This is a genomic window from Colwellia sp. BRX10-3, from assembly GCF_014077505.1.
Classification (GTDB): Bacteria; Pseudomonadota; Gammaproteobacteria; order Enterobacterales; family Alteromonadaceae; genus Cognaticolwellia.
This window is the reverse complement of sequence record NZ_JACGWA010000013.1, coordinates 1-56,052: the sequence shown is the minus strand read 5'-3', so window position 1 is coordinate 56,052 and position 56,052 is coordinate 1. Positions and strand designations below refer to the sequence as shown.

The window sequence follows — 56,052 nt, the reverse complement described above, 5'->3', positions numbered from 1 at the left end:
CTAGCGACAATAGCGACATGGCCCCACCTGATCCCATTCCGAACTCAGAAGTGAAACGTGTTAGCGCCGATGGTAGTGTGGGAGTTCCCATGTGAGAGTAGGACATTGCTAGGCTTCTATTTAGAGAAACCCGTAGCTGATGCTACGGGTTTTTTGTCTAAAACCTTATGATTTAACTAATTTTTAAGTTAATTAACTCATAAAGTTTTTTGTCTGATGACAATAGCGACATGGCCCCACCTGATCCCATTCCGAACTCAGAAGTGAAACGTGTTAGCGCCGATGGTAGTGTGGGAGTTCCCATGTGAGAGTAGGACATTATCAGGCTCCTATTAAAGAAGCCCGATTCGAAAGAGTCGGGCTTTTTGCTGTCTTGGGTTTTTATTCCTTAAGGCTATACAGGTGTGATATGTTTGGCTGAGCTCTCTAAGTAAGAGCTTTTCTGAATATCCTAATCTAACGTATTAATTAATACATGCATGTTATTAGGGCATTATCAGATTGTTATTACATAAGCTGATTAGAAAAAATTGATCGTTTTACTGTCTGTCATTATTTCATTTACAGTAATGCTAAATTTTACTTTTATCCATATAGGTAATGAACACTGATGTCATGGAAACCTAGTATGAATTGGCAGTACGCAAAGCAGCGGGCGCAGATTTTATCTCAAATACGGGCTTTTTTCTTAGCTAGAAATGTTATTGAGGTAGACACACCTTTGCTTTCTCATGCAACGGTTACGGATCCGCATTTAGATGCGTTCGTAACACACTTCAACTATTCTCAAGCGAGTCATTGCGATGAGCCTATAGCGTTATATGCGCAAACGTCACCAGAGTTTGCTATGAAGCGACTTCTGGCAAGTGGCTACGGATGTTGCTATCAAATTTGTAAAGCGTTTCGTCATGAACAACATGGTCGTTATCATAACCCAGAATTTACTATGCTTGAGTGGTATCGAGTTGGCTTTGATCATTTCAAGTTAATGGATGAAGTTGCCGCTTTAATGAGTTTAATATTGGGTTGTCAGCAAATTGAGCGAATTAGTTATCAAGCCTTATTTATCCGAGAACTTGCTATTGACCCTTTGACTACAGATAAAGCTGAACTAATAAGGCTTATTACTTCTCGTAATAAACTCAGTGATTGGTTGGAGCAAGAAGAGTGTATTGATACCTTATTACAATTTATCATGGCCGAATTAATTGAACCTACTATTGGTACAGACATACCATGCTTTGTTTATGACTTTCCGGCAAGTCAGGCATCGCTTGCAAAAATAAGTAAGCAAGATCCGCGTGTTGCAGAACGTTTTGAATGCTATTTTAAAGGTATTGAACTAGCGAACGGTTTTCATGAGCTTATTGATGTTGAGCAACAAAAACTCCGCTTTGAGCAAGATAATGAAATTCGTGCCCAATTAGGCAAGCCTAAACATGATTTAGACAATAATTTTATCTCAGCATTAGCACATGGCTTACCAGCCTGTGCAGGTGTTGCATTGGGTATTGATAGGCTGGTTATGCTTGCTTTATCAGCGAGTGAAATAGATCAAGTTATCACTTTTCCGATAGAGAATGCTTAAGTGTTTCCATATCAGAAATACTTTAATCTGACATATTCAACTCTTTAAGCTTTCTGGTTAACGTATTTCTGCCCCAACCAAGTCGTTTTGCTGCTTCTTGTTTGTGGCCTTGTGTATGTTTTAATGCGCTATCAAGTAATACTTTTTCAAACTCGGGTAGTGCTTGCTCGATGATATTACTTCTACCTAATGATAACTCGTTGTCGACCCAAGTCTTTAAATTTTCTTGCCAGCTGTTCTGAGCATTTTTCGTAGTAGTGACCTTTTTTTCAGTAAGCTCACTGGGTAGATCCGTCATTAAAATTTCTTTACCACTGGCCATCACGGTAAGGAATCTACAAATGTTTTCTAATTGCCTAACATTGCCGGGCCATTCACATTGTTCCAGATACGATAAAGTCGTTTTGTGCAGCGTTTTACTTTCAACTCCTAATTCGTTTGCTGCGCGCTTTAAAAAATGTTGAGTTAATTGGCTGATATCCTCTTTTCTATCTCGTAAGCTAGGTACTTGAATCCTAATAACATTAAGTCGATGAAAAAGATCTTCACGAAAGTCACCATTGTTTACACGCTTCTCTAAATTTTGATGAGTAGCAGCAATTATTCGTACGTCTACTTGTATGGGAGAGTGACCACCAACACGATAAAATTGCCCGTCAGAAAGTACTCTAAGCAGCCTTGTTTGAATATCAAGCGGCATATCACCAATTTCATCTAAAAATAGAGTGCCCTGATGAGCTTGTTCAAAACGCCCATGGCGTACAGCATTAGCGCCAGTAAATGCACCTTTCTCATGACCAAACAATTCTGACTCTATTAAGTCTTTTGGAATAGCTGCCATATTAAGAGGTATAAATGGAGCTGAAGATCTTGGGCTGTGCATATGTAGTGCATGGGCGACTAATTCTTTACCTGTGCCAGACTCACCATTTATTAATACACTAATACTTGAACGAGAGAGTCGACCAATGGCTCTAAAAACTTCCTGCATAGATGGAGCCGCGCCAATAATACCAACGCTGTTTACTGCCGGAACACTCAGCTGTTTTTTCGACTTTAATTCACGGGCATGCGTTAAAGCTCGGTTAGCAAGGGTAACAGCATCATCTATATCAAATGGCTTTGGTAAATACTCAAACGCTCCACCTTGGTAGGCATTAACAGCGGAATCAAGATCTGAATGTGCAGTAATTATGATCACAGGTATATGAGAGAATTTTTCATTAATTTGTGCTAACAAGGTCATACCATCAATATTAGGCATGCGAATATCAGAAATTATAACTTCAGGCTGATTATGCTCCAACGCGATTAAAAGGTCTTGTGGATCATGAAATGTACCGACACTTATATTGGCATTTGATAAGGCTTTTTCTAGTACCCATCTAATTGAACTATCATCATCGACGATCCATACTTGTTCGGTGATCATTGGTTTTTCTCGCTATTAAAAGGTAATAAAATAGTAAATTCTGTATGTCCAGGTCGACTCTTACAGGATAATTTTCCTTGGTGCTGATGAATAATAGTTTGGCAGATTGAAAGCCCCAATCCCGTACCAGAAGCTCTGCCAGAAACCATCGGATAAAATAACGTTCGCTGAATATGATCAGGTATGCCAGGACCATTGTCGATTATGCTGATTTCTGCACACAATTTAATGCGTTTACCATTAATGGTTTTATTACTTGCTGCTCGGGTTTTTAAAGTAATTTTACTTTCGCCGTCTAGGGCTTGAATAGCGTTATGAACAATATTGATAACGGTTTGCTGTAGTTTGTCTTGATCAAAAACTATTTCAGGTATTGAAGGGTCATAGTCACGAGCCAGCGTGATATTTTTAGGATTATCAAATTGGGTCAACTGGAATACTTTTTCGATAACAACATGAATATTTTGTAACTTCATTACTGGTAGTTGATTAGGACCCAATAAACGATCAACTAGGTTTGTTAACCTGTCGGCTTGTTCTATTATCATAGCGGTGTATTCTTTTTGTTCGACGTTAAGCTCTAAATCTAATAGTTGAGCCGCTCCTCGAAGGCCACCAAGTGGGTTTTTAATTTCATGGGCGAGACCACGGATAAGGTCGCGTGCAGATTCCCATTGCTGTTGTTGAAATGCTTCAGCACTTATCTGCTTTTGTTGATCAATTTGTTTAAACTCTAATAAGATATGTGGATACTGTTCAAAAGTAACCGATGAGGCCGTAACTTCAACTGTGATTTTTCGGTGGTCAAAAAACTCAATAGTGACATCACTATCGCTAAATTCTTGGCCGGTAGTGAGCAGTTGTTGTAAGCGATCATTATTAATCGGGGTATTGTAAAATACTTGGTCAATTGGAAGCCGGTATAGTTTGCTTAAACTTTTAACCAATAATGCTTCTGCAGACGGGTTAACGTAACATATGCCAAGTTCATGATCTAATACTACTACAGCCGTTACCATTTGATTTGGTAACGCTTGTTGATAGTGCAATTTTATTTTTTTTAAATCTACGACCTGATCAGACATTACTTTCCCTTGCACTAAAATGGTGCGATAAGTAACGAGTGTAAATAATTATGGTGCAATATGCACTTAAATCCGGCTAATTAGCCTTGTTAACAGAGATTCTGTGCATATAAAACGTTACAGGAGAAGATGTTGCAATAATCTTGCCTTTATCATCAAGTAAGGCCATTTTTATTTTATGTTCACCACGATCAATATCTCTAAGTACAAACATTGAGTGTGTTTGAGGATTTTTATAGGGCTTGTCATCTAAATATAATTGAATTTTAAGACCACGTTTGAAGATGGGTTTTATTCGTCCTGAAACATAAGCAGAGCCTGTATTATCTCTAATCGTAGCGTTATTTTCAGGTTGAATTATTTCTACTTGGTAATTGTTGTCTATGACTTTGGGTTTAATATCTAATATTGAAGTGTCAATTGAGGATTTTACGGTATTAGGTTCTTTTACGTCGACTTCTTCTGCGCCAGGTTTTGGGCTATCAGAAAAAACTAGTACCCCTTGCTCGTTTCGCCATACATAAACTTTAGCAGAGCCAGCAAACACAGAAAAGGCTTGCGTAAGCAATACAAAAAATATGCAAAAACGTGCAATGTACATCAAAAATTAATATCCCTGTTCCGTAGGTTTAGGTTTTCTAAGTATAATCTATCCAAATTATCCTAAATGTACCACAAAAAAAGCTCACCGAAGCGAGCTTTTTTAATATTTATCTATTTGAATTAGCTACACACTGTAATACATATCAAATTCAACAGGGTGAGTCGTTGAGTTTAACAATTCAACTTCTGCACGTTTAATGTTGATATAGGCATCGATCATGTCTTTATCCATAACACCACCTTCAGTTAAGAAGTCCATGTCATTTTCTAACGCATCTAGTGCTTCTTCTAAAGATGAAGCTACTTGTGGAATTTCTGCAGCTTCTTCAGCAGGGAGATCATAAAGATCTTTGTCCATTGCATCGCCAGGATGAATTTTGTTTTTGATTCCGTCAAGGCCAGCCATTAGCATTGCTGAGAAACCTAAATAAGGGTTCATCGTTGGATCAGGGAAACGAACTTCGATTCGCATTGCTTTTGGTGATGGTACAATTGGAATACGAATTGACGCTGAACGATTACGTGCAGAGTACGCTAGCATTACAGGTGCTTCAAAACCAGGTACAAGACGTTTGTACGAGTTAGTTGAGGCATTGGTGAAAGCATTCAGTGCTTTAGCATGCTTGATAATTCCACCAACATAGTAAAGCGCCATTTCAGATAATCCGCCGTACTTGTCACCAGAGAATAAGTTAACACCGTCTTTAGCTAAAGATTGGTGAACATGCATACCTGTACCATTGTCACCGACTAAAGGTTTTGGCATAAATGTCGCTGTTTTACCGTAAGCGTGAGCTACGTTGTGAACAACATATTTGTATATTTGCACTTCATCTGCTTTTAACACCATGGTATTAAAACGACAGGCGATTTCGTTTTGACCCGCTGTAGCAACTTCATGATGATGCGCTTCAACCACTAAGCCCATTTCTTCCATCACTAAACACATAGCAGAACGTAAATCTTGAGATGAATCAACTGGTGAAGTAGGGAAGTAACCACCTTTAACGCCAGGACGATGTCCCATGTTACCTTCTTCGTATTCTGTACCAGAATTCCAAGCCGCTTCTTTATCATCTATTTTATAGAATGAACCACTCATGTCTGTATGGAAACGAACATCATCAAAAACGAAGAATTCTGGCTCAGGACCAATTAAAACAGTATCAGCTATGCCAGTGCTACGCATGTAATCTTCAGCGCGTTTAGCCACTGAACGAGGGTCACGGCTATAACCTTGCATTGTTGCTGGCTCAAGAATGTCACAGCGAACATTTAATGTAACTGCTTCAGTAAATGGGTCAAGTACTGCAGATTCAGCAATAGGCATCATCACCATGTCTGACTCGTTAATACCTTTCCAACCTTCAATTGACGAACCGTCAAACATTTTACCATCTTCAAAAAAGTCTTCTGTTACTTGATGATGAGGAATTGAAACGTGTTGCTCTTTACCCTTTGAATCCGTAAAACGTAAGTCAACAAATTTGACGTCATGCTCTTTAATTAAATCTAAAACTGCGTTTGACATTGAAAGTCTCCATTGTAATTAATGCTTAAATGACCAAGAAATATTTATCTATTGATGGTGCTAAAGCGAATATTGTGCCAAAGATAAAGTTATTGAATTATATCACTTTAATGTTTTTTGATAATTTGATTTGCACCATTATCGTGCAATATTTGCTGTGTTGTGGTGCGCATGCTCTAATTTGACCATAGGCAGTATAACAACTGAATAATATTTTGTTGGTTATATTTTTATATCGCGGTGTATTTGCCGAGACTTCTGCTGTATAATACGCGCCCAATTGTAGCCCTATTTCGTTAATATGCTTGAAGTAGCAATAAACGATAGTAACAGCGAGTAAACGCCTGTGTTAGATAAATTAAGAAATGTGGCAATTATTGCTCACGTTGACCACGGAAAAACCACTTTAGTTGATAAATTACTTGAGCAATCAGGTACGCTAGACGCCCGTGGCGGTCTAGAAGAACGTACGATGGACTCGAATGATATCGAAAAAGAACGTGGTATCACAATCTTAGCTAAAAACACGGCTATTAACTGGAATGGCTACCGTGTAAACATTGTAGATACTCCTGGCCATGCTGATTTCGGTGGTGAAGTTGAGCGTGTAATGTCAATGGTAGATTCAGTTTTACTTATTGTTGATGCACAAGAAGGTCCAATGCCACAAACGCGTTTCGTTACGAAAAAAGCGTTTGCTCAAGGTTTAAAGCCAATCCTTGTTATTAACAAAGTTGATAAGCCTGGTTCTCGCCCTGATTGGGTTATGGATCAAGTTTTTGAATTATTTGATAACCTAGGTGCCACTGATGAGCAGTTGGACTTTAAAGTAGTCTACGCTTCAGCAATAAATGGTTGGGCTTCGCTTGAAGAAGGCGTAACCGGCACAGATATGACACCTCTATTTGATACTATTCTTAAAGAAGTGCCAGCACCGATAGCGGATCCTGAAGGTCCATTCCAAATGCAAATTTCTCAACTTGATTACAGCTCATACATGGGTGTAATTGGTGTTGGGCGTATTTCTCGCGGTAGCGTTAAGCCAAATCAACAAGTGACTATAAAATTAGCAAACGGCGGCGTACACAATGCTAAAGTAGGCAAAGTATTTGGTTACCTTGGTTTGGAACGTCATGATATTGAAGAAGGTTTTGCTGGTGACATCATTGCAATTACTGGTTTAGGTGAATTGAAAATATCAGATACTGTTTGTTGTCCTACAGAAGTTGAAGGCCTACCTGCATTATCAGTTGATGAACCCACTATCAACATGACTTTCCAAGTAAATACCTCGCCATTTTGTGGTAAAGAAGGTAAATACGTTACTTCACGTAACATCAAAGATCGTTTAGACAAAGAATTAATTCATAACGTTGCTTTACGTGTTGAACAATTAGAAGATGCTGATAAATTTAAAGTGTCGGGCCGTGGTGAACTTCACTTAGGTATTTTAATTGAAAACATGCGTCGTGAAGGTTTTGAATTAGCAGTATCTCGTCCAGAAGTAATTATTCGTGAAATTAATGGCGAATTACAAGAACCTTACGAAACAGTAACTATTGATGTTGAAGAACAGCATCAAGGACCTGTTATGGAAAAAATGGGTGTTCGTAAAGCTGAATTAACTGATATGGCACCTGATGGCACGGGTCGTATTCGTATGGACTTCATCATGCCAAGTCGTGGTTTGATCGGTTTCCAAACTGAGTTTATGACATTAACCTCAGGTTCTGGTTTGATTTATCATACATTTTTTGAATACGGACCTCACAAGGGTGGCGAAATCGGCCAACGTAAAAATGGTGTAATGATCGGTAATGCTACGGGTAAAGCCTTAACTAACGCTATCTTCAACTTACAATCTCGTGGTCGCATGTTGATCGGACACGGTGTTGATATTTATGAAGGTCAAGTTATTGGTATTCATAGTCGTGATAACGATTTAACCGTAAACGCACTTAAAGGTAAGCAGTTAACTAACGTTCGTTCATCAGGTACTGATGAAGCACAAACGTTAACGCCACCTATCGTTATGTCACTTGAGCAAGCGCTTGAGTTTATTGATAACGATGAGTTAGTAGAAGTAACACCTGAAAGTATCCGTATACGTAAAAAATTCTTGAAAGAGAATGATCGTAAACGTGAAGGTCGTTCACCTAAATAACTTTAATAAGTTAATTGCGATTCGAGCCATCTGAAGTAATTCAGGTGGCTTTTTTGTTACTGCTAACCAGTGGAAAAAGACCATTAAAGAGGCAGTTAATGTAAGACATATCTCCAAAACATATTAGTCATATTCCCCATAGTCAATCCAAATATTGATAAATTCATTAAAATTCAGTTAGTTAATGTTTTTTATACCGTTTAGTTTTAAAAAACTTAAACTTTGTTGTCTTATTTTTTTTTCCTACCTTTTAGAAAGTTTTTTAACTGCTATATTTAACCTAGATAAGGTTAAATATTTTTTAAAGTGAGGAGGACAATACAGATGGAATCGAAAAAACTAGCAAGGTTAAATTGCCTCTTTGAGAAAGCTGTGGAAAATAATGCAAAGTTATTAGAAAAACGCGAACTAGATGAGTTATATAATGAATTTATCAATGATGGCCGTGATCATAATAAAAGTAATACGGTTGTTTTTCCTACGGGAATAAGACGCACAGCCAGTTAAAGTAACATTCTTCATTTGCTATAATTAAAGAAAAAGGAATTTTTTTAATGTCACCAGAACAACTGAAAACTTTACAAAAACTAAGCCAATTATTTGAAGACGGTTCTGCTCGCCCTCAACATATTAAACAGTTATCTGTTCTTTTAGCTGAAATTAATCAATTGGCAAATTGGCCAGAAGAAAATCTTCAGCAAATGTTTTCCGCACATTAAAGCTAAAGTCGATTTTAAAAAATTGTATAGTTTGCAGGTAAAATAGGCATAACCAAATGCGGCTTATTTATGTCGCTAATTTTTAGTCAATAAATACCGATTACTTCCGATAATTCTCAATAACTTCAAAATAACTCTAGCTAAACCATTTATTATCCTCGATATAAGCAACTGAAAGATAAATTATTGTGATAATGACTACCGTTATTTTATACATTGTCTTACTATAAAAGTAATAGCTCTAACTAGTAACTTATATGCACTCTAAATTAGAAGAATTAAAACAACATCGTTATGTCGAGCCTGCTCTTGGTTTTTTGTTATTGTTTATTAACAATTTTAAAACAGAACGCATTCATGTCACGGCAGGCTATTTATCCTATGTTACCTTAATGTCTTTAGTGCCATTGATGGTGGTGATGTTGTCAATGATGACAGCTTTTCCCATTTTTTCTGAAATACGAGAATTGATCGAAAACTTTGTATACCTCAATTTTGTGCCAGCTTCAGGCGATGTAGTACAAGAGCATATTAGTGGATTTGTCAGCAACGCCTCTAAGATGTCTGCTGTTGCGATAAGTGCATTATTTGTGCTTGCCATGATGCTTATTTCCGCGATTGATAAATGTTTAAATAAATTATGGCGCGTAAATGAAAAACGCAGAGTCATCACATCTTTTTCAATGTATTGGATGGTGTTAACGCTAGGCCCTGTATTAGTCGGCAGTAGTTTGGTGATTAGTTCTTATATTATTTCATTGGTATCGATAGGCGATTATGATTTATTAGGTGTGACAAATATTTTCGTTCGAGCGTTACCTTTGGTGGCTTCGACAACTGCATTTTTCATTTTATATATGGTAGTGCCCAATAAGGTTATTCCGGTTCGGTTTGCGCTTCCTGGTGCGACATTAGCGGCTGTTTTATTTGAAGTCGCTAAAAAAGCTTTTGCTATCTATGTTACACAAATACCTTCTTACCAAGCCATATATGGCGCATTGTCGAGTATTCCTATTCTGTTTTTATGGGTATATTTGAGCTGGCTAGTTGTGCTTATTGGTGCATTGTTTACTGTGTCACTTGAAGATTTTGATAACGAACAAAAAGCTAAGTTAGCTCAGCAAGATACTGATTAATAATAATTTAAAATGGTATTAAACCGAATAGATTTTATATAAGGAACTGTATATGTCTAGAGTGCTTTTTCCAAAAATTGCCGCTTATCAACAAGAATGGCTTGACGTCGGTGATGGCCATCAACTTTATGTTGAACAATCAGGTAAGCCAAACGGTATCGCCGTAGTATATCTTCATGGTGGTCCTGGCAGTGGTTCATGCAAAGATCATCGACGATATTTTGATCCCGAAAAGTATCGGATAATCTTATTTGACCAACGTGGCTGTGGTCGCTCTAAACCCTCGCCAAGTATAAGCGATAATACCCCATCTCATTTAGTTGCTGATCTTGAAGTAATTCGTAAACATTTAAGCATATCCCATTGGTTAGTTTCTGGAGGCTCATGGGGCACGACCTTGGCATTACTTTATGGTATTCAATATCCAGAAACTATACTTGGCTTTATTTTAAGAGGCATTTTTCTCGGCACAACTGCTGAATATAATTGGTTGTATGGGCAGGATGGAGTGGCAGGTTTTTTTCCTGAATATTATCGCGAATTTACCGAGCAACTTGATGAATCTAAAACCAATGGTGTTCTGCAAGGCTATTATGATGTGCTTACAGGGGCTAATGAAATCGCAGCTACCGCTGCCAACAAAGCGTGGTGTTTATGGGAGCTTAGGCTGTCATCATTAGAACATCATCCTATTGATATTCAACATATTGAAGATCTGCATCAAGCGCTATGTAAGGCGAAAATATCGAGTCATTATTTTATTAATAAATGCTTTATTGATGATAATTTTATTTTAGCCTCAATTGATAAAATAAAAAACATACCAGCAATTATTCTTCACGGCCGCTATGACATGGTGTGCCAGTTGCGCAGTGCAGATATGTTGGTGCAAAAATGGCCAAACGCACAATTACAAATACTACCTCAAGCAGGGCATAGCGGTTTCGAATCACAAACTATTGATGGTTTTTGTCAAGCCACAGATACTATGGCTAACTTTATTGTAGAACAGAGTATTGAGTAAATGATTGCATTGATGCAAAGAGTATCCGAAGCAAGTGTCAGCGTTGATAATAATGTTGTTGGCGAAATCGAGCAGGGATTATTAGTGTTATTAGCTATTGAACCTGAAGATACCAAAGCAAAAGCTAAACGTCTTGCCGAACGTGTGGCAGGCTATCGAATTTTTGCCGATGAAAACGGAAAAATGAATTTTAATGTTAAACAAATTGGTGGTGAAATATTAGTAGTTTCGCAGTTTACTTTAGCCGCGAATACCACAAAAGGCATGCGACCCAGTTTTACCAGTGCAGCACCAGCAGAATTAAGCCAAGCGCTTTATCAATATTTTTGCACTCAATTGCGCAGTCTCGGCTTTCGTGTCCCTACAGGTGTTTTTGGTGCTAACATGCAAGTTTCGCTATTAAATGACGGTCCGGTAACAATCAATCTACAAGGTTAATATCAGAAATATCGATTAATTAGCACTCATATGATGACTAAAGAATTTTCGCCACCTGAGATATTGGGTTGGCGGCAGGTAAGACGTTTTTGAACGCTTTTTTAAGTTATCTAACATCCAATGCTTTGGTAATAAATGAATAATCACATTCAGATATCGTGGTATATGAAAGTAGATAATATGATGCGAACTTTGCAATTGTCTTAAAATGGTCAAACAGAGGTTAATTTCTTGGTCATCTAGATCAGGTAAATTAATTGTCAAACAAGCATTGTCCTGTAAATTATCTATCAGTGCGGTTAACAGGTTAACTCTGCTTTGAAAGCTTTTAGCGTGGTGTTGATAAACATCGCAAATTAGCCAATCGACAGTCGTTCTTGTTGGGCAGTGTGTTTGCTGCAGCCAAGTTAACGCTTCACTATTTTTTATCACTATTTGATATTGTTGAGGATTAAAGTAACCTTTAAAGCAATCGATAACTGCTTGAGAAAGCTCAATACTCATAACTTGAATTTTTGGGTCTAAAGCACTTAAAAATCGACTTAAATTTCCTCCTCCTAAGCCAAGCTCTATAACCTGATTAGGTTGAAAAAATAATAAAGGCATTAAAGCCGCGTAGTGATGGGGCAAAGTTAATTTTTCAGGACAACGTAAATGCATAACACTTTGAATAACGTCGTCAAATGCTAACCACCGATAATGTTCATTTTCACTAATGGTTATTTGGTCTGTCGTGTTACTGAGGTACACTAGTCGACCTTGGTTAACATGTTGAGTAAGTTTCACGTGTTGTTAAATTCCTGAAATGAATATATTTCACTTGGTATAAGATTAATTATAGACAATGTACAAATGCAGAGCGCCGCAAAATAAAGCTGAACTAGCCCAGTATTATCAACTACGTTGGCAAATACTTCGCAAACCATGGCTACAGCCAAATGGTAGCGAAAAAGATGACTTAGAGGCGCAATCATATCATCGTGTAATCGTTGACGATATGGATAACATCGTTGGCGTTGGCAGATTACATAAGAATAGCCAAGAGCATGCGCAAATTCGTTATATGGCGATAAGTGACGAGTTACGTGGTCATGGCCTTGGAAAGATACTCATTAGCGAATTGGAGCGTTTAGCAGCACAAGCAGGGGTGAAAACTATTGAGCTAAATGCCCGTGCTGATGCTATTGGTTTTTATCAGCAGCTAGGTTATACCAATGACGGTTATTCACATATGCTTTATGGTGTGGTTAGTCATAATAAAATGACTAAAAGCATATCATCAGCTGATGAGCACCTATCTCAAACTGCCGATAATTTACAGCAGCTTTGGCATCAAACTATTCCGCTGAGTAAAGCGATGAATATTAAGATTTGCTATTTTGACCAAGAAAAATTGCTGACTAATTGCGAACCAAGCTTTAATAAAAATCTGCATAATACAATGTTTGCGGGCAGTATTTATACCCTGGCAACTCTTACCGGTTGGGCTTGGGTATATTTTGAGTTGCTTGCGCAATCAAAGCAGGCTGATATTGTGCTAGCCGAAGGGAATATTCGCTACATTGCTCCCCTTGGCGGAATTGCGCATGCTCAAACTGGGCTAAATTTAGTTACTGGCAATACTAAGCCACTAGCAGACGGTAACAATGCTCGCTTTAATATCGACGTTGAAGTGTGTTGTGGTGATAAAGTTGTGGCACTATTTACTGGTTCTTATGTGGCGATTGCAAAACGCAGATAATTCGCTGAGTACGATAATTAATTTGAGAGTACTACTCACGAATAAAGCCATTATAGAGTTATTATTGAGAGAAGTTATTCAAACTAAAAGCAGGACAATATGTATAAAATCATTTTAAGTTTTTTATTTGTCAGCCTATTTTCAAATACAGTAGTGGCAACTAAAACTATGACTAGTGAACTTGATGATGTGCTAGACAGTTTTCATCAGGCAGCAAGTGAAGCAAACTTTGATAAGTATATGAATTTACTTGCTCAAGACGCTATATACCTAGGTACCGATAGCGGTGAACGCTGGAATAAAAAAGAATTTTCTGCTTTCGTAAAACCTTATTTTAGTCAAGGGAAAGGCTGGTTATATTTACCGATTGAACGTCATATAACGCCAACTCAAGCGAGTAACATTGTCTTTTTTGATGAGTTATTAGAAAATAAAAACTATGGTCGGTGTCGAGGTAGTGGATTATTAATTAATACCCCACAAGGCTGGAAAATATTGCAATATAACTTATCTATTCCTTTACCGAACGCTATTGCCCGTGAGGTGGTAGAGTCTATTAAAGGTTATCGATCGGCTAATATCAAACAATAAAAACTAGTTAATACATCATTGTGGCACACTGTAGTTTTGTAAGGATATGTTAAATATGAGTGTTAGTATTATCGGCTGCGGTTGGTTAGGACAAGCGTTAGCACAGCGCTTACTTGCGAGTAATATCAATATTATTGCCAGTTACCAATCACCAGAAACGCTTGAAAAACTTAGTGAGCTTGATATACCCGCTACTCAACTTATTTTGCCCCTTGGTGATGACGTAATGGCTAGCAATTGCCTCGAAAATATTGCTGGCGTTGATCTACGGTTATTTCAACAAGATGTGCTAATTATTGCCATACCACCTCAGTTGAAAAAAGGTCGCTTAGATTATCAATTAAAAATACAGCAATTGGTGCATTTGGCCGAACTGGGTAGCACTCAGCATATTATTCTCCTGAATTCGACGGCTATCTATAATGGCTTAGTAGGTCGAGTAGATGAAGCAAGTCAATTAGATCTTAAGGCCGAAAAAGTTACTAGTTTACTTGCCGCAGAACAAGCAGTAAAAACTTTTACTAAACAAGTACATATTTTAAGGTTAGCAGGGCTCGTAGGTCCTAATCGCCACCCGGGTAAATTTTTACAGGCAAAACGTGTCTTTGAAAATGCTAGTGCGGCGGTAAATTTAGTACATCAAACTGATGTTGTTAATATTATCGAAAAGCTGATTAATTTCGATAGTGCTGATAGCAAAAAAAGCATTTATAATGTCGTTAGTAATACCGATAGTGATCGCCGAGGTTATTATCAGACTGCAGCGCAAGTATTAAGTTTACCTGTGCCGAAATTTGCCGAAGAACAGCAGCAAAATTCTGGAAAAAAAATTATTGGTGAAACCTTACGTCGTGAATTGGCCTACGCGTATAGGCATGACGATTTGTTGTCTTGGTTAAAGGACTCTAGTCATATGTTAAACAAAGTTTAACGTGTGATTTTTGATTAAATTAAAGGTTTAAATACTATGGCGAATAATGTCATTACCAAAATATTAAAAACAATATATCAATATAAAATGATCTTGTTATTTTTTGTTTTGTGGGCCCATGTCTCATTGTTAAATTTATTTTTTGTAAATTATAGCGGACCGGTTTTTCTTTGGGAGCAAAACAGTCAACTACATACCATTCAAACGCATTTTTTCATTGCGTTAATAACGACAATGTTCTTTTTGGCGATAACCAAATTAAGACAAATGAATAAAAATAAGAAGGTCAAAATTACTGATAAAATTTGGTTAGTGTGCTCTGTGCTTTTAATCGCTTCAATACTTTTTTTACTTACTTAATCGAACTTTTACTATGAGTAAAGTTTCTCCTATTCAGTTCGCTGAGGGTACCCGTTATAAAGCGAAGATATTTATTTACCATGTTATAGCTAATAAAAAACCCGACGTTATGATGGTCGGGTTTTGCGTATTTAGGCCTTAGTTATGTATTAACTAGGTACTTCTAGACCTTTTTAGACAGTATTAAGACTTATTATGAATGCCCGCTGTTGCAAGCCATTGCTTAAAGTCTAATAAATTTGCTGGCAGAATAACCTTAGTTGATGGCTGACTTAAGCCTTTCATTTGCTGTAAGTATTGTTCACTTAATTGCATGTCCAAAGCTTGCTGCCCACCCGGTTGTTCAATCGCTGCAGCTAATTTGCTAATAGAGTCACCGGTGGCTTGTGCAATGGCCAATATCTCCGCTGCTTTACCTTCGGCTGAGTTAATTCTGCGTTGTTTTTCACCTTCAGACAGATTAATTAATTCTGTCATTTTTCCTTCAGAGCGATTAATACGACTGGCTCTATCACCTAAACTTTTAGCTAAAATAGCACGGCGTTCACGTTCGGCATTCACTTGCATTTCCATGGCGTTACGCACAGTTACGGGCGGGGTAATGTTTTTAATTTCATAGCGGTGCACTCTAATGCCCCAACTTTCACCGGCTTTATCAAGTACCTCAACGACTTTAGCGCTAATAATGTCACGTTCTTCAAAAGTGCGATCTAGCTCTAATGTGCCAATGACCGAGCGTGTTGTGGTTTGGGCAAGTTGCATGGCGGCGAAGCGATAGTCAGTAATACCGTAGCTTGCTTTTACCGCATCAATGACTTGAATGTAAATAACGCCATCGACCTCAACATTAACTTCATCTTTTGAAAAACACTCTTGCGGCGGCACTTCTATCGTTTCTTCTTTAAGATCTTGAATAAAGGCCACGCGATCAATAAAGGGTAATAGTAAATGAAAACCTGCTTCTAATGTGCAGCGATACTTCCCTAAACGTTCAACAATATAAGCTGATTTGGTTGGTACTAAACAAATGGCTTGGAAAAATTTATACGCAAGGTATAGAAAGATAAATGCCCAAACAGCCAGTACGGCTAAATCGAGCGTATTTCCATCGATAGCTATCATGATTTTGCTCCTTGAATATTTTGCGTTACTTTTTCCATACCCTGAAAAAAACCTTCTAATTTAGCGACTTCACTTGGCACAATAGACACGTCAGCCGTTTTAAGGATATTGCCTGTTTGCGAGATAAATTGTTCTAATAAACGCATTTTTATAGCTTGGTCACCACTAGGTAAAGCCGCTGCTTTGGCAATTAAATTAATACCTTCTGCCGAAGCTTGAGTAAGAATGGCTATTTCTTGAGCTCGACCGTGAGCTTCATTGATTTGTTTTTGCTTATCACCCTCAGACAGGTTTATTGCTTCTTGGCGCTCACCTTCAGACAAGTTGATAGTCGACTCTTTTTCCGCTTCTGCTAAGGTAATTTCTGCACGCTTTTGGCGTTCAGCTTCCATTTGCTTTTCTAAGGTATGAATAACATTGTCTGACGGTGTTATGTTACGCACTTCATATCGTAAGACTTTAATACCCCACGGATCAGAGGCCTTGTCAATTTCACGCACTATGGTTTCATTTAAGGTGTCGCGTTCAGAAAAGGTTTGACCCAAGTTTAATTTACCTATTTCTGAACGCATTGTAGTTTGTGCTAAATTAACACTGGCGCGACTGTAATCTTCAATGCCGTAACTGGCTCTTTCACCGTCCATGACTTGAATATAAACCAAACCATCGACACTAATTTGAACGTTATCTCGTGAAATACAGCTCTGCGCTGGTATATCTAAAACTTGCTCCCGTGTTTCGTGACGATAAGCTACGCGGTCAACAAAGGGGATCAAAAAATGTAATCCTGGGGGTAAAACAGCGCGAAACTTACCTAGACGTTCGATCACGCAAATTTCTTTCATTTGTACTACGAGTACTAGCTTTAAAACGATAAAGAGTAATGCTAGAAATACAAAAGTAATAGTGGCTAACATAGGTATTCTCCTATTCTTATTTTTAGAATTGTTAAATTGGCATTAATTGATTTTGTGAATTTACATCGCGTTACTTGATGGGTTCTACGACTAATGATATGTTTTCTTTGCAAATTATAGCAGCTTGGCTACCAGCTTCGATAATAGAACCGTCGCTTAAGGCTGTCCAAGTTGTACCTTGATATTCAACTCTACCTGCTCGTGTTCCCGGGCCGATTTGTTCAAGCACAAGCACGCTTTTACCGTAAATATCTACTTCTTCATAAATATTTTCAATGACAGTTTCACCAGGGAAAAATCGCTGAGTAATAAAGTAAACAACAATGAGCAGAAATGTTGCGACGATAAACCAAGTTGTTAAGGTTAATACCCAAGTATCAAGAATTTGTTGTTGCACACCAATAGCGACAATTAATGAGGCTATGCCTAAATTAAGTAAGATACCACCAGGCACAAAAATCTCTAAACAGGCAAATAAAATAGCTAAGATTATCCAAGTTTCAAAAAACAGTATGTATTCCATTACCACCTCCAAGATATGAGTACTGTTAATATAACGTTAACAGCGATTGATTCAAAGTAACAAGCTTGACATATTATGTCAAGCTTGTTTGTTTGCTTAAATCTATGTTAATCAGTGAATAATTAGCTTTACTATTGGTAAAAATTGGCTGAACGTGAACTAGGTTTTAACATCTCGGCAAGCGGCCTTACTATTTTTCACGCCACTTTATGAACTTATTGGCTTAACACTCTGTTGTTGTCTCTTGCCATTCATGGCATCACTACATATTGTTATTCCGGAACATAAAAAAACCGGCTAGCGCCGGTTTTTTTTCATTCTTTGATAAGTTCGCTTAATGCAAATGAGCGGTGTTAACACTTTGAAAGTTTAAACCCACCTGCACCTTACAGCGATAAGTTATCTAAAATATCATCTTCAACTAAGTTGGCTAAGGTGACTTTTAACTTAGGTGTGCGCGCCATTTCGCGTTTTATAGCAAAATTGGCTTCTGCATTGCGTGCCCAGCTGCGACGAGCAATACCATTGTTGACATCAAATAATAACATTGATTTCAATCGGCGCTCTGCAGCTGCGCTGCCGTCAAGCAGCATACCAAAACCACCGTTAACCACTTCACCCCAACCTACGCCGCCACCATTGTGGATTGATACCCAAGTTGCACCACGGAAACTATCACCAATAACGTTGTGAATCGCCATATCGGCAGTAAATCGACTACCATCGTAAATGTTTGATGTTTCACGAAATGGTGAATCGGTACCACTAACATCGTGGTGGTCACGGCCAAGTACAACAGGGCCAATTTCACCGGTATTAATAGCATCGTTAAAGGCTTTAGCAATTTCCATACGACCTTGCGCATCTGCGTAAAGAATACGCGCTTGCGAGCCAACCACTAACTTGTTTTGCTTAGCGTCTTCAATCCAGGTGATGTTGTCTTGCATTTGCTGCTGAATTTCTGCCGGTGACTCTTGCATGATCTTTTTTAACACGCTTGCGGCAATGGCATCGGTTTTATCTAGATCTTCAGGCTTACCCGAAGCACAAACCCAACGAAATGGCCCAAAACCATAGTCAAAACACATTGGCCCCAATATATCTTGAACATATGACGGGTATTTAAAATCAATACCATTTTCTGCCATTACATCGCCGCCGGCGCGTGATGCTTCAAGTAAGAAAGCATTACCGTAATCGAAGAAATAAGTGCCACGCGCTGTGTGTTTGTTAACAGCAGCAGCATGACGCTTTAATGTTGCTTGTACTTTTTCTTTAAATACTTCCGGTTCTTCACGAATTAAACGATTAGATTCTTCGTAGCTGATATCTACAGGATAATAACCACCTGACCAAGGGTTGTGCAGTGAGGTTTGATCCGAGCCTAAATGAATATAAATGTCTTGTTCGTAAAAGCTCTCCCAAACATCAACGATATTGCCAATATAAGCAATTGAGACAACTTCTTCATTCGCTTGCGCTGTTTTAACACGGGCGACAAGTTCGTCCATGTTATCAATTAACTCGTCAACCCAACCTTGCTGATGACGTTTAGTTGCCGCTTTTGCGTTAACTTCAGCGCAAACGGTTACACAGTTTGCAATATTACCTGCTTTAGGTTGTGCGCCACTCATACCACCCAAACCCGCTGTAAGGAAAATCTTACCTTGCGTTTTTTCACCTTTGTTGAGCACTTTACGAAAAGCATTCATTACAGTAATCGTTGTGCCATGCACAATGCCCTGTGGGCCAATGTACATAAATGAACCCGCCGTCATTTGGCCATATTGAGTGACACCTAACGCGTTAAATTTTTCCCAGTCATCAGGCTGAGAGTAATTAGGGATCATCATACCGTTGGTAACAACTACACGCGGTGCATCTATCGATGATGGAAATAAGCCCATCGGGTGACCAGAGTATAAATGTAAGGTTTGATCGCTTTCCATCTCACTTAAATACTTCATCGCTAATAAGTACTGTGCCCAGTTTTGGAACACCGCACCGTTACCGCCGTAAGTAATTAACTCTTCAGGGTGTTGTGCAACAGCTGGGTCTAAGTTGTTTTCGACCATTAACATGATAGCGGCAGCTTGCTGACATTTTGCCGGATAGTCAGAAATTGAGCGTGCTTTTAAATGATAGCTTGGCTTAAAGCGATACATGTAAATACGGCCAAAGTCTATTAACTCTTGCGCGAATTCAGTGGCTAATTCTTGATGCCACTCTTTTGGAAAGTAACGTAAAGCGTTTCTTACGGCTAACTGCTTTTCTGCTACAGAAAGGATGTCTTTTCGCTTAGGAGCGCGATTAGCGTCAGCAGGGTATGGCTTAGCGGCAGGTAGTTCACTTGGAATACCCTGCTTTATTTCATCTTGAAAATTAATGGCTGTTTCCATTGTTATCGGCTCCCCTTAGTGAACGGTAAATGCTTGAGATCTAACTAATGCTATCATGGCATCAATATCAGGTTTTAATAGTCTGTCTTCTTCAAGTTTTGCCACTTTCGCTCTGATCACTTGGAAATTTTTCTCAATAATGTCTGAACATTTATTCGGGCGTCTAAACTCAATTGCTTGAGCTGCATACATGAGTTCAATCGCCAAAATTTTCTCTAAATTTCCCAATATTTGGTTAAACTGTCTGCTTGAGATACTGCCCATAGACACGTGATCTTCTTGCCCCATTGACGTAGGAACACTGTCAGCAGAAGGCGGAAAACACAGAGATTTATTTTCGGTCACTAACGCCGCTGTAGTGTATTGCGGGATCATCATGCCTGAATTTAAGCCACCTGAAGCAGTTAATAGACGTGGTAAACCATGTAAACCTTCTAACAATAAATAACAGCGACGGTCAGAAATGTTACCTAGTTCAGCGCTCGCTATAGAAGCATAATCAAGCACCATAGCTAAAGGTTGACCGTGGAAGTTACCACCCGAAATAGCTTCTTCACTGCTGATAACAATTGGGTTGTCAGTGACTGAGTTCATTTCAATTTCAGTGAGTTCATTTAAATGGTTATAGGCGTTACGAGATGCACCGTGAACTTGTGGAATACATCTTAGTGAGTATGGGTCTTGCACACGTCCACAATTGGTGTGAGATGACATGTTTTCAGAGCCTGTAAAGAACATTCTCATGCGTTCAGCAACTTCTAAATTACCAGGGAATGGACGAGTAGCGTGCAGTTCTTCTCTAAACGGAGACTGACTACCTTGCATGCCTTCTATGCTCATCGCACCGGTTAAGTCCGCTAAATTTAATAAGTAACGCATCTTAGTTAAGCCAGTAATAGCGTGAGATAAGATAAACTGTGTACCGTTAATTAACGCTAAGCCTTCTTTTGCGTGTAATTCCATTGGTGCTAAACCGTGTTCTTTTAGTGCTTGCGCAGCAGGGATGATTTTGTCACTTTTCCCCTCTTTACTTTGCCAGAACTCGCCTTCACCTAGTAACGGTAAAAATAAATGTGAAAGTGGCGCTAAATCACCTGATGCGCCTACCGAACCTTGCTCTGGTACGACAGGGATAAGGTCAAGTTCTAGAAACGCTAACATCCTTTCAACTGTTTCTAAACGAATGCCTGAAAAACCTTTGCTTAATGCATGCACTTTGGTGATCAACATTAGTTTTGAAATAGCTTTGTCAATCGGTTCACCTACACCTACTGCATGAGTAATCAGTAAATTCGTTTGCAGTAAATTGGTTTGTTCAGGTGTGATTTGTGTATCACATAATGGACCAAAGCCCGTATTAATACCGTATACTGGTACATCGGAAGCCGCCATTTTCTCAACTCTTGCACGACTTATATTTATTTTATCTAAAGCTTCTTGGCAAAGTTCTGCTTTGATACTGCCGTTGGCAATACCATTAACAATATCAAGATCTAGATGGTCGATACCGTATTTAAATGTCATCTTAACGCTCCTAAACTAAAAAACTAAATGGCTACCTAAGCGGTATTTATTACCGGGTGCCGTTAATATGGCTAAGCTGACAACACCTTGGCTAGACCAAGTACGACGCTTAACCTGTAAACAAGGGGTAGTATTGCTAATAGCCAATAATTGGCTGATTTCATCTTTAGCTAACACGGCTTCTACTTCATGTGTCGCTTCTGTTAATGGCGCTTCTGAGGATAAATACTCATGTGGTGTTACTTGCGTAAAGTCTTGCTTGAGATAATTTGCGACTAACTTTGGGTTAACAAAGCGCTGCTCTAACTGTATGGGCGCATTATTCTCAAAATGTAGTACGCTAGAATAATAGGCGGTGTCACCAGCTTTAAGGGCTAATAAAATAGCTATTTCTTCGCTGACATCGACAGCTTGTAAAATGAGTTGTTCAGCATGATATTGATGACCACGTTCGTGTATTTCATCTGCTATATTACGAATTTCTAATAACGAAGATTGAGACTTAAAAGTCGCAACAAAAGTACCAGAACCTTGAGAACGCACTAACAGGCCTTGCTCAGTTAATTCTTGTAAAGCACGGCGTGCAGTCATTCTACTGACCGAAAACTGTTCAGACAGTTCATTTTCTGAGGGGACTTTACTATGTTCAAGCCACTGACCTGACTCTATATTTTCGCAAATATATTGTTTGATAACTCGGTACTTTGCGGTTTTTACAGGTGTCATTGTTATGCCTAATACTGGATAATATAAAGAGTAAATTTTCAACTTGTATATACAGTCTCATTTTTTTTAAGTAAGGTCAATAGTTGTATATACAAGCTTGCTTGTTAATTTGCTATCAGTTAGAGTGATTACGATAATATATAACCGCTAACGCTTACCTGTGCATTGATTAAGAAAAATAAAAGTTAGCCTTTAACAAGTAATTTGAACAAGTAATTTGGAATTCTTATGACGACAAAAACACAAACTTGGCAAACGCTTTGGACAAATGTCAATTTAGCCACTATGACAAAAGGCGCAGAAGGTTACGCTAGTATCGAAAATGGTGCTATAGCGATTGCCAATGGAAAAATTGCTTGGCTAGGTACTCAATCTGAGCTACCTAGTTTTGATGAAAAAACAGTGCAAGTAATTGACGGTAAGGGCGCTTGGCTAACACCTGGGTTAGTCGATTGTCATACCCATATTGTTTATGGTGGCAACCGCGCGAATGAATTTGAAATGCGGCTCGAAGGTAAAAGTTATGAAGAAATTGCTAATGCCGGCGGAGGTATTGTTTCAACGGTTAAAGCAACCCGTGCAGCGAGCGAAGCTGAACTGTTCAACAGTGCATTAAAGCGTTTAAAGACTTTGCATCAGCAAGGCGTTACTACGATTGAAATTAAATCGGGTTATGGTTTAGACACCGACAATGAAATTAAAATGTTAAACGTCGCAAAAAAATTAGGCCAAACATTACCAGTAACCGTGCTAAAAACATTTTTAGGTGCACATGCATTACCCATTGAATACAAAGGTCGCGCAGACGAATACATCGATTTGGTATGCAAAGAAATGATACCAAAAATATCGGCAAGTAAATTAGCTGATGCAGTTGATGTATTTTGTGAAGGTATCGGCTTTAGTTTAGCACAAACCGAAAAGGTGTTTGCTGCTGCAAAAGCGCATAATTTGCCTATAAAAGTCCATGCTGAACAGTTATCAAATCTCGGAGGTACTGAATTAGCTGCGCAATACCAAGCAATGTCTTCTGATCACATTGAATTTCTAGACGAAGCAGGCATAAAGGCAATGAAAGTGGCTGATATGACCGCCGTATTGTTACCTGGTGCCTTTTATTTCTTGCGTGAAACCCAGTTGCCACCAATGGATTTATTGCGTAAACACGGGGTGAGTATGGCCATTGCCACTGATGCTAACCCAGGGTCGTCGCCAATTAACTCTCTTCAACTTATGCTCAATATGGCTTGTACACTTTTTAGATTAACACCTGCAGAAGCCCTCGCTGGTGTTACATGCCATGGCGCTAAAGCGTTAGGGTTGTCGCACAGTAAGGGGCAATTAGCTATTGGTTTTGATGCAGATATTGCTTGTTGGGAGATAGAGCAACCAGCTGAATTATGTTATCAGTTTGGTGTTAATCCTCTATCTCACTTAATGCAAGCGGGGAAAATGGTTATTTAATAAGGATAACCGAGGTAGTTTACTTAATGCGTGGTTACTGTACAAAAGCTAGAAGATTGATTAATCTTAGTAGATGTTGTCGGTTTGGATTTTGTTATGGCTAGCTACAGTGCTGCGCGCCTTGTGATGTTTTCTTTGTTTATAGTCATTATAAACTTCAGTTTTTTCTCTTTTCCTGTCAATGCGGCGAGTGAGTCATTTTCGTTTGTTGAGTTTAATATCGCCTTTGTTTTGGGGCTGAGTCTACCCGTTTTGTTAATGGTATTTATCATTAAACCTAGGCCAGCCATCAAAAAGCGTTTACCACTGTTATTGACTATTGCCTTGCTTGGCTTGCTCTTTTCACTGAATTATTCCGCTCAAAGCTATGTATACACTAGTGTTATTTTCAGCGGCTTAATTTTCCAAATAATCAGTTATTGGTCGAGCAATTATCACTTTGCGGATAAAGCTTTAAATTTTAGTCTAGTACTGAAAAATTTGCTTTTCGTTGCACTCTTTTGTTTATTCATACTTTTACTTTGGTCATCAATCGTTAGTACTTCTGTGGCTTGGCTGATATTGGCGGGTGTACAAATTATTCTTACGCTGAGTTATTTTTGGTTATCTCGTAACGCCAGTCATGAAGTCAATGTGCGCTCAATGACGTTGTTTTTTATCAATGTGGCTTTTGCCGTGGGCATTTATTTTTGGCTAGACGGCTACCTGTCGTTAAACTTACTGGTTGCGATTAGTGTGATAACGTATTTACTAGCCATAGCGAATGGTTGTTGGCACCTTGTTACCACGCTTATTGCCAGAGAAAATGCTCATGTTGGACTGTCGAATATCCCCCCGATTCAGGTATCTTATGACCCAACAACTAATTTACCTAACTATCGATATGCCTTATCCTTTTTTGAGCATAGCATAGCGACCAATGTGGCTGCTCGGTATGCGGTAATTATTTTTAAACCAACAAACTTCCAACAAGTTAATGGTGTGCTAGGGCATCATAATTCAGATATTTTATTGTTACAGTTGGCGTATTGCTTACAAAGGTCGATTGTAAGCAATACTGAATTACTCAACTTTTCAACCCAAGATGCACCAGTGAGACTTGCTCGTTTACAAGGTCTTAATTTTTTACTGGTAATGGATATGTCACAGAGCAAACACAGTGAAGACGTTATCATTGAACAACTATGTAAAGAACTTGCGCTTGCGGTGCCAGGGCCAATGAGCTTTAAAAGTTTTTCGTCATTTTTTAAATTAGCCTTTGGCGTTGCGTTTGTTGGTCAAGACAGCCATAACGTGAGTGAGGTTATCGCCTGTGCTGAAGATGCGCTATTACAAGCAGAAAAAGAGCACAAGTTGGTGAGTTTTTTTAACCAAGAACTGGCCATTTTTAATCAACAGCAATTGCATAAAATGGAACAGCTTAAACATGCCATTCAACATGATAGTTTGCAGTGGCGCCTTCAGCCTCAAGTGAAGGTACAAAACAAGCGTCTGATAGGTTTTGAAATGCAGGTAAGCTGGCAACGAAAAGATGATGAGCTTTTAAACCAAACGGAAATGATGGTGATTGCTGAGCAAAGTGGTGATGCTTTCGCCTTGAGTCGACAAATAGTAGATCAGGCATTTAAAGCACTTGTTGTACTTAAGGGCTTAGGCCTGTCGACTCAAGTGGCTATTAAACTAACGGGTAATAGTCTAGTAGAACCAGACCTTGTTGATTATATTGAACAACAATCGGTTATTAATGACCTTGACTGTGAACAGCTATTGGTTGAAGTACAAGAAGCGATATTGTTAATGGCTTCACCGCAAGCTAAAGCCAGCATTGATCAACTAAAATCACTTCGGGTAAAAATTGCTATTGATCAATTTTCAGGTAGCTACGAAGCCTTGCGCTATATTCGTCGAATGGCGATTAGTGGCATTAAAATAGATTGTAGTTCACTGGCTAAGGCAGCTGCAGGCTCGTCTGATAAAGCTATTATCAATGCTTTGATCACCTTAACACGCAAAATGGACCTACCCTTAATTGGCACCAATATTAATGTGCTCGCAATCGAAGAAATGTTTATGGCGATGGGTGGGGAGCTTGGTCAAGGGCAGCGTTATAGTGCAGGAATAAGCCAAGAAGAATTACCATCCTGGCTTACAGCATGGCAAAAGCAGTATCCTGCAATATCTAACTAATCAATATCTAACTAATCAATATCTAAGGGATCCGGCGATAAAATTACACCCGTATTATCGGCATAAATATGGTCATCGGGTAAGAAAGTTACCCCAGCAAAGTTAATAGCGAGGTCGCTTTCACCAATATCGCTGCTACTTGCGCCAACCGGTATCGACAATAAACCTTGAATGCCGATGTCAATATCTTCTAAAGCGTCAACGTCTCGAACGCTACCATAGCAAATAATGCCTTCCCAATTGTTTTTTGCCGCTTGCACAGCGATATTAATATTAATAAGTGCTCGGCGTGTTGAGCCGCCGCCATCAATAACCAATACCTTACCTGTACCCTCAGTTTCTACTAACTCGGCAATTAAACCATTATTCTCGAAGCACTTTATCGTTACAACCTTGCCGCCAAACGAGCTTCTCCCGCCGTAGTTACTAAATACTGGCTCAAGTACATCGATTAAATCAGTGTAAATATCACACAGCTCTGAAGTGTTGTATTCCATAGTAAGTATTTCCTAATCACGTTCATTCTTAACTAGTATAACTGCTGAATACATAGGCACAACCGCTAAGCTATTATAGTTACTAAATAAATGCTCAAAGCGTTGCTACTTGTAATTAGTTAAAAAACATTATTTAATAGCCGTTATTATCTTTAAATAAGAGTTATATTCATGGCTGATCGGGATTTTGCCCATAGCTTAATTTATTCTACAGAAACTCTTATTTTTAGCATACTTGCTCTACTTCTCCTTGCCTATTATCGCGGTATTGGCCGTACCTATGTCAAATTTTGGCTGTTTAGTTTTTCAGCATTAGCTGTTAATCAGCTGAGCCTCGCCCTTGATAGTGTGTTTAACCAACAAGAAGTCGGTAGTTTAATTGATATAACTATCGCGTTAACACGACAAGTCAGTAATTATTTACATTTACTGTTCTTGATGCTGGGTATTTATAGTGCGACTAAACAAAAAAAAATATCACCTAGAGTAATTTCTATAGGGGTCATCGCCGCCATTACTATTGGTACAGTAGCCACACTGCTTTATGGTTTTGACAGTAACAGTGTTTTTAATCGTTTCTATCTTAGAGAAAGTTTAGCCGCCTTCATTTTTGGCTGTGGATTTATTGCCGCAGCATGCTATTTATTCTCCTTAAAAGTCGAACATTTTTCTGGAAAAATTTTATTAGCTTTCTGTGTTTTAGTGGGCATTCGTTTTGTTGCCTTTTCATTCGCATCTATTGTTTCATTGACCAATGACTGGTTTCGCCACTTAACCGAATGGTTAATTTATGTCGATGTAGGTATCCATACAACGCTAGGTTTTATAATACTTATATGGATGCAAGGTGCAGAAAGGCATATTGCTGATACGGCTATAAATCGGGCAAAGTATTTAGATAAGCATGACGCTTTAACCGGTGTGTTAAATCGCGAACAGGTGCTTGAAAAATTAACTAACGAAATAAAAACTGCAAACGAAAACGGTCAAAAGCTATGTGTTTACTTACTCGACATTAAACGTTTTAAATTTGTTAATGACACCTATGGTCTAAAAGTTGGTGACTTGATTTTAGGTGAAACCGCTCGTCGGCTTCATCATAGTTTACTCAAACCTAAAGTGGTGGGGCGCTTGAGCGGTGACTCATTCTTGTATGTAATTGACTATGCCAATGAGCAACAAAAATTAACCGCAGTCGATCATATACACGCGTTAATTGCTCGACCTTATCAAGTTGAGCAACAAGAAGTGTACTTGCAATGTAGTGTTGGCTATTGTGATTTTCCTTCGGATGCTGATAATGCCGACGACCTAATTAAAAAGTCGAACTTAGCTATACTTCAGGCTAGAAGTCATAATATACATAGCGTTAAGTATGAATATGGCATGCAGTCACAAGGTCGTCATTTACTGGTGATGGAAAAAGAAATTCGCAGAGCCATCGCGAATGAAGAGCTTATTTTATACTTTCAACCGCAATTAAATCTGAAAAATAATCGTTTAGAAGGCGCCGAAGTATTAGTGCGTTGGCAACATCCAGATAAAGGTTTATTGGCGCCTGGTCAGTTTTTTGATGATATTGAGGCATTAAATCTTTTTAGTGAGTTAGATAACTATGTTTTAGAAAAAACCTGTCAAACAATTGCCAAGTGGTATAAAACTTATAAACGCCGGGTACCCTTAGCGATAAATATTACCGCGGTTGAGTTTCAAGCCAAAAAGTTTGTTAGTAACATTCAAAATTTGCTAATGAAGTATGAAATCCCCCCCATTTATCTTGAGTTAGAAATCACGGAAAATGTCGTTATAACCGATATAGAATTAGTGATGAAAACTATCATTGATCTTCAAAATATGGGTATTAAAGTATCGATTGATGATTTTGGTACCGGTTATTCGTCATTGGCATACTTGCGTAAATTACCGATCGATAAAATAAAAATAGATCGTAGTTTTATTCAAGAAGTTGCCTCTAATGATTCTGACTTAACCATAGTAAAAACCATGATTGAATTATCACACGGGCTTGGTAAAAGGGTTTTAGCTGAAGGCGTAGAAACTCAGCAGCAGTTGCAGCTATTACGTAATATAGGGTGTGATGCTGTTCAAGGTTATTTTATCAGTAAGCCAAAAAGCGAAGCAGAGTTTACTAAGTACTTAAAGCGCAAATAGTTTCATCTAAGAGCAAAATCTAAAATTCAAAACTTTAAATTCGAATCAGTTACGCTTTATTTTATCGATTAGTATTAAATAACTTAAGTGTTTATTGATTACTTAACCTCTTTAATTTCTATCGTTGCTTCTCGGCTATTTATCGCCGTACTTGCGCTTTGTAAATAATGCTGCCAGCGTTGTTGAAATTCTGTACCTAATAGCTGTAAATAATCGCCAGTATAAATATTGCTATGGCTATCATCAAAAATGAATCGGTAGCCATGCTTACCCACTGATTCAATTTTTAGCAGCTTTACTTGCTTCTTATGATAGACCTTAGGCGTTAGCCCTGTTGCTTGGCCTTTATCGTCAGTTGGAGCAAACACGCGTAAATATTCGAAGCTTAAATCAATGGCCATATTGCTATCTTGTTCAGCAGTTTCAAGCTCATTAGCAGCGAAAATTACCGACAAACTTGCAGTTGCATTATTGATCTCAAAGCGATTAACTTTACTCATGTTTAACTCCTAGCTCTATATTTTTACATTATAAAATAAAGCGACTTAAATCTTCATCTTTAATTAGATCAGATAAAATATTAGCGACAAAATCAGCATCAATTAAAATGCTTTCGCCTGAGCGATCATTGGCGGTAAACGAAAGCTCTTCGATTAAGCGTTCCATCATAGTATGTAAACGACGTGCACCAATATTTTCAGTACTTTCGTTCACTTGCCAGGCTGCATTAGCAATGGCTTGAATGCCATCTTTACTAAATGAAATATGTACGCCCTCAGTAGCTAACAAGGCAATATATTGCTCAGTCAATGAGGCATTAGGCTCAGTCAATATCCGCACAAAATCGTCAGTGGTTAAGGCTTTTAACTCAACACGAATCGGTAAGCGCCCTTGTAGTTCAGGGATCAAGTCAGACGGTTTTGACATTTGAAAAGCACCAGAAGCAATAAATAAGATATGGTCAGTTTTGACCATGCCGTGTTTAGTGCTAACTGTAGAGCCTTCAATTAACGGTAATAAATCTCGTTGTACACCTTCTCTTGATACGTCAGGACCTGAGCTTTCACCGCGTTTACAAATTTTATCTATTTCATCAATAAATACGATGCCGTTTTGTTCAACTTGATATATCGCTTTTTCTTTGATGTCGTCTTGGTTAACAATTTTAGCGGCTTCTTCTTCTTGCAATGCTTTTAAAGCATCTTTGATTTTCAGCTTACGTTTCTTTGTTTTGTCACTCGACATGCTTTGGAACATGTTTTGAAGTTGCGAGGTCATGTCTTCCATGCCCGGAGGTGCCATTATTTCAACACCCATTTGTGGCGCCGCTAAATCGAGTTCAATTTCTTTATCGTCAAGCTGACCTTCGCGTAATTTCTTACGAAAAACTTGGCGAGTAGAGCTATTCTCTGGCTGTTCGTCATTACCAAAGCCATCACGCGCTGATGGCAATAACACATCTAATATACGCTCTTCAGCAGCTTCTTCGGCTAAGTGCTTAACACGCGCCATTTCTTGCTCTTTGGTCATTTTAATAGCCATATCAGCAAGGTCACGAATAATCGTTTCAACTTCTTTACCGACATAGCCCACTTCAGTGAACTTAGTCGCTTCTACTTTAATAAAAGGGGCATTGGCTAACTTTGCTAAGCGTCGGGCAATTTCTGTTTTACCGACACCTGTAGGGCCAATCATCAGAATGTTTTTAGGGGTAACTTCAGCACGCAACTCTTCGTTAAGTTGCATTCTACGCCAGCGGTTTCTCAGGGCTATAGCGACGGCACGTTTGGCGTCGCTTTGACCAACAATATGGCTATCAAGTTCGTGAACTATTTCACGTGGTGTCATATTCGACATATTAATTCCTTACAAATTGGCGGTTATAGTTCATCAATCACGTGTTGCTGATTGGTAAATACACAAATATCACCGGCAATTTTTAATGATTTTTCAACAATTTCTTTCGCAGAAAGGTCGGTGTTTTCAAGTAATGCTGTGGCGGCTGATTGTGCGAAGTTGCCGCCACTGCCAATGGCAATGAGGTCATTTTCAGGTTGCACAACATCACCATTACCGGTAATGATCAGCGATGCGGTTTCATCGGCAACGGCCAATAAAGCTTCAAGTTTGCGCAGCGCACGGTCACTTCGCCAATCTTTAGCAAGTTCAACGGCCGCTTTAGTTAAATGACCTTGGTGCATTTCTAACTTACTTTCAAAACGTTCAAATAGGGTAAAGGCATCTGCTGTTCCGCCAGCAAAACCGGCAAGTACTTTGCCATTGTATAAACGGCGTACTTTACGCGCATTGCCTTTCATTACAGTGTTGCCAAGGGAGACTTGACCATCACCACCAATGGCAACTTTGCCATTACGTCTGACAGAAACAATAGTAGTCACAAATAACCTCTTACATATTGCCAACTGAGATAGTCGGCTTGTCTAATGTAGATTAGATAAGGGGTAGCTTGAGCTTTTTCAAGGGAGCAACGATGAATAATAACAAGTGGGTAATTTTAATAGCTTGTTTGCTATCAGTTTTAAGCGGTCAGTTAAATGTTAATGTAGGCAGATTTAAGTTAAGTTGCTGGTTGGTTTTATAGTGTTAGCTCGTTGGCATAAATACCGACCTACAAATGCCTGAATCTGGGTTTTAGATTCTAGGCATAAACATCTAAAACCTTTTAGCTGCTAAAGGGAGTTTTGATGTTAGTAGATCTTTAAGGTTTATTAATCCCAGCCCCATATTTTACAGCCGTGTACTGAGTTGTTTTTTAATTTGTGTTTGTCTTTTTCTGCCTCACGCTTTTTCGCATAAGGGCCTAAGTAAACTTTATACCAGACTGATGAGGTTCCTGTGGCTTTACTGACTTGTGCCTCTAAACCAGTGAAAGCGATTTTTGCTTTTAATGACTCGGCTTGTTTACGGGTTCTAAATGAACCACATTGCATTTTATATGGGCCTTTTGGGGTGACCTCATACTCGCCAACTTCAACTTCTTTACTTTTTAAGTCGTCAACGTATGTCCACTTCTCTTCAGGAAGTTCCGGTAGTTCAGTTGTTTTCTGCTTAGCCTTGATTACTTTAGGCGCAACAACGGTGTCAGGCTGTACATCTTTAATACTCCACAACATATAGCCAAAACTTGGTATAGCGACAATAAGAAAAGCGGCAATTAATTTTACTTTTAATGAGCTACCTTCGGCCGGCTGCTCATTTTTTTTATAAGGACTTTGCTTTTTATTTTTTGCTCGAGAGCGGGAAACGTAATCTTGATGTGCCATGGAAAAATTTATACCTGAAGATTTTCACCAATTCTAACCAACTGGTAAAGAAATATCACCCATTGAGTTGATTAACTTGTAAATAAACTTTTATCAGATCTAGCCAAGTCGCTTTATAAGCAACTACCAGCTTAAATCTACTGGGTCGATATCAATTGACCATCTAACTTTTGATTGCCACTCATTATTGACACTTTGATGAATGAGTTTAAATACCGCTTGATGTAGTTGCTTTCGAGATTTCGCTTGCAAAATCAAGTGAAAGCGAAATTTACCGGCTTTTTTCTCCATCGCTGCAGGTACAGGGCCAGCAAACTGACATCCTTCAAAAAGGTTTGCTGTCATGGCGCGTAAAAATTTTTCTGGGTAAGAAGGGTAATTCGCTTCGGCTCTAAATAGGGCTTGAAAACTAAATGGCGGCAATAAGGCTTGTTGACGTTCAATCAGTGCTTGTTTAGCAAAATGTTGATAACCATTATGAACCAAGTCTTGTAATAAAGGGTGATCAGGGAAGTTACTTTGTACCATCACTTTACCGGGTTTACTTGCTCGACCGGCTCTGCCTGATACTTGTACTAAAAGTTGCGCCATATGTTCAGCAGCACGAAAGTCATAGCTAAAAAGTGCGCCGTCAACATCAAGCACGGCCACTAAGGTTACATCAGGAAAATGATGGCCTTTCGCTAGCATTTGCGTACCGATCAGTAGTTGATGCTCTTTATTGTCCACTTCTGTTAATAACTTCGCTAACGCGCCTTTTTTACGTGTGCTGTCTCGGTCAATGCGCACCGTAGAGTAATCAGGAAATAGGGCACTGATTTTTTCTTCCAATTGTTCCGTACCTTGCCCTATGGGTTTAATGCGAACGCTACCGCAACTTGGGCATTGTGGTGGAATACGCTTTTGACTGCCGCAATGGTGGCAAATCAGCAGCCCTTGGCCCTGATGTAAAGTGTAAGGCTTATTGCAACGTTGGCAATCAGCTACCCAATGACATTCTTGGCAGTTAATGGCTGGCGCATAACCACGGCGATTGAGAAAAATTAAGGCTTGTTCACCACGGGCTAGGGTATTTTTAATCGCTTGTTTTAAGGTACCAGAAAGGCCATGTTCCATTTGCTGTTGCGCAACATCAATTAAGGTGATTTTTGCGGTCGAGGCATTACCGGCACGTTTACGTAGTTGGTGATAATGGTATTTTCCCGTTAAGGCATTTTGCAAAGATTCAAAACTCGGTGTTGCACTGCCCAGTATAATAGGAATATTAAGTTGTCTAGCTCTTAGAATGGCAATGTCGCGAGCATGATAGCGAAAACTGTCTTGCTGCTTAAATGAGGCATCGTGTTCTTCATCAACAATGATAAGACCTAAATCATGTAGCGGAGTGAATATAGCCGAGCGCGTACCAATAACAATAGCGGCAGTGCCACGCTGAGCTTCTAACCAGGTTTGTAGGCGCTCTTTGTCGTTCAAGCCGGAGTGATGCAAGCTTATCGGCACATTAAAGCGTTGCTCGAAACGACTTAATGTTTGTGGCGTTAGGCCAATTTCTGGCACTAATACTAAAACCTGCTGACTTTTTGCTAATACTTGCTCAATGGCCTGTAAATAAACCTCCGTTTTACCACTACCGGTTATACCGTCGACTAAATGACAAGAAAACTGCGACTGCATCTCCTTCACGGTGGCGACAATAATGGCTTGTTCGGCTGATAATGCGAGTCTATTTTCATGCTGTAATGCTTGCTCTTGCCATTTAAATTCAGCGACTTCACGGGATTTACTATAAATGAATTGTTTTTTCTCTAGCGCATTAAGCTGTGCTTTATTAAAACCAAGGGTTAATAACTCCGACCATGTCATGCCTTGGTGCTGCTTAAGCATGGTTAATAATTCAGCTTGTTTGGGGGAACGTTTGGCTGTGGTCGTTTGTTCTGCTTCACTTAAATCTTTTTTTGTTAACCAAATTTGTGGTAATTCAACATCAGGTTGTTTTATTTGACGTAATAGCACGGGTAATGCTTGCTGAAATACATCGCCAATAGGGTGATGGTAATAATCGCTACAGCGCTGAATAAAATTAAGCAGTGTTGGTGAGAAACTAAAATTATCACTGACCCGGCTAAGTACTGACTTTATTTTTGCCGGCGCATATTCTGTACTGTCATCTATCGACAAAACAATCCCTACAACTTGCCGAGAGCCAAAAGGCACAATCACGCGTTCGCCTAACTTTATAGCTTTAGCATTTAATTCGGCAGGTACTTTGTAAGTAAACAACTGGCGCATAGGAACCGGTATTGCAACTTGCACGTATATGTCTGTTGAAGTTATTGCCAAAAATACTGTCATATAGAAAACCAAATGTTGTGCACATTCTACTGTTTAATGGCGCAATGCCAAGCCAGAAAATCACCCTATTTTCGTTTTTAGGAAATAAAGCCAAAAATTGCTCAATTTTTTAGCAATTTTTATTGCTATGGGGATAATGATCCTATAACATTCGCCTCCATTATTTTTAACTCGTATGGTGCTTGGCAGCAATAATGACTGATCAAGTGGCGATACGGCCTTAACAGAGGTTTCCCATGAAAGACGGTATTCATCCAAATTATGTAGAGTTCAAGGCAACTTGTTCTTGTGGTAACGTTATAACAACTCGTTCAACTGTAGGTAAAGACTTACATTTAGACGTATGTTCAGAATGTCACCCATTCTACACTGGTAAGCAAAAAGCTGCTGAGACTGGTGGTCGTGTTGATAAATTCAACAAGCGTTTTGGTGCTCTTAGCAAGAAGTAATTCTGCTAACATACCAGATGAAAAAAGCACCTTTAGGTGCTTTTTTTTATGCTCAGAACAAGCGAGTTTTAATTTAAAAAACAACGCTGGTGGTGATATTGTTACCGGGCTAACTTCGGCAAAAGCCAAGCGTGTAAAATATGGCCCTAGTTCGACATTGTCTTTTGAAACTGGCAATGCGAGTAGCTCAGTACGTGCGAGCACAGTTAGCGGCCTCATAGAAGTAAAGTAATTTATTAAGCGTCTCATCAACTTTTGAGGCGTTTATTGAAAGATTATAATGCTTGGTTTTTTACTTCCAAAGACTCAAATATCACTCGATACATCTGTGCTTATCTTCGCTCTAACTACTACTTTTAATATCATTCCTCATCAAAAATAGTGAAATATTTCTTTTCGATTGATCGTTTTGCTTATGGGGAAATTCTGCTACATTAGCTCTCTTTATTTTCGAATAATTTTATAAAGCTTATTAGCTGAGTATACTCGCCAATAAGCAGAGATTATCGCCAAGCATTTAAGGTGTGATATGGCCGATCGCAAGCCAACCAAGTTTACTAAAAATAACCAATTTCCTCGTGATAAACAAATTGATGAGTTAAAGGTTCCACCGCATTCATTAGAGGCTGAGCAATCAGTGCTGGGTGGTTTATTATTAGATAATGAAACTTGGGACCGCGTAAGTGAACGCGTAGTCGCACAAGACTTCTACAGCCGCTCACATCGTATTACCTTTGAGACTATCGGTCGCTTAATTGAGCTAGGTGAACCGGTTGATTTGATCACTTTATCTGAAGCGCTTGAAAACGATCAAAAGCTAGATGCTGCCGGTGGCTTTGTTTATCTCGCTGAAATGATGAAAAACACCCCCAGTGCTGCCAATATTACCGCTTATGCGGATATTGTGCGTGAACGTGCAGTTACGCGTGAAATGATCAGTGTTGCTAATGAAATAGCGGAAGCAGGTTACGATCCTCAAGGGCGCAGTAGTGCTGATTTACTCGATTTTGCTGAAACTAAGGTTTTCGCGATTGCCGAGCAACGAGCTAATAAATCAGAAGGCCCAGAAAATATCAGTTCAGTATTAGAAAAAACTGTCGACCGTATTGAAAAACTTTGTGCATCACCGACTAACGGTGTTACTGGGGTTTCAAGTGGTTTTACTGATTTAGATAAAATGACCGCTGGTTTCCAAAAGTCAGATTTAATTATTGTTGCTGGTCGTCCTTCTATGGGTAAAACCACCTTTGCGATGAACTTGGCCGAAAATGCTGCCATGACCGAAGACAAACCCGCGTTAATTTTTAGTTTAGAGATGCCGTCAGAACAGTTGATGATGAGAATGCTCGCCTCGCTGGGGCGTATTGACCAAACTAAAATTCGTACGGGACAATTAGAAGATGAAGATTGGGCCCGTTTATCATCAACCATGGGCTTATTAATCGAAAAAGGTAAGATGTTTATCGATGATGCGGCGGGTTTAACACCGACAGACGTGCGCTCGCGAGCACGACGTATTGCTCGTGATCATGGTGGTATCAGTTTGATCATGATCGATTATCTACAGTTAATGCGTGCGCCACAATTTTCTGATAACAGAACCTTAGAAATTGCTGAGATATCTCGATCATTAAAAGCTTTGGCAAAAGAATTAGAAGTGCCAGTTGTTGCCCTATCTCAGCTTAACCGTGGCTTGGAACAACGCTCTGATAAACGTCCAATAAACTCGGATTTACGTGAGTCAGGTTCAATTGAGCAAGATGCCGATTTAATCATGTTTATTTATCGTGATGAGGTTTATCACGATGACTCTGAATACAAAGGCATGGCTGAAATTATCATAGGTAAACAACGTAACGGCCCAATTGGTCGAGTACCTTTGACCTTCCAAGGACAATTTTCTCGTTTTGATAACTATGCTGGCCCGCACGTACTTGGTGAAGATTAAGCACTAATGGCATTACACACAGCAACAGCGATTATCGATTTAGAGGCGTTAAGCAATAATTACCGCCTTATACGCTCATTATCACCTAATGCTAAAGTGTTAGCGGTACTGAAGGCAAATGGTTATGGTCATGGTTTAGAACTAATTGCGAAAGCATTGCCTAATGCTGATGCCTTTGGTGTGGCGCGTATTGATGAAGCACTTGCCCTTAGAGCCGCAGGCATTGTTCAGCCAATTGTTTTACTTGAAGGTTTTTTTGCCAAAGAAGATATTGATACCCTTGCCGCTAATAATTTACAAACCATAGTGCATAACGAGCAGCAACTAGCTGCTATTGTGAATGCCAACTTAGATACTCCGTTAAAAGTTTGGCTTAAAATTGATACCGGCATGCATAGATTAGGTATTAATCCTGAACAATTATTACAATTTTATGAAGCGTTAAGCCAATCAAAAAATGTACAACAGCCGATTGTGCTGATGAGCCATTTAGGTTGTGCGGATGACAAAGAAAGCCCAGCTACAAAACAACAAATTTCGCTATTTGATGAAATAACGGCTGACTTTTTACTGGAGAAAAGCCTAGCTAACTCTGCTGGCGTTTTGCTGTGGCCTCAAAGTCATCATCAATGGATCAGACCCGGCCTTTTACTATATGGTGTTTCACCATTGCAGTTTGATATTCACATTGATGGTATTGCACCCGTAATGACCCTGCAATCAAGCTTGATATCAGTGCGTGAAATCGCCGCGGGAGAAGCTGTTGGTTATGGTGGTGCTTGGATTAGTGAAAAGAATACCACGATAGGCGTCGTTGCCATTGGCTATGGTGACGGTTATCCCCGTCATGCGCCCAATGGCACACCAGTACTGATTAATGGTCGGCGTGTGCCGTTAATTGGGCGAGTATCTATGGATATGATTTCTGTAGATTTAGGCGTTCAAAGTAAAGACAAGGTTGGCGATATTGCTACACTTTGGGGTAAAGGTTTAGCGGTTGAAGAAGTCGCTGAATTCGCCACCACTATTCCTTACGAACTTTTGTGTAATATAACTCGTCGCGTACATATTCAACTAGCCAAATAGCTATTGCTCAGAATAAAGAGATAACTCACGAAAATCAAAATTAAGTAACTTTTTATACTACTTATTCGTATTGAAGTAGTTAATTTTTGTAAAACTATTACTTATTATAAGCTTGCCAGTTCTTCGGCTAAAATCTTTTTAAAAGTCTCAATGGGCTGTGCACCCGCAAGTGCAGTTTTGCGGTTAAAAACTACGGTTGGAACGGAAGATACACCAAGCTTTTGCCAATATAATTCTTGTTCAATAACCTGTTGTAGTGCGTTGCTATCTTCCAACCTAGCCATGGCTTCCTCAACACTTAAACCAACTTCGTTAATCTCTTCAGTTAAAACCTTTCGATCTGAAATATCTTTTTTCTCAGTAAAAAAAGCCGTAAATAAACGTTGTTGTAAAGCCGTTTGCTTACCTTGCGTTTTAGCGTATTCCAGTAAAATATGGGCATCACGAGTATTAACTATTTTCATGCCTTCAAAATAGTTAAAATCAAAATTAACGGCTTGACCATGTGCAGTCATTTCTTTTCTAAATTGATTACTACTTTCTGGGGTTGAACCATATTTTCTCGCTGAGTGTGCACTTAATTCTTCACCTTCCAATGGCATATTAGGATTAAGTTCAAAGGGCTGCCACTGAATTTCTACTTTGTCTTTTAAGCCTAATTCGTCAATGGCTTTCGTTAAATTGCCATAACCGATAACACACCAAGGGCATACGACATCTGAAATGATATCTATCTGAATTTTTTCACTCATAGTATTTCTCTGTAACAGCTTATAGCTAGGTTAATATTTAAAGCTATTGGCTTAATTAGCATTGATTTTTAAAAAAATGGCAATATTTTGTATCGACCATTGCACTTAAGGTTAACGTTTTACAATAAAAAAGCTACCTTATCATGGTGAAATGAAGAGGTAGCCGAGCAAGATTGTTATATTACTTCTCTACTTTTTCCCAAGCGAATTTACTGAAAGGTTTGTCAACAACAGTCCCTGCGATGTGGTTAGTGTAGTTGCTGATTACTTTTTGAGATAAGCCTAAAAGTATTTCTAATAGCTGTTGTTCACCGTAACCAGCGGCATAAAAAGATGCTAATTCTTCATCTGATATATGTCCACGATTACGTACAATTACTAATGTTGTATCAAGCAAAGCTTGTAGTTTTGCCGTAGGCATAGGCTTTTGGTCACGCAATGCGTCAATTAAGTCAGAGTCTACTTTCATCGAATGAGCGATAGCCGTGTGCGCAGGTACACAATAATTACAGCCATGTTCAACATTTATACCTTGCCATACAACGGTAAGCTCTTCTGCATTGAATGAAGTATTAAGAAAAAGCTCATGTAGTATTTGGTAGGCATCTAATACATTTGGCGCACTGGCTAACACGCCATGCAGATTAGGTAACATACCGTAAGCACTTACAGACTTCTCTAAAAGTGCTTTACTTGCTGCTGGTGCTGATTCAATTGTGTGTGTAGTTAATGTAGTCATGTCAAAGTACCTCTTTAGGAATATGGTTTACTAAATACGATGTAACAATAAATCACTGTTTCACGAATTTTTTGTAATTTAATGTAATGGTTAATAATCAAATCAACCTGCTGCTAATTTATTTTACATACCGATCGGTAAGTAAATCAAATATTGTACCGATCGGTATGTAAAAGTCAACAGCTAAACTAAAATATGAGTTTATTGTGAGTAAACATAGCTTTTAGGCAAAATTATTATCGGTAAGCTTATAGCTTTAGTGATATAACTTGGTGGACGTGTTTTAAGATAAACTGTAGTTAAAACAATTGAATGAAAACTATCGGCGGCCGATATTTAACGCATAGCGCAAGTTTGGGCTAGGTATAAAAGTCGAGCTATATTTAAGGCTAAAATCAAGTGGCTGATAAAATAGCAGGTTATTGTAAGATAGCCTTTGGGGTAGAGTAATTTTTACTGGTGTTAAATACACCGGCTAAAATTGTATCAATAACAAATTCTAATTCAGTAGATGTTACTTTAGAGCGCGCCATTGCAGCAGTGCCTTTTAATGCCGTATATAAAGTTAATGCGTTACTGGCTGCATTTTCATTTAAGCCTAAAGTAATTGCTTCATTATCAGTGTTAAATAAATCACTTAACAAGGCAATTGGCGCGGATTCTATCTCAAGAAGTAACTTTGTCGCTTGTTCTGGTATATCTCCGCCTGCTACTTCAGATTGACAAAGCACAAGGTAACAACCTTTGGGGTGATCTGTACTACATTGCATGCCGACAATCGACATCATATAATTTTTCAAACGAGTTTTTAAAGGCAATTCTGGCGCAAGTAAAACACCAAGATGGGCTTGCATATTATTGTCAATATAGTGCTGAGTCGCTTTAATAAATAATGTTTCTTTATTACCAAAAGCGCTATACATACTGGGCTTGTTAATATTCATGCTTTTCGTTAAGTCAGCTAAAGAAGCGCCGACAAAACCTTTCGCCCAGAATACTTCCATTGCAGCTTGTAATGCCGTTTGTTCATCAAATTTTCTTTTGCGTCCACTAACCACAATAACCACCATTTATATATGTTCAATATCTATATTGTACCTAATGGTACGTTTAAGTTCAAACCGATAAAAAGTGTAGAGGTATTAAGAAAAATCAGCTTCGATAGCTTGGCTATATCTCGGAGGACAATTAATGCATGGTAGTAGATTATATTAATAATTAGCTATACATATAAAATAGGTTTGAGCATAAAAATGCCCCGTTGAAACGAGGCTGTTTAATTTAATGTAATGATGTTATTTGTCGAAACTAAATTCAATATAGGCATTACCGTATTTAGAAGAAAGAGGAATAATAACAATGGGTCCGTCAGCCATGTGATGAATAGAGTGGTTAGGACCAGAAACTACCATAGGCGTCGCCATATCAAACTCTATACCTTTTTCACTCAACATACGTTTTGCGCCACCGGTAACCATATTAGTAATTTCACCGACTAAATCAGTAATTTCTTCATTGATTTCATCAGGGCCTTCACCGACCATTTTTTTCATGGTTGCAAGTGCTAACTTACCTTCAAACGTAATAGATAAAGAACCTTTAGTTTGGTCACTTACCATGCCAATTAAACCTGAAACATCACCTTTTGCAACTTCATTCTTTTTCAAACGAGGTTTTTCAGGTGTTAGATCCATTTGCGCCATGGTTGACATAACGTTAAGCATTGAAGAAAGAAAGGGGTTAATAAACTCTGCATTCATGAATGTGTCCAAAGGCTTTTATTTTAATTTAGTTGTTTGATTTGGTGCACTTATAGGCAAACTTTAATCTAACTATATTAATCATTAATTGCGATATGATTTATAGTAACTGATCTATTGAAAGTTAGGCTACCTTTTATCTTACTATCACTAAAATTAACGGTATTTACTTGCTTTTCGTACTCTTTGGTCAGCAAAGTGTTTGTTATTTTTAGTCCAAAGAGCGAATGATGAAATTTCGTTTCTTGGTAAATAAAAATATTACCTTTGTTTACCTCAAGCCCAACCCAGTTTAATGATATTGCTTGGCCTTGATAATGCAGTTGAAAATTTGCTTCAACATATTGGCGAATAATGTTTTCGTAATCTGGATGAGCAACAGAAAAGTGTATCTGCTTTGCTTGTGCAATAGCGTTGTCGATGTCGTGAGCCGTTAGTTGATGAATAACTTCAATTGACTGAGTACGATCATTTAACGATAAATCGGTAATGCTAAAAAAGTAGCGGTGGGCAACCGCATTTGCGGCTAGCCCACACAATAGCAAAACCAAAAAGCGTTTAGCTAGGCTTAACAACATTATTGCTGTTCAGCCTCGGCATTGTCTTCTGTCTTTTTCTCTTCTTTGTCATCAGCACTTTTCAATTCAACATTGTAATCGCGCATCATGTCTTTTTTCTTACGTTTGTATAAGTCAAAGCGCGACTTAATTGGACGTGCTGGCCAGTAGTTGTTACTAACATCTACATCGGCCGTTTCCCAGTTAGGGTCAATTGCGATGGCTGTTATTTCTTTTTCACGAACCAATAGTTTGGAGACTACTTTGCTGTTGCGACGCCAAATTTCAGCCGGTAATGTTACTCGTTCTACTGTATTGTCAGCATAAGTTACCGCTAAAATAATTGGCATAACTAAGCCACCTTTATTTTCAAAATCAATAATGTAGAAGTTTCTTTCGTCAACAAGTAAGTCTTTTTGCCATTGCTCTAGTTTTGCAGTGCTTTTGTTATATTTATTACGCGCTTTGTTGGTGGCTGTAAACTGGTCATGCTCGTTGTAAAAATCTAACAATTGAGGTTTGTCATCAGTTCGAACCCATTGGCCTTTATTACGAACCTTACTGATAAAATCTGGTTTTTCGTTCTCTAAAGCACGTTCCCAGGCTTCTTCAGTATCAGGGTTTTGGCTATTTGGACGGTATAAATGAATATTACCTAAGGCAATATCAACATGATCTGTAGTGTAGAACCAACCACGCCAGAACCAGTCTAAATCAATGCCTGAGGCGTCTTCCATGGTACGGAAAAAGTCAGCAGGGGTAGGGCGTTTAAACTTCCAACGTTGGGCATATTCTTTAAAAGCAAAATCAAACAATTCACGGCCCATTACGGTTTCACGCAAAATATTTAATGCCGTTGCTGGCTTACCGTAAGCGTTGTTACCAAATTGCAAAATTGACTCTGAGTTGGTCATAATTGGCACTTGGTTATCACTTTTCATGTAACTGGTAATATTAGCGGCATCGCCACGACGAGAAGGGTAACCTTCTTCCCATGCTTGTTCAGCAACAAATTGTAGAAAAGTATTTAAACCTTCATCCATCCAAGTCCACTGACGTTCGTCCGAGTTAACAATCATTGGAAAATAGTTGTGTCCCACTTCATGAATAATAACGCCAATAAGGCCATATTTAGTTCTGCGAGAATAGGTTTTTTCACCGGTTTCTTTATCTAGTGTCGGGCGCGGGCCGTTGAAAGTGATCATCGGATATTCCATACCGCCAACAGGGCCATTTACCGAGATGGAAACAGGGTAAGGATAAGCAAAGGTATACTTATTATATTGCTCCATAGTATGGATTATTGACTCAGTAGAGTATTTTTCCCATAACGGATTACCTTCATTCGGATAATACGACATCGCCATAGTGTCGGTTTTACCGCCTTTATAGCCCTGTGCATCCCAAATGAATTTACGACTTGAGGCAAAAGCAAAGTCACGTACGTTTTTCGCTTCAAATTCCCATGTTTTGGTTTTAGTGGCTCGAGATTTTTCGTTTTCTAAAGCTTCTTCAGGCGTAATAATTAATACTGGCTTATCAGCTTTCTTCGCTTTTGCTAAACGATCACGTTGAGTTTTTGTTAATACGTCTTTCGGATTTTGTAAAACACCGGTTGCTGCAACAACGTGATCAGCAGGCACAGTAATGCTAACGTCATAATCACCAAATTCTAAGGTGAATTCACCGCTACCAATAAATTGCTTATTTTGCCAACCCATTACGTCATAATAAGCTGCGGCACGAGGGAACCAGCTAGCAATTTCATAAAGGTAGTTGTCGTCTTCTTTAAAATATTCGTAGCCTGAGCGGCCACCTAATACTTTTTGTTCGTGTAATTGGTAGTTCCAATTAATATTTAGCTCTACGCTATCACCTGATTTAAGTGCTTTTGGCAAGTCAATGCGCATCATAGTGCCATTAATGACATAACTTAATGCTTTGCCGTTTGAACCGGTAACCTTGGTAATCTCATAACCACCCTGAAATTCGTCTGTTTGAATAACATTGCGTAAACCGCTATAAGTAATTTTTTTCTTTGGCGCAGTACGTGTTGTTTTGGCACCCGCGTTATCAGCTAATTTATTTTGGTCTAACTGCAGCCATAAGTAACGTAAAGTATCAGGAGAATTATTGGTGTAATCAATAGTCTCGTTGCCTGACAACGTTTGTTTTTCGTCATCTAAAGTAATATCAATTTTGTAATCAACATCTTGTTGCCAGTATTGATGACCCGGTGCACCAGACGCCGTACGGTAAGTATTTGGCGTTGGTAAGTTCTCTTCTAGCTGACGAAACTTATCGTCACTGATGCTGTTTTTTGCTAAAGCGTGGCCACTAGCAGCAACACAAACACAAAGTAAGGCTGATTTAATTGAATATTTCATGATTTTCCTGATGAATATAAACTGAGTGATTTTTTTATTAATCACGCTTTATAACATTTTTAGCCAATAGGTTTGGCTGACAAGACGAAATATGCGATAAAGAGCAGAATAAACACGTTAAGTTGTTAGCGCATTAAAGTAGCTTACATAAATTAGCACGCTTAACTGAGTTTATTTCTAATGAGTTATTTGATGTTTTCAAACGCTGAAATATTGCTGTGATCCAATGTAGAGAACAGGATATAAAATTGAGCTAGTATGTAGCTCTACACTTTACAGTAACAGCCTTTGGCCTCTTTAATGATGAGGTTGGCAGAATAGCCATTTAGAAAATTATTTAATATGGTTTGAGCGTAACCTGAGGTTTGTGAGCAGGCTAATCCTTCACCGTAGGGGCCAAAATAAACAACTTCACCCAGGTTGTTTAAAATGGCGACTGATGGCGTTACAGGAACAAGCAGATGATCTTTAATATCAATATTTTTTATACTGAAATTGTTATCGTTAGCAATATTGTTAATGTCTTGAATATGACCTTCACTATATTGCTGACACTCGCAGTCTGTTTGATAAAAATGCAAAACTGTATTATTCGCTGTTGGTTCAATATACTGCTTTAATGAACTCGCAAGTTGTTGATGCGCTAAACCACTTAATTTATTGTCGACATTAAAACTAACAAGTCTACTATCAATAAAATAAGCAAATCCCGCAACCGTTATACATAGCCAAATAAAAACGATAGAAAATTGAGTTTTGGTTATTTTATTATTTAAAACGTGCAATATTATTTTCCATATCCATAGCGCTTTGGCAAAGCTTAATAGACTCTTGGTCTAATATTTTAATCTTTTTAATATCAGATTGAACTGTACTTTTCAGTATCTCTACGCTTTTAGCTATATCGCTAGTTGTTGCTGCTTGGTGCTCAACAGCAGCGGCAACATTTATCGATACAGCACTTACTTGTGCAACTAAGTTAGAGGCTTTAACTATTTTACCTTCAGCATTGCTAGCACTATCAATAACCGATTGAACTATTTTCAAACTGCTGCCCATAGAGTCAGTGGTAGATTGCGAATAAGTTTGAAGAATACCTAAAGTCGCGCCAATTTTATCTGTACTTTCTTTGGTTCTATTTGCTAAGGCTCTTACTTCGTCGGCAACAACAGCAAACCCTCGACCCTGCTCGCCAGCTCTTGCGGCCTCAATTGCGGCATTTAATGCTAATAAGTTGGTTTGATCGGCAATACTGGTGATTTCAGATAAAACATTAGAGATTGCATCAGTGGAGTTAGCTAATTCAGTAACTTGCTCACTGGTTTTTTCTAGTGCAACTGTTAAGTTTTTATTGTGATTATTAATTTCAACAATATCTTCATTGGTGGCTTTAGTATAATTACTTGCTTCTTGCATTTGAGTATTTAATAAATTTGTTTCTTCAGAAATTGATCTCACAATTACCGACAATTTTTCTGCAGATGTTGCGATTGCATCAGTTTCTAGGTGCCTTTGTTTTGACGAATCCTCTAGATCTACTTTAGTTTCAATAAGCTTCTGCGAGTTACTTTTCAGTTCTATTACTTGCGCTTTGACACTACCAATGACACGAGATAATAGTGCCAGTAAATCGTTAAATGATAGTAATGTACTATCGTCTTGTGCATCTGTATTTATATTTAAATCAATAGCGTGTGAATCTAAAGTCAGCTTTTTGGTCACTCGTGCTAACTCTTGTCCAATTCTATTTACTTTTGCCATCATGTTTGCAATGTAGCCCGCGATAAGAGCCTCTGCTGAAGCGTATACCGCATGAATTACCACAGTTGAAGAGGCAAGCCTATCTTGGGTGAATACAAAAACACTGAAGTTGTTGGTTTGTAAAATATAAAAAGAAACATGGTGTATTACCACAACTAAAAGTGCGGTAATAAACACTCGCCAATCTTGATAGATAATTAAAAAGGCCATTAAAATGAACACTTCAAAATGCGCTTCTATCAAACCGTTTGTTTGATGAATATGCAGTGCGGCGAATATCATGAGGGCGATTGCGGATACATGTCGAGTTATTGCCAAATTAGGCGCTGTTTGATTAAAGAACAGCGGTACAAGCAATGCTGGCAAACCAATAATAAAAGTCGGTAAATACGAATCATAAAAGAAAGATAAAAATAAACTTTCGATAAACAATGCACTAAGTAAATATATAAAAATTTTGTTAGTTGTATTCATAACGACCCTAAAATTGAAGAGAATAGTGTTTATTATTAATAAACCTATGCGGCACTGCCTCGAGTGTCAGTATATTAGGTTTTATGGGGTTAATTGTAGCTTAGTAATGACAAGTACTAGGTACATTAATTATATTAAAACACTTCAATAATTTTGACAATCAGAATTATAATCCACACAAGCGACTCAACAGCTTTATAAACTTAGCGAAGACAAGCACTAACACTTAAATAATACTAGCGTATCCTAATATTTAGCGAATATAGCTTTACTGATTGTTTTTGCAGTAATAAAATAGCCGAACTTAATGTTTTATTTACAAATAGTAGACAGTAGTATTTATAAAAAAGGATTTTTATGTTTTCAAAGTTTATCAAATCAGTGCTGGTTTTTAATCGAGCACAAAATAAAGCGCCAAACTTTTTCTTGGTATATTTCTTAATATCAATCGCTTGGCACCATCAAGTTTTTATTACTTTTGCTGCCAGTAATACTGGTTTTAGCGATAGGTTAAGTACAGCATTAGCTGAACACTCTTTTCAATATGCGGTTGTTTTATTTTTAACATTTTTATTTTTTATCCTCCGTTTATCCTTACTTTATTTCCTTAATAAAACCGATCAGTTTATTGAGGCAGATGAACCCATTGAAGCTAAAATAGGCAGCGACCAAGTATTTAAAGAGAATAAAGATGTAGAGCGATTATTGGCGTTGCTGGAAGAAACCAAAGCACAATTAGCTAAAGTAAAAGCACGTGAAGCTGCTTCGCAGGCCGATAAAATATCAGCAATAAGTAAAATGTTGGCGCTTCAAGCTGAGTTAGACATAGCAATGGCTGATATTGCGATATTGGGTAAGTCTAATGAAGAATTAAGCATTAAACTAAATGAGTGCAAAGTAGCTTAAGCATTAACTTCCTGATTCCTCTCTGGTCCGAGAAATAATTTAACTTAGTTCAATGGTTAAACTTTGCTTTGTTGTGCATAATTCAAAAACATCAAGTTATTGGATTTATCATTACATTCGCTTGATATTATTTCTTTTGTTTAGCATCCCCAAAGCCTTTATAATTGGCGGATATTTCAGTTGTCCTTATCCACAACTATATTCGCTTTAAACTTAAAGGTTTTTTATAACTTTATGATCTCACACAAACTTTCTATTGCCCCAATGCTCGATTGGACTGATCGCCATTGCCGTTATTTTTATCGCGTAATGTCTAAGCAAACCGTGCTTTATACCGAAATGGTCACTACTGGCGCCATATTGCACGGTAAAGGTAATTACTTAGCCTATAACGAAGAAGAGCATCCATTGGTGTTGCAGCTTGGTGGTAGTGATGTAAATGCCATGACCGAGTGTGCAAAAATTGCTGAGCAACAAGGTTACGATGAAATCAATATTAATGTGGGTTGTCCGTCTGATCGTGTGCAAAATGGTAAGTTTGGTGCTTGCTTGATGGCTGAACCACAACTTGTTGCTGATTGTGTCGCTAGTATGCAAAACGCCACTACAATACCAACCACAGTAAAATCTCGTATTGGTATTGATGATCTAGACAGTTATGAATTTTTGCAGCAATTTTTAACAACTGTAAGCGCAGCAGGCTGCCAGCATTTTATTATTCATGCCCGTAAAGCTTGGTTAAGTGGTTTAAGCCCAAAACAAAACAGAGATATTCCACCACTTGATTACCAGCGGGTATATCAACTTAAACAAGATTTCCAACAGTTAGATATTTCAATTAATGGCGGTATAACAACGTTTGCACAAGCGAATGAACACATGCAGCATATTGATGGTGTGATGATTGGCCGCGAAATTTACCAAAATCCTTATATGCTAACCGAAGCTGACAATGAAATCTGGCAAGCTGGTGTTGAGATTAAATCACGCCAAGCCGTGCTTAATGAAATGATTGAATATGTTGACCGTCATGTCGCCAATGGCGGCCGTGCCTGGCATGTAGCAAGGCACATGTTAGGCTTATGCAATGGTTTAGCAGGCGCGAAACAATTTCGTCGTTATTTGAGTGAAAATGCTAATGGCGAAAATGTAGGGGGAGAAGTATTGCAACAAGCTTTTGCTAAAGTATTACAGCTTAACCCGGAGATAAAAGTAATCTAGCTTTAAACTCTGGTTAAGACTGAACTTAGCATTTTTATAGCGTAAGTTCAGTGCTACTCAAATTTATAACAGTCTCGGAATCGGACAATAATGTCTCGATTTCGGGACTTTTTTATCATTTTAATATTATTTTTAACTATGTTGATGGTTTTGCACAAATCTCACTATAAAGTAGTAAATTTAACCACATCACAGTTATATCGATATTCTTCGAGTCTGTTTTCTTATTTTTTAAAAGTTAAATTTGTTATTAAAACAATGACCTAAGTTTTTATTTGATCCTTGGCACAACCTTTGTAAGTGTTTATGCAACTTAATTAGTAACACTTTTAAAATATAGCGCTATAAACGGCTTAAAAGGATTGATGCAATGCCAAGTTTAACCATGTTATTTACTTTGTTTATGTTGCCCGGTGTTTGTTTACTGGCAACCTCGTTTATTGTAGCTCGTTTAGAATTAGAACAAGGTAAATAGGCTTTAGTACTTTAAGCTTAAAGTTAGCGGTTAAATGAACGCCTGAGTTACGGCGCTTTAAGCTATAAAATTCTTCATATAAAGCTCCAGCAAAAATTAAATGTGCAATTGAAATTTCAACATGGTTTTTGCTAACCAGCATCCTTTCAGTTAAATCCTGTACTTTCACGAAGATCTCGGCTAATTTTGCAATATATTTACAAGCCATTGGTATTCGGTCGAGCTTATGACGTATTTTCAGCAATTAATTTCCTGTGTAGATTTGCATGCTATCCTGGGCAGTAAAGATCTTGTGGTACTAGACGCGAGTATTCCACCTGTTGGAAGCATGGCTAAGGCTGTAAATAGTTGGCCTGAATATAGTATCCCCAACGCTCGCCGCTTTGACTTAAACCAAGATTTCTCTGATTTAGCTAGTAACTTACCTCACACCATGCCATCAGCAATACATTTCGAGAAAGCAGCAAAAGCCTTAGGTATTAATCAGCAAAGCCAAATTGTGGTTTATGATGATTTAGGTTTATTTTCTGCCGCACGAGCTTGGTATATGTTTAGGGCGATGGGGCATAAAAATATTGCCGTTTTAGATGGTGGTTTACCTTATTGGTTAAAACTTAAAAAACCCATGGCTGAATTAACAATCGCTATTAATGATACTTATCAGCAAATTATCGGAAATTTTGTCGCGAAAGAGCCAGTTGCCTTTTTTTGTGATTGGCGTGAAGTACAAGCGCAAACACGCTCGCAAGGAGAGTTAATTCTAGATGCTCGGGCTAATCGCCGCTTTAAGGGCTTAGACGCAGAACCTCGAGCTGGCGTGCGAAGTGGTCATATGCCCAATTCGAAAAACCTCCCTTACAACGACTTGTTTAATCAAGGGCTGCTTAAGCCTGCAAGCGAACTGGCAGAAATTTTTAATGATATTAACGTAAATAACCAAGCGATGATCATGAGCTGTGGTTCAGGCGTTACCGCTTGTGTGTTGGCATTGGCTGCAGATATTGTTGGACGTAACGATGTACGCGTATACGACGGCTCATGGAGTGAGTGGGGCTCTTTACCTAATACAGAAGTTGTAACCTCTAGCTAACAACAAAAAGCTAATTCATACGATCTCTCCTTCCTACTTATTATCACGGCATCATTTATGTTGCCGTAATCATACTCAATAATTCATTCGCTAGGCATTTAGCGACAAACTTCTCTTAAAACTCTCAAATAACTAATCTATTTCCATTGGTCAATTTCACTATTTTTAGTGTAGATATTGACCAAATTATAGCTCGACATATTATGTCTTATTTTAAGTGCTGAATTGATTTTATTAAAAGTATAACAATAACAATGAATTAAATAATATTTATCAGTTGGCACAGCACTTGTAATAGTAATGTCAGATACCAACACGATGAGTCAAATATTTACGATTCGTGTTACTTACATAAGGATATTAATAATGAAACTATCACAACGTAAAAATGCACTAAGCACCGTTTTATTATCTTGTACGTTGCTATTTACTATCACTGCTACTGCACAAGAAGCTTCTTTAGAGCAAAGTTTAGCAGCAACGGTACAGGCTCAAGGAGAAAAAGTTTTGCATGATTTATCAGCAGAACTGTCGCATTCAATCAAAGCCGAATTAAACCGTTTTTCAATGCGCTACAGCACTGTGGAAACTCACGAGCTAGCTGCAATTTCAGAACAAAAAAAATCAATCCAACAAAAACCAAAATCTTAATAGGAGAAATACCATGGGCATGTTTTCAAGATTCACTGACATTATTAACGCCAACATTAACGCAATGTTAGATAAAGCAGAAGAGCCAGAAAAGATGATCAAATTGATCATTAATGAAATGGAAGAAACGCTAGTTGAAGTCCGTTCGGCAGCGGCTAAACATATTGCTGAAAAGAAAACGGTTTTACGCAATATTCGCGAAATGGAAAGTCGCGTTACAAATTGGCAGCATAAAGCTGAACTTGCTTTAACAAAGGGTCGTGAAGACTTAGCGAAATCTGCACTGGTTGAAAAGCAAAATTGTACTCAAAAGTTAACTGAGTTTAATGAAGCGTTAAGTCAAATTGATGAGTACTTAACTGCTGTTCAGCAAGATAGCCAACGTTTGCAAGATAAGTTGACTGAGGCAAAGCGCAAGCAAGAAGCCTTTGCAATACGCCAACAATCTGCAGAAGTGCGTTTGAAAGTTCGCGAAAAAGCTGTCATTCATAATATCGACGAAGCGATTAATAAATTTGAGCGTTATCAACAAAAAATTGACCGCGTTGAAGCCGAAGTTGAAGCCTATGATATGACATCGTCAAAAGATTTAGATAGCCAATTTCGTGACTTAGAAAATAAAGAAAATATTGAGCAAGAGCTTGAGCAGCTAAAGCAAAAAGTAGCTAACGGCTAAGTGATTGAGCAGGTATTAACATGGCGTCTTCATCTTGGATAATCGCTGGTGTTATGTTTATAACACCCGTGGTTAGTTTCTTTATTAGCGCACTGTTAGTGTTTATTTTTAATTTAATGTTTAAAGGTTCCCAGGTTGGGCACAAGGAGTAAGTCATGAGTTATGATCGCGAGTATTCAGTAAATAAAACCTTAACTAAAGACGTAGTACATAAAAAACTATCAGGGGTTTGTGGCGGTATTGCCAAGCATTACAATTTGCCTCGTATAGCGGTTAGAGTTGGCGCTATTTTAGCCTTGTTAATGTTTCCTGTTGCAACTGGCGTCGCTTATTTGGTGGCAACCTTGTTAATACCGACTAAGGCATAAAACATTAAGTTCGTTTGAATAAGTTATGGGGAGTAAGGTATGTCATTTTTTAAATCACTATTTTTAGCAATTTTTGCCACACTGTTTTTAACTTACGTTTTAGGTGTCAGCTTTATTGAGTTTCTTGATGTTGATATTTATATGGATGAGCAAGTGGTTGAACCTTTAAAAGCTATTAGTTTCTCAGCATTAGTGGTGGTGCTACTTGTATTAGTTGCCTTAGCAATTGCCATGAGTGTATTTGGTTCATTGATTTTTGTTGCTATGTTGTTGTTAGGTGGCTTTGCTATGTTATTGGTTGGTGTATTTTGGCCGATATTGTTAGTTGCTGGTGTTATTTGGTTAGTAACCCGAGATAAAAAACCTGTTCATTGTTAATGTTTCTGCTGATATTAAAGTCATGGAGAAGAGTGTATGGGGGCTAAATTTAAATAACTTACAGCCATAAATAAGGCTTTAGTCTTTACATTTATAATGTTCAGGATAGTCATTAGAAAACAAAAATAAAGCTGAAAGTAATAGACTTTACCCTCAGTGGTTAAATTTTTTTGTACTACAACTATTTGAAAAAACTCGCTAAAATAGTTTTACACTCATCAGTATTAACTAAACGTTTAAATTGCTCCGCTTCGTTTTCCATCACTTGTGATAATACTGTTGTGGTGTGGGCTTTCATTAGTTTTCTACTGGTGAGCAAAGAGTCTAGCGGTAATTTCGCTATGTTTTGAGCTGTATTTAAAGCGGTTGCGAGTAACTCATCAGTAGGGCAAATCTCATTAATTAAACCATAGTCGAGCGCATTTTCAGCGGTGAACATTTTGCCTAAAACTAACAGCTCAAAAGCTCTGTTGTGGCCAATGCGCAAAGGTAATAATAAACTTGAACCGGCTTCAGGACATAAACCTAGTTGGGTAAACGGTAATTTAAACTTAGCGTTGTTGGCGGCATAAACCATGTCACAATGTAAAAGTAATGTGGTACCTATGCCAACAGCAGGACCTGCAACCGCGGCTACTAAGGGTTTTTCTAGCGAAGCAAGGGCTTTTATTAAATCGAATGCTGCTAAGTCGCCACTTTCGCTACACTTAATAAAGTCATGTAGGTCATTACCAGCACAAAAACATTTTTCATCACCTTGGATAAGTACGCAGCGAATATCATCACTTGCATTAGCAAGCGTAAACAAACGGCACAGTTCTATGTACATATCGTTGTTTAAGGCGTTTTTTTTATCGAGTCGATTAATACAAATGAGAAGAACACCATTGTGTTCATTTGAAATAATTAAGTTATCCATTTCGTTCAAGCTTAGTTACAATAGTAATTAAGAATCATAATATGGATAAAAAAGGATGTATAGCAGCTTATGAGGAATCTATTTTCATCGGTAATTTTACTGGTTTTATTTGTGAGTAGTGCTTTGACCAATGTAGGGTTTGCAAGTCAGAGCACCGAAGTGTTAGTGGAAAATGGCTATGCTAGGGAAAGTATTCCCGGAACATCTATTTCTTCGGCTTATATGACAATAAAAAATTTATCACAAAAAAATATTCGACTTATTGCAGCGTCTAGTGTGGTAAGTGAGCGGATTGAAATTCATCAACATACCATGGCTAATGGCTTAATGCGTATGCGTCAACGCGATTATGTAGACGTTTCAGCACAAAGTAGTACCGAATTTCAGCCCGCAGGTTTTCATTTAATGATTTTTGATTTAAAGCAGCCCTTAAAAGCCAAAGAAAACATTATCATAACGCTACATTTTGACAATAAATCTAGCATTGATGTAAATTATGCTGTTCAGGGCCTTAAGCAGAAAAAGCACCACAATCATTAGGAGTAGTTATGAAGGTTAATATTTCAACAAAAGCTGTCATTTTAGGGTTTTTAACGCTATTTTTTATGCTGTATTTACTGGGTGTTTATTGGAGTTTTGAGCCTGAAAAGTTTGATATTCGTGCCGAAGTTACCAAAGCAGCAGCGACAGAAAACGTTTCCCCTGTTGTGGGTTACACCACAACAACAGCATTAATTCGCGTAACCGAAACGCTATTGAATAAGCCAGGTGGTTATTTGGCTAATGATGCTCTTCCACCATCGGTGTTTTTAGATAACATCCCTGCATGGGAATTTGGCGTGCTTGAAATGGTCAGAGATATGTCGCTGGTAATGCGTCAAGAATTTAGTCGGTCGCAGTCTCAGTCAGCTGAAAATAAAAACTTGAAAGTTGCACAACCGCAACTCAACATTGATCACACCAGTTGGGCTATTCCTAGCGCTGAAGGTGAATATCAAAAAGCCATTAATGAGTTATATGCCTACAGAACGGCATTGACTCAGGTCAATAATCAATCCGCCCAGTTTTACGCACGTTCTGATAATTTACGCGCTTGGATCCAAGAAGCAACCAAACGTTTAGGTAGTTATTCACAACGATTAAGTGCCAGTGTTGGCCGTGAGCAAATTAATGTTGATCTTGCTGGCGATAGTGTGGCTAAACAGTCAACATCTAGCGCTTCGAGCATGCAATTGAAAACAAGTTGGTGGGCAATAGATAATGAATTTTATGAAGCGCGTGGTGCTTGTTGGGCCTTATTGCACTTCTTAAAAGCAATCGAAATAGACTTTAATGATGTACTAGAACAGAAAAATGCTAAAGTTAGCGTACAACAAATTATTCGCGAACTGGAAGCAAGCCAAGAGCCAATTTGGAGCCCTATGGTTTTAAATGGCGATGGCTTTGGTATGCTCGCAAATCATTCTTTAGTAATGGCTAATTATATATCACGTGCAAATGCAGCACTGATCGATTTAAACGACTTATTGAGTCAAGGGTAATAAAACATGAAAAAACTAGCGCTAGTAGTAACACTTGCATCGATTTTATCAACTAATGTTCAAGCTGATGCTTTAGGTATCTATTTGGGTGGTCAAATATGGGACAACCAAGCTTCTGGAACATTTGGCGATGGCAGTTCACAGATTGATTTTAATTTAGCGGATAAAAAACAAAACAGTTTTTTTATTGCTTTTGAACATCCATTGGCATTAATTCCAAATGTACGCATTAGCTCTACGTCACTCGAAACTGAAGGCAACACAACACTTAAGACTGATTTCGAATTTGATGGAAAAACTTTTAACGAAGATACTAATGTAAACGCTGACTTTAACGTTAGTTATTTAGATTACACACTCTATTATGAATTATTTGATAACGACCTAGTATCATTTGATATTGGTTTAACAGGCCGTGACTTTGATGGTGACGTAACTGTGTCAGCAAGCTCAGACTCTGTTTCACAATCAGGCACTGTTTCCGTAACTGATATTGTGCCTATGCTATACGTTAGAACTAATGTCGGTCTACCTTTAACGGGTTTGAACCTATACGCGCAAGGTAACTTTTTATCAATTGATGATCATACACTATACGACTATGAAGTAGGCGTGAGCTACGAGTTAATTGATAACCTAGCGGTTGATGTAAACATTAATGCTGGTTACCGTGCCGTTAAGTTAGAGTTAGACGACTTAAATGATTTATATACCAACATTGAATTTGACGGTGTATTTCTTGGTACCACTATTCATTTCTAACGGTTAACGTTAGTGTTTAGATAAAGCAGGCCTGAGAAATCAGCCCTGCTTTTTTATTATCTGCAATTTATAACTATTAGCTAGTTTAATGACTTTGATAGCACTGAAGGGCATTTACTTGTCCAGATAAGTATCTTCACATCCTTACAGATTATCACTATCTATTTCACTAGGCATCTAACTCAATAGTTAGTTATTTCTCAGTCAACGCCTTGTGCTTAATCCTTAGCCTTACTAAATTATTGTTAGGTTATTTTAGTGTATTGATTAGATATGGAATTCCATCGGGGTGATATTTGTAGTGACAACGCCTGAGTAGATAACACAGCAAATATTGGATCTATATAAATTAAGTACTGGGTTTTACATCAGCCAGTAGCATCAGCTGTGGCGAACCCTTTAATACTTCTAAGTCGGCTGTATATTAATTAAAGAAGAAGCAATTACCATTAATAACGCGGGAAGTTCTATATTGGTGTGCGGAGAAAGGAAAGCATTTCAACGTATATGATCAAAAAGAATGTCCCGTCCTAGAATATGTTGACGGTTTTAATGAAAGGCCAGTGGCTTAAGCTTCTGGTCTTTTTTGTGCACTTGGTTTGGTGTTTTCATTGCCAAACTTAAGTGCGGCCTTATTTCATT

General features: G+C 38.3%; 53 protein-coding genes and 2 rRNA genes. 29 read left to right on the top strand and 26 right to left on the bottom strand.

What is annotated here, in order from left to right:
* The 3 genes from rrf (H4J38_RS15080) to epmA all read left to right on the top strand — a co-directional run bounded on the left by rrf (H4J38_RS15080) (nucleotide 1) and on the right by epmA (nucleotide 1,588).
* Nucleotides 1–114 (top strand): 5S ribosomal RNA (rrf, locus tag H4J38_RS15080).
* 98 nt (nucleotides 115–212) lie between these two features.
* A 5S ribosomal RNA gene (rrf, locus tag H4J38_RS15075) occupies nucleotides 213–327 on the top strand.
* A gap of 283 nt (nucleotides 328–610) precedes the next feature.
* Nucleotides 611–1,588, top strand: coding sequence for an elongation factor P--(R)-beta-lysine ligase (gene epmA, locus H4J38_RS15070; RefSeq protein ID WP_182133002.1), 978 nt, complete (start codon nucleotides 611–613; stop codon nucleotides 1,586–1,588).
* Between the two features lie 22 nt (nucleotides 1,589–1,610).
* On the opposite strand, the gene glnG is transcribed toward epmA, so the two are convergent.
* The 4 genes from glnG to glnA all read right to left on the bottom strand — a co-directional run bounded on the left by glnG (nucleotide 1,611) and on the right by glnA (nucleotide 6,239).
* Nucleotides 1,611–3,020 carry a nitrogen regulation protein NR(I) gene (gene glnG, locus H4J38_RS15065; protein WP_182133000.1) on the bottom strand — a complete coding sequence of 470 codons (1,410 nt, stop codon included), beginning with the start codon at nucleotides 3,018–3,020 and terminating at the stop codon, nucleotides 1,611–1,613.
* The gene (glnL, locus tag H4J38_RS15060) at nucleotides 3,017–4,105 is read right to left on the bottom strand and encodes a nitrogen regulation protein NR(II) (protein WP_182132998.1); all 1,089 of its coding nucleotides are present in this window, start codon (nucleotides 4,103–4,105) and stop codon (nucleotides 3,017–3,019) included. The genes glnG and glnL overlap by 4 nt, the downstream gene beginning before the upstream one ends.
* A 76-nt stretch (nucleotides 4,106–4,181) precedes the next feature.
* Entirely contained in the window at nucleotides 4,182–4,706 is a 525-nt protein-coding gene (locus H4J38_RS15055) for a DUF4124 domain-containing protein (protein ID WP_220465576.1), read from the bottom strand.
* A gap of 126 nt (nucleotides 4,707–4,832) precedes the next feature.
* On the bottom strand, nucleotides 4,833–6,239 hold the full coding sequence (glnA, locus tag H4J38_RS15050; RefSeq protein WP_182132996.1) for a glutamate--ammonia ligase: 1,407 nt from the start codon (nucleotides 6,237–6,239) through the stop codon (nucleotides 4,833–4,835).
* A 346-nt stretch (nucleotides 6,240–6,585) separates the two neighbouring features.
* Between glnA and typA the strand changes: the two genes are divergently transcribed.
* From typA to dtd, 6 genes are all read left to right on the top strand, one after another.
* Nucleotides 6,586–8,403 carry a translational GTPase TypA gene (gene typA, locus H4J38_RS15045; RefSeq protein WP_182132994.1) on the top strand — a complete coding sequence of 606 codons (1,818 nt, stop codon included), beginning with the start codon at nucleotides 6,586–6,588 and terminating at the stop codon, nucleotides 8,401–8,403.
* A gap of 324 nt (nucleotides 8,404–8,727) precedes the next feature.
* Nucleotides 8,728–8,910, top strand: a complete 183-nt coding sequence (locus H4J38_RS15040) for a hypothetical protein (protein ID WP_182132992.1) — start codon at nucleotides 8,728–8,730, stop codon at nucleotides 8,908–8,910.
* A 47-nt stretch (nucleotides 8,911–8,957) separates the two neighbouring features.
* On the top strand, nucleotides 8,958–9,122 hold the full coding sequence (locus H4J38_RS15035) for a hypothetical protein (RefSeq protein WP_182132990.1): 165 nt from the start codon (nucleotides 8,958–8,960) through the stop codon (nucleotides 9,120–9,122).
* Nucleotides 9,123–9,379: 257 nt separating this feature from the next.
* Entirely contained in the window at nucleotides 9,380–10,258 is an 879-nt protein-coding gene (locus H4J38_RS15030; RefSeq protein ID WP_182132988.1) for a virulence factor BrkB family protein, read from the top strand.
* 52 nt (nucleotides 10,259–10,310) lie between these two features.
* Nucleotides 10,311–11,282 (top strand): prolyl aminopeptidase, encoded by a 972-nt coding sequence (gene pip, locus H4J38_RS15025; protein WP_182132987.1) that lies wholly within the window; start codon nucleotides 10,311–10,313, stop codon nucleotides 11,280–11,282.
* A complete protein-coding gene (gene dtd / locus H4J38_RS15020; protein WP_182132985.1) occupies nucleotides 11,283–11,720 on the top strand; it encodes a D-aminoacyl-tRNA deacylase in 438 nt (145 codons plus the stop codon).
* Between the two features lie 15 nt (nucleotides 11,721–11,735).
* On the opposite strand, the gene H4J38_RS15015 is transcribed toward dtd, so the two are convergent.
* Nucleotides 11,736–12,506 carry a spermidine synthase gene (locus H4J38_RS15015; protein WP_182132983.1) on the bottom strand — a complete coding sequence of 257 codons (771 nt, stop codon included), beginning with the start codon at nucleotides 12,504–12,506 and terminating at the stop codon, nucleotides 11,736–11,738.
* Between the two features lie 58 nt (nucleotides 12,507–12,564).
* Between H4J38_RS15015 and H4J38_RS15010 the strand changes: the two genes are divergently transcribed.
* The 3 genes from H4J38_RS15010 to H4J38_RS15000 all read left to right on the top strand — a co-directional run bounded on the left by H4J38_RS15010 (nucleotide 12,565) and on the right by H4J38_RS15000 (nucleotide 14,983).
* Complete coding sequence (locus H4J38_RS15010) at nucleotides 12,565–13,461, top strand: bifunctional GNAT family N-acetyltransferase/hotdog fold thioesterase (protein WP_182132981.1); 897 nt, start codon at nucleotides 12,565–12,567, stop codon at nucleotides 13,459–13,461.
* Between the two features lie 99 nt (nucleotides 13,462–13,560).
* Complete coding sequence (locus H4J38_RS15005; protein ID WP_182132979.1) at nucleotides 13,561–14,052, top strand: nuclear transport factor 2 family protein; 492 nt, start codon at nucleotides 13,561–13,563, stop codon at nucleotides 14,050–14,052.
* Between the two features lie 55 nt (nucleotides 14,053–14,107).
* Nucleotides 14,108–14,983 (top strand): NAD(P)-binding domain-containing protein, encoded by an 876-nt coding sequence (locus H4J38_RS15000; RefSeq protein ID WP_182132977.1) that lies wholly within the window; start codon nucleotides 14,108–14,110, stop codon nucleotides 14,981–14,983.
* Between the two features lie 543 nt (nucleotides 14,984–15,526).
* Here H4J38_RS15000 and H4J38_RS14995 read toward each other — a convergent pair.
* The 6 genes from H4J38_RS14995 to hutC all read right to left on the bottom strand — a co-directional run bounded on the left by H4J38_RS14995 (nucleotide 15,527) and on the right by hutC (nucleotide 22,554).
* Nucleotides 15,527–16,465: an SPFH domain-containing protein gene (locus H4J38_RS14995; protein WP_182132975.1), complete on the bottom strand. Its 939-nt coding sequence runs from the start codon at nucleotides 16,463–16,465 to the stop codon at nucleotides 15,527–15,529.
* A complete protein-coding gene (locus tag H4J38_RS14990) occupies nucleotides 16,462–17,382 on the bottom strand; it encodes a stomatin-like protein (protein ID WP_182132973.1) in 921 nt (306 codons plus the stop codon). Before H4J38_RS14990 ends, H4J38_RS14995 begins: the two co-directional genes overlap by 4 nt.
* A 70-nt stretch (nucleotides 17,383–17,452) precedes the next feature.
* On the bottom strand, nucleotides 17,453–17,905 hold the full coding sequence (locus H4J38_RS14985; RefSeq protein ID WP_182132971.1) for an NfeD family protein: 453 nt from the start codon (nucleotides 17,903–17,905) through the stop codon (nucleotides 17,453–17,455).
* A gap of 386 nt (nucleotides 17,906–18,291) precedes the next feature.
* On the bottom strand, nucleotides 18,292–20,304 hold the full coding sequence (locus tag H4J38_RS14980; RefSeq protein ID WP_182132969.1) for a urocanate hydratase: 2,013 nt from the start codon (nucleotides 20,302–20,304) through the stop codon (nucleotides 18,292–18,294).
* A 15-nt stretch (nucleotides 20,305–20,319) separates the two neighbouring features.
* Nucleotides 20,320–21,828, bottom strand: coding sequence for a histidine ammonia-lyase (gene hutH / locus H4J38_RS14975; protein ID WP_182132967.1), 1,509 nt, complete (start codon nucleotides 21,826–21,828; stop codon nucleotides 20,320–20,322).
* Nucleotides 21,829–21,843: 15 nt separating this feature from the next.
* Nucleotides 21,844–22,554, bottom strand: coding sequence for a histidine utilization repressor (gene hutC, locus H4J38_RS14970; RefSeq protein WP_182132965.1), 711 nt, complete (start codon nucleotides 22,552–22,554; stop codon nucleotides 21,844–21,846).
* A 228-nt stretch (nucleotides 22,555–22,782) separates the two neighbouring features.
* On the opposite strand from hutC, the gene hutI reads away from it, so the two are divergent.
* Together hutI and H4J38_RS14960 are read left to right on the top strand one after the other, a co-directional pair.
* On the top strand, nucleotides 22,783–24,018 hold the full coding sequence (gene hutI, locus H4J38_RS14965) for an imidazolonepropionase (RefSeq protein WP_182132963.1): 1,236 nt from the start codon (nucleotides 22,783–22,785) through the stop codon (nucleotides 24,016–24,018).
* A 96-nt stretch (nucleotides 24,019–24,114) separates the two neighbouring features.
* Nucleotides 24,115–26,205, top strand: a complete 2,091-nt coding sequence (locus H4J38_RS14960) for an EAL domain-containing protein (RefSeq protein ID WP_182132961.1) — start codon at nucleotides 24,115–24,117, stop codon at nucleotides 26,203–26,205.
* An 11-nt stretch (nucleotides 26,206–26,216) separates the two neighbouring features.
* Here H4J38_RS14960 and rraA read toward each other — a convergent pair whose 3' ends face one another.
* A complete protein-coding gene (gene rraA, locus H4J38_RS14955) occupies nucleotides 26,217–26,702 on the bottom strand; it encodes a ribonuclease E activity regulator RraA (RefSeq protein ID WP_182132959.1) in 486 nt (161 codons plus the stop codon).
* A 171-nt stretch (nucleotides 26,703–26,873) separates the two neighbouring features.
* On the opposite strand from rraA, the gene H4J38_RS14950 reads away from it, so the two are divergent.
* On the top strand, nucleotides 26,874–28,874 hold the full coding sequence (locus H4J38_RS14950) for a bifunctional diguanylate cyclase/phosphodiesterase (RefSeq protein ID WP_182132950.1): 2,001 nt from the start codon (nucleotides 26,874–26,876) through the stop codon (nucleotides 28,872–28,874).
* Between the two features lie 98 nt (nucleotides 28,875–28,972).
* Here the strand turns inward: H4J38_RS14950 and H4J38_RS14945 are convergent, their stop codons facing one another.
* The 5 genes from H4J38_RS14945 to priA all read right to left on the bottom strand — a co-directional run bounded on the left by H4J38_RS14945 (nucleotide 28,973) and on the right by priA (nucleotide 34,510).
* Nucleotides 28,973–29,374, bottom strand: a complete 402-nt coding sequence (locus H4J38_RS14945) for a gamma-butyrobetaine hydroxylase-like domain-containing protein (RefSeq protein WP_182132948.1) — start codon at nucleotides 29,372–29,374, stop codon at nucleotides 28,973–28,975.
* Nucleotides 29,375–29,402: 28 nt separating this feature from the next.
* The gene (gene hslU / locus H4J38_RS14940) at nucleotides 29,403–30,731 is read right to left on the bottom strand and encodes an HslU--HslV peptidase ATPase subunit (protein WP_182132946.1); all 1,329 of its coding nucleotides are present in this window, start codon (nucleotides 30,729–30,731) and stop codon (nucleotides 29,403–29,405) included.
* A gap of 23 nt (nucleotides 30,732–30,754) precedes the next feature.
* Entirely contained in the window at nucleotides 30,755–31,273 is a 519-nt protein-coding gene (hslV, locus tag H4J38_RS14935; RefSeq protein WP_081151324.1) for an ATP-dependent protease subunit HslV, read from the bottom strand.
* A 330-nt stretch (nucleotides 31,274–31,603) separates the two neighbouring features.
* Entirely contained in the window at nucleotides 31,604–32,158 is a 555-nt protein-coding gene (locus H4J38_RS14930; RefSeq protein WP_182132943.1) for an SPOR domain-containing protein, read from the bottom strand.
* Between the two features lie 123 nt (nucleotides 32,159–32,281).
* Nucleotides 32,282–34,510, bottom strand: coding sequence for a primosomal protein N' (gene priA, locus H4J38_RS14925; protein ID WP_182132941.1), 2,229 nt, complete (start codon nucleotides 34,508–34,510; stop codon nucleotides 32,282–32,284).
* A gap of 236 nt (nucleotides 34,511–34,746) precedes the next feature.
* Between priA and rpmE the strand changes: the two genes are divergently transcribed.
* The 4 genes from rpmE to alr all read left to right on the top strand — a co-directional run bounded on the left by rpmE (nucleotide 34,747) and on the right by alr (nucleotide 37,993).
* On the top strand, nucleotides 34,747–34,959 hold the full coding sequence (rpmE, locus tag H4J38_RS14920) for a 50S ribosomal protein L31 (RefSeq protein WP_077286181.1): 213 nt from the start codon (nucleotides 34,747–34,749) through the stop codon (nucleotides 34,957–34,959).
* Nucleotides 34,940–35,191, top strand: a complete 252-nt coding sequence (locus H4J38_RS14915) for a hypothetical protein (protein WP_182132939.1) — start codon at nucleotides 34,940–34,942, stop codon at nucleotides 35,189–35,191. Before rpmE ends, H4J38_RS14915 begins: the two co-directional genes overlap by 20 nt.
* A 297-nt stretch (nucleotides 35,192–35,488) precedes the next feature.
* Nucleotides 35,489–36,907, top strand: a complete 1,419-nt coding sequence (gene dnaB / locus H4J38_RS14910; protein WP_182132937.1) for a replicative DNA helicase — start codon at nucleotides 35,489–35,491, stop codon at nucleotides 36,905–36,907.
* Between the two features lie 6 nt (nucleotides 36,908–36,913).
* Entirely contained in the window at nucleotides 36,914–37,993 is a 1,080-nt protein-coding gene (gene alr / locus H4J38_RS14905) for an alanine racemase (RefSeq protein WP_182132935.1), read from the top strand.
* Between the two features lie 104 nt (nucleotides 37,994–38,097).
* Here alr and H4J38_RS14900 read toward each other — a convergent pair whose 3' ends face one another.
* The 8 genes from H4J38_RS14900 to H4J38_RS14865 all read right to left on the bottom strand — a co-directional run bounded on the left by H4J38_RS14900 (nucleotide 38,098) and on the right by H4J38_RS14865 (nucleotide 46,423).
* On the bottom strand, nucleotides 38,098–38,745 hold the full coding sequence (locus H4J38_RS14900; protein ID WP_182132933.1) for a DsbA family oxidoreductase: 648 nt from the start codon (nucleotides 38,743–38,745) through the stop codon (nucleotides 38,098–38,100).
* Between the two features lie 181 nt (nucleotides 38,746–38,926).
* The gene (locus H4J38_RS14895; protein WP_182132931.1) at nucleotides 38,927–39,484 is read right to left on the bottom strand and encodes a carboxymuconolactone decarboxylase family protein; all 558 of its coding nucleotides are present in this window, start codon (nucleotides 39,482–39,484) and stop codon (nucleotides 38,927–38,929) included.
* A 419-nt stretch (nucleotides 39,485–39,903) separates the two neighbouring features.
* Entirely contained in the window at nucleotides 39,904–40,488 is a 585-nt protein-coding gene (locus tag H4J38_RS14890; protein ID WP_259365530.1) for a TetR/AcrR family transcriptional regulator, read from the bottom strand.
* Nucleotides 40,489–40,779: 291 nt separating this feature from the next.
* Nucleotides 40,780–41,244, bottom strand: coding sequence for a chemotaxis protein CheX (locus H4J38_RS14885; RefSeq protein WP_182132928.1), 465 nt, complete (start codon nucleotides 41,242–41,244; stop codon nucleotides 40,780–40,782).
* Between the two features lie 77 nt (nucleotides 41,245–41,321).
* Nucleotides 41,322–41,822 carry a DUF6702 family protein gene (locus H4J38_RS14880; protein WP_182132926.1) on the bottom strand — a complete coding sequence of 167 codons (501 nt, stop codon included), beginning with the start codon at nucleotides 41,820–41,822 and terminating at the stop codon, nucleotides 41,322–41,324.
* Complete coding sequence (locus H4J38_RS14875) at nucleotides 41,822–44,188, bottom strand: M1 family metallopeptidase (RefSeq protein WP_182132924.1); 2,367 nt, start codon at nucleotides 44,186–44,188, stop codon at nucleotides 41,822–41,824. Before H4J38_RS14875 ends, H4J38_RS14880 begins: the two co-directional genes overlap by 1 nt.
* Before the next feature lie 266 nt (nucleotides 44,189–44,454).
* A complete protein-coding gene (locus H4J38_RS14870; RefSeq protein ID WP_182132922.1) occupies nucleotides 44,455–44,973 on the bottom strand; it encodes a DUF6436 domain-containing protein in 519 nt (172 codons plus the stop codon).
* Nucleotides 44,957–46,423, bottom strand: a complete 1,467-nt coding sequence (locus tag H4J38_RS14865; protein ID WP_182132920.1) for a methyl-accepting chemotaxis protein — start codon at nucleotides 46,421–46,423, stop codon at nucleotides 44,957–44,959. The genes H4J38_RS14870 and H4J38_RS14865 overlap by 17 nt, the downstream gene beginning before the upstream one ends.
* A 357-nt stretch (nucleotides 46,424–46,780) precedes the next feature.
* On the opposite strand from H4J38_RS14865, the gene H4J38_RS14860 reads away from it, so the two are divergent.
* The 7 genes from H4J38_RS14860 to H4J38_RS14830 all read left to right on the top strand — a co-directional run bounded on the left by H4J38_RS14860 (nucleotide 46,781) and on the right by H4J38_RS14830 (nucleotide 52,188).
* On the top strand, nucleotides 46,781–47,329 hold the full coding sequence (locus H4J38_RS14860; RefSeq protein WP_182132918.1) for a hypothetical protein: 549 nt from the start codon (nucleotides 46,781–46,783) through the stop codon (nucleotides 47,327–47,329).
* A gap of 234 nt (nucleotides 47,330–47,563) precedes the next feature.
* The gene (gene dusA / locus H4J38_RS14855) at nucleotides 47,564–48,550 is read left to right on the top strand and encodes a tRNA dihydrouridine(20/20a) synthase DusA (RefSeq protein ID WP_182132916.1); all 987 of its coding nucleotides are present in this window, start codon (nucleotides 47,564–47,566) and stop codon (nucleotides 48,548–48,550) included.
* A 701-nt stretch (nucleotides 48,551–49,251) separates the two neighbouring features.
* On the top strand, nucleotides 49,252–50,115 hold the full coding sequence (locus H4J38_RS14850) for a sulfurtransferase (RefSeq protein ID WP_182132914.1): 864 nt from the start codon (nucleotides 49,252–49,254) through the stop codon (nucleotides 50,113–50,115).
* A gap of 366 nt (nucleotides 50,116–50,481) precedes the next feature.
* Nucleotides 50,482–50,766 (top strand): hypothetical protein, encoded by a 285-nt coding sequence (locus tag H4J38_RS14845; RefSeq protein WP_182132912.1) that lies wholly within the window; start codon nucleotides 50,482–50,484, stop codon nucleotides 50,764–50,766.
* 13 nt (nucleotides 50,767–50,779) lie between these two features.
* Nucleotides 50,780–51,442, top strand: coding sequence for a phage shock protein PspA (gene pspA / locus H4J38_RS14840; protein ID WP_182132910.1), 663 nt, complete (start codon nucleotides 50,780–50,782; stop codon nucleotides 51,440–51,442).
* A gap of 155 nt (nucleotides 51,443–51,597) precedes the next feature.
* Nucleotides 51,598–51,810, top strand: a complete 213-nt coding sequence (locus tag H4J38_RS14835) for a PspC domain-containing protein (protein WP_182132908.1) — start codon at nucleotides 51,598–51,600, stop codon at nucleotides 51,808–51,810.
* A gap of 39 nt (nucleotides 51,811–51,849) precedes the next feature.
* Nucleotides 51,850–52,188, top strand: a complete 339-nt coding sequence (locus H4J38_RS14830; protein WP_182132906.1) for a hypothetical protein — start codon at nucleotides 51,850–51,852, stop codon at nucleotides 52,186–52,188.
* Nucleotides 52,189–52,369: 181 nt separating this feature from the next.
* Here the strand turns inward: H4J38_RS14830 and H4J38_RS14825 are convergent, their stop codons facing one another.
* Nucleotides 52,370–53,107: an enoyl-CoA hydratase gene (locus H4J38_RS14825; RefSeq protein ID WP_182132904.1), complete on the bottom strand. Its 738-nt coding sequence runs from the start codon at nucleotides 53,105–53,107 to the stop codon at nucleotides 52,370–52,372.
* A 69-nt stretch (nucleotides 53,108–53,176) separates the two neighbouring features.
* On the opposite strand from H4J38_RS14825, the gene H4J38_RS14820 reads away from it, so the two are divergent.
* Genes H4J38_RS14820 through H4J38_RS14810 form a run of 3 tightly spaced genes read left to right on the top strand, consistent with a single transcriptional unit; the run spans nucleotide 53,177 to nucleotide 55,410 of the window.
* Nucleotides 53,177–53,647 carry a copper chaperone PCu(A)C gene (locus tag H4J38_RS14820; RefSeq protein ID WP_182132902.1) on the top strand — a complete coding sequence of 157 codons (471 nt, stop codon included), beginning with the start codon at nucleotides 53,177–53,179 and terminating at the stop codon, nucleotides 53,645–53,647.
* Between the two features lie 8 nt (nucleotides 53,648–53,655).
* On the top strand, nucleotides 53,656–54,648 hold the full coding sequence (locus tag H4J38_RS14815) for a DUF2333 family protein (RefSeq protein WP_182132900.1): 993 nt from the start codon (nucleotides 53,656–53,658) through the stop codon (nucleotides 54,646–54,648).
* 6 nt (nucleotides 54,649–54,654) lie between these two features.
* Nucleotides 54,655–55,410 (top strand): TIGR04219 family outer membrane beta-barrel protein, encoded by a 756-nt coding sequence (locus H4J38_RS14810; RefSeq protein ID WP_182132898.1) that lies wholly within the window; start codon nucleotides 54,655–54,657, stop codon nucleotides 55,408–55,410.
* Nucleotides 55,411–56,052: the final 642 nt, after the last annotated feature.

Bases quoted from the DNA above. Each gene is read 5' to 3' on its own strand.
- epmA (WP_182133002.1), top strand. From the start codon at position 611: ATGTCATGGAAACCTAGTATGAATTGGCAGTACGCAAAGCAGCGGGCG.
- H4J38_RS14895 (WP_182132931.1), bottom strand. From the start codon at position 39,484: ATGACTACATTAACTACACACACAATTGAATCAGCACCAGCAGCAAGT.
- H4J38_RS14875 (WP_182132924.1), bottom strand. From the start codon at position 44,188: ATGAAATATTCAATTAAATCAGCCTTACTTTGTGTTTGTGTTGCTGCT.
- H4J38_RS15035 (WP_182132990.1), top strand. From the start codon at position 8,958: ATGTCACCAGAACAACTGAAAACTTTACAAAAACTAAGCCAATTATTT.
- glnG (WP_182133000.1), bottom strand. From the start codon at position 3,020: ATGATCACCGAACAAGTATGGATCGTCGATGATGATAGTTCAATTAGA.
- H4J38_RS14845 (WP_182132912.1), top strand. From the start codon at position 50,482: ATGAAACTATCACAACGTAAAAATGCACTAAGCACCGTTTTATTATCT.
- H4J38_RS15040 (WP_182132992.1), top strand. From the start codon at position 8,728: ATGGAATCGAAAAAACTAGCAAGGTTAAATTGCCTCTTTGAGAAAGCT.
- H4J38_RS15000 (WP_182132977.1), top strand. From the start codon at position 14,108: ATGAGTGTTAGTATTATCGGCTGCGGTTGGTTAGGACAAGCGTTAGCA.
- alr (WP_182132935.1), top strand. From the start codon at position 36,914: ATGGCATTACACACAGCAACAGCGATTATCGATTTAGAGGCGTTAAGC.
- H4J38_RS14865 (WP_182132920.1), bottom strand. From the start codon at position 46,423: ATGAATACAACTAACAAAATTTTTATATATTTACTTAGTGCATTGTTT.
- rpmE (WP_077286181.1), top strand. From the start codon at position 34,747: ATGAAAGACGGTATTCATCCAAATTATGTAGAGTTCAAGGCAACTTGT.
- H4J38_RS14850 (WP_182132914.1), top strand. From the start codon at position 49,252: ATGACGTATTTTCAGCAATTAATTTCCTGTGTAGATTTGCATGCTATC.
- dusA (WP_182132916.1), top strand. From the start codon at position 47,564: ATGATCTCACACAAACTTTCTATTGCCCCAATGCTCGATTGGACTGAT.
- H4J38_RS14945 (WP_182132948.1), bottom strand. From the start codon at position 29,374: ATGAGTAAAGTTAATCGCTTTGAGATCAATAATGCAACTGCAAGTTTG.
- H4J38_RS14930 (WP_182132943.1), bottom strand. From the start codon at position 32,158: ATGGCACATCAAGATTACGTTTCCCGCTCTCGAGCAAAAAATAAAAAG.
- H4J38_RS14960 (WP_182132961.1), top strand. From the start codon at position 24,115: ATGGCTAGCTACAGTGCTGCGCGCCTTGTGATGTTTTCTTTGTTTATA.
- H4J38_RS15030 (WP_182132988.1), top strand. From the start codon at position 9,380: ATGCACTCTAAATTAGAAGAATTAAAACAACATCGTTATGTCGAGCCT.
- H4J38_RS14880 (WP_182132926.1), bottom strand. From the start codon at position 41,822: ATGTTGTTAAGCCTAGCTAAACGCTTTTTGGTTTTGCTATTGTGTGGG.
- H4J38_RS14860 (WP_182132918.1), top strand. From the start codon at position 46,781: ATGTTTTCAAAGTTTATCAAATCAGTGCTGGTTTTTAATCGAGCACAA.
- H4J38_RS14900 (WP_182132933.1), bottom strand. From the start codon at position 38,745: ATGAGTGAAAAAATTCAGATAGATATCATTTCAGATGTCGTATGCCCT.
- H4J38_RS15055 (WP_220465576.1), bottom strand. From the start codon at position 4,706: ATGTACATTGCACGTTTTTGCATATTTTTTGTATTGCTTACGCAAGCC.
- pip (WP_182132987.1), top strand. From the start codon at position 10,311: ATGTCTAGAGTGCTTTTTCCAAAAATTGCCGCTTATCAACAAGAATGG.
- hutC (WP_182132965.1), bottom strand. From the start codon at position 22,554: ATGACACCTGTAAAAACCGCAAAGTACCGAGTTATCAAACAATATATT.
- H4J38_RS14830 (WP_182132906.1), top strand. From the start codon at position 51,850: ATGTCATTTTTTAAATCACTATTTTTAGCAATTTTTGCCACACTGTTT.
- dtd (WP_182132985.1), top strand. From the start codon at position 11,283: ATGATTGCATTGATGCAAAGAGTATCCGAAGCAAGTGTCAGCGTTGAT.
- H4J38_RS14980 (WP_182132969.1), bottom strand. From the start codon at position 20,304: ATGGAAACAGCCATTAATTTTCAAGATGAAATAAAGCAGGGTATTCCA.
- hutH (WP_182132967.1), bottom strand. From the start codon at position 21,828: ATGACATTTAAATACGGTATCGACCATCTAGATCTTGATATTGTTAAT.
- pspA (WP_182132910.1), top strand. From the start codon at position 50,780: ATGGGCATGTTTTCAAGATTCACTGACATTATTAACGCCAACATTAAC.
- H4J38_RS14890 (WP_259365530.1), bottom strand. From the start codon at position 40,488: ATGGAAGTATTCTGGGCGAAAGGTTTTGTCGGCGCTTCTTTAGCTGAC.
- rraA (WP_182132959.1), bottom strand. From the start codon at position 26,702: ATGGAATACAACACTTCAGAGCTGTGTGATATTTACACTGATTTAATC.
- H4J38_RS14995 (WP_182132975.1), bottom strand. From the start codon at position 16,465: ATGATAGCTATCGATGGAAATACGCTCGATTTAGCCGTACTGGCTGTT.
- glnL (WP_182132998.1), bottom strand. From the start codon at position 4,105: ATGTCTGATCAGGTCGTAGATTTAAAAAAAATAAAATTGCACTATCAA.
- H4J38_RS15010 (WP_182132981.1), top strand. From the start codon at position 12,565: ATGTACAAATGCAGAGCGCCGCAAAATAAAGCTGAACTAGCCCAGTAT.
- hslU (WP_182132946.1), bottom strand. From the start codon at position 30,731: ATGTCGAATATGACACCACGTGAAATAGTTCACGAACTTGATAGCCAT.
- H4J38_RS14835 (WP_182132908.1), top strand. From the start codon at position 51,598: ATGAGTTATGATCGCGAGTATTCAGTAAATAAAACCTTAACTAAAGAC.
- priA (WP_182132941.1), bottom strand. From the start codon at position 34,510: ATGACAGTATTTTTGGCAATAACTTCAACAGACATATACGTGCAAGTT.
- dnaB (WP_182132937.1), top strand. From the start codon at position 35,489: ATGGCCGATCGCAAGCCAACCAAGTTTACTAAAAATAACCAATTTCCT.
- H4J38_RS14810 (WP_182132898.1), top strand. From the start codon at position 54,655: ATGAAAAAACTAGCGCTAGTAGTAACACTTGCATCGATTTTATCAACT.
- hutI (WP_182132963.1), top strand. From the start codon at position 22,783: ATGACGACAAAAACACAAACTTGGCAAACGCTTTGGACAAATGTCAAT.
- H4J38_RS15005 (WP_182132979.1), top strand. From the start codon at position 13,561: ATGTATAAAATCATTTTAAGTTTTTTATTTGTCAGCCTATTTTCAAAT.
- H4J38_RS14825 (WP_182132904.1), bottom strand. From the start codon at position 53,107: ATGGATAACTTAATTATTTCAAATGAACACAATGGTGTTCTTCTCATT.
- H4J38_RS14885 (WP_182132928.1), bottom strand. From the start codon at position 41,244: ATGAATGCAGAGTTTATTAACCCCTTTCTTTCTTCAATGCTTAACGTT.
- H4J38_RS14815 (WP_182132900.1), top strand. From the start codon at position 53,656: ATGAAGGTTAATATTTCAACAAAAGCTGTCATTTTAGGGTTTTTAACG.
- H4J38_RS14950 (WP_182132950.1), top strand. From the start codon at position 26,874: ATGGCTGATCGGGATTTTGCCCATAGCTTAATTTATTCTACAGAAACT.
- glnA (WP_182132996.1), bottom strand. From the start codon at position 6,239: ATGTCAAACGCAGTTTTAGATTTAATTAAAGAGCATGACGTCAAATTT.
- H4J38_RS14985 (WP_182132971.1), bottom strand. From the start codon at position 17,905: ATGGAATACATACTGTTTTTTGAAACTTGGATAATCTTAGCTATTTTA.
- H4J38_RS14820 (WP_182132902.1), top strand. From the start codon at position 53,177: ATGAGGAATCTATTTTCATCGGTAATTTTACTGGTTTTATTTGTGAGT.
- H4J38_RS14990 (WP_182132973.1), bottom strand. From the start codon at position 17,382: ATGTTAGCCACTATTACTTTTGTATTTCTAGCATTACTCTTTATCGTT.